At 61.8% G+C, this 57,671-nt stretch carries 50 protein-coding genes and 1 tRNA gene (2 of these 51 running past the window's edge); 33 read left to right on the top strand and 18 right to left on the bottom strand.

Features of this window, described 5'->3' with window-relative positions; all coding sequences use genetic code 11:
- Both JQ621_RS17335 and JQ621_RS17340 read right to left on the bottom strand, forming a co-directional pair.
- Nucleotides 1-636, bottom strand: the 5' portion of a protein-coding gene (locus tag JQ621_RS17335) for a filamentous haemagglutinin family protein (protein ID WP_212235890.1). The gene continues 11,889 nt to the left of window position 1, outside the view; the window shows 636 of its 12,525 coding nt (coding positions 1-636); the start codon lies at nt 634-636; the stop codon falls past the left edge of the window.
- 454 nt (nt 637-1,090) lie between these two features.
- Nucleotides 1,091-2,689 carry a substrate-binding domain-containing protein gene (locus JQ621_RS17340; protein WP_212235891.1) on the bottom strand — a complete coding sequence of 533 codons (1,599 nt, stop codon included), beginning with the start codon at nt 2,687-2,689 and terminating at the stop codon, nt 1,091-1,093.
- Nucleotides 2,690-3,538: 849 nt separating this feature from the next.
- On the opposite strand from JQ621_RS17340, the gene JQ621_RS17345 reads away from it, so the two are divergent.
- The 9 genes from JQ621_RS17345 to JQ621_RS17385 all read left to right on the top strand — a co-directional run bounded on the left by JQ621_RS17345 (nt 3,539) and on the right by JQ621_RS17385 (nt 16,583).
- The gene (locus tag JQ621_RS17345; RefSeq protein ID WP_212235892.1) at nt 3,539-4,636 is read left to right on the top strand and encodes a thioesterase domain-containing protein; all 1,098 of its coding nucleotides are present in this window, start codon (nt 3,539-3,541) and stop codon (nt 4,634-4,636) included.
- Between the two features lie 314 nt (nt 4,637-4,950).
- Nucleotides 4,951-5,781, top strand: coding sequence for a peptidylprolyl isomerase (locus JQ621_RS17350; RefSeq protein ID WP_212235893.1), 831 nt, complete (start codon nt 4,951-4,953; stop codon nt 5,779-5,781).
- Complete coding sequence (locus JQ621_RS17355) at nt 5,781-7,073, top strand: MATE family efflux transporter (RefSeq protein WP_212235894.1); 1,293 nt, start codon at nt 5,781-5,783, stop codon at nt 7,071-7,073. The genes JQ621_RS17350 and JQ621_RS17355 overlap by 1 nt, the downstream gene beginning before the upstream one ends.
- 378 nt (nt 7,074-7,451) lie before the next feature.
- Nucleotides 7,452-8,609 (top strand): glycosyltransferase, encoded by a 1,158-nt coding sequence (locus JQ621_RS17360; RefSeq protein WP_212235895.1) that lies wholly within the window; start codon nt 7,452-7,454, stop codon nt 8,607-8,609.
- An 89-nt stretch (nt 8,610-8,698) separates the two neighbouring features.
- Nucleotides 8,699-9,292, top strand: coding sequence for an LbetaH domain-containing protein (locus tag JQ621_RS17365; protein ID WP_212235896.1), 594 nt, complete (start codon nt 8,699-8,701; stop codon nt 9,290-9,292).
- A 33-nt stretch (nt 9,293-9,325) separates the two neighbouring features.
- A complete protein-coding gene (locus JQ621_RS17370; RefSeq protein WP_212235897.1) occupies nt 9,326-10,243 on the top strand; it encodes a glycosyltransferase family 2 protein in 918 nt (305 codons plus the stop codon).
- 127 nt (nt 10,244-10,370) lie between these two features.
- The gene (locus tag JQ621_RS17375) at nt 10,371-12,512 is read left to right on the top strand and encodes a glycosyl hydrolase family 28-related protein (protein WP_212235898.1); all 2,142 of its coding nucleotides are present in this window, start codon (nt 10,371-10,373) and stop codon (nt 12,510-12,512) included.
- A gap of 53 nt (nt 12,513-12,565) precedes the next feature.
- Nucleotides 12,566-14,953 carry a tetratricopeptide repeat protein gene (locus tag JQ621_RS17380; RefSeq protein WP_212235899.1) on the top strand — a complete coding sequence of 796 codons (2,388 nt, stop codon included), beginning with the start codon at nt 12,566-12,568 and terminating at the stop codon, nt 14,951-14,953.
- Between the two features lie 316 nt (nt 14,954-15,269).
- Nucleotides 15,270-16,583 carry a glycosyltransferase WbuB gene (locus JQ621_RS17385; RefSeq protein WP_212235900.1) on the top strand — a complete coding sequence of 438 codons (1,314 nt, stop codon included), beginning with the start codon at nt 15,270-15,272 and terminating at the stop codon, nt 16,581-16,583.
- Nucleotides 16,584-17,808: 1,225 nt separating this feature from the next.
- Here JQ621_RS17385 and JQ621_RS17390 read toward each other — a convergent pair.
- Genes JQ621_RS17390 through JQ621_RS17435 form a run of 10 tightly spaced genes read right to left on the bottom strand, consistent with a single transcriptional unit; the run spans nt 17,809 to nt 25,992 of the window.
- Nucleotides 17,809-18,462: a hypothetical protein gene (locus JQ621_RS17390; protein ID WP_212235901.1), complete on the bottom strand. Its 654-nt coding sequence runs from the start codon at nt 18,460-18,462 to the stop codon at nt 17,809-17,811.
- Nucleotides 18,459-19,019: a type II secretion system protein GspM gene (gene gspM / locus JQ621_RS17395; protein WP_212235902.1), complete on the bottom strand. Its 561-nt coding sequence runs from the start codon at nt 19,017-19,019 to the stop codon at nt 18,459-18,461. The genes JQ621_RS17390 and gspM overlap by 4 nt, the downstream gene beginning before the upstream one ends.
- Nucleotides 19,016-20,092, bottom strand: a complete 1,077-nt coding sequence (locus tag JQ621_RS17400) for a PilN domain-containing protein (RefSeq protein ID WP_212235903.1) — start codon at nt 20,090-20,092, stop codon at nt 19,016-19,018. Before JQ621_RS17400 ends, gspM begins: the two co-directional genes overlap by 4 nt.
- A 2-nt stretch (nt 20,093-20,094) precedes the next feature.
- Entirely contained in the window at nt 20,095-21,024 is a 930-nt protein-coding gene (locus JQ621_RS17405) for a type II secretion system minor pseudopilin (protein WP_212235904.1), read from the bottom strand.
- Nucleotides 21,021-21,731, bottom strand: coding sequence for a PulJ/GspJ family protein (locus JQ621_RS17410; RefSeq protein WP_212235905.1), 711 nt, complete (start codon nt 21,729-21,731; stop codon nt 21,021-21,023). The genes JQ621_RS17405 and JQ621_RS17410 overlap by 4 nt, the downstream gene beginning before the upstream one ends.
- On the bottom strand, nt 21,728-22,138 hold the full coding sequence (locus JQ621_RS17415; protein WP_212235906.1) for a PulJ/GspJ family protein: 411 nt from the start codon (nt 22,136-22,138) through the stop codon (nt 21,728-21,730). Before JQ621_RS17415 ends, JQ621_RS17410 begins: the two co-directional genes overlap by 4 nt.
- A complete protein-coding gene (locus JQ621_RS17420) occupies nt 22,110-22,574 on the bottom strand; it encodes a prepilin-type N-terminal cleavage/methylation domain-containing protein (protein WP_212235907.1) in 465 nt (154 codons plus the stop codon). Before JQ621_RS17420 ends, JQ621_RS17415 begins: the two co-directional genes overlap by 29 nt.
- On the bottom strand, nt 22,567-23,064 hold the full coding sequence (gene gspG / locus JQ621_RS17425; RefSeq protein WP_212235908.1) for a type II secretion system major pseudopilin GspG: 498 nt from the start codon (nt 23,062-23,064) through the stop codon (nt 22,567-22,569). The genes JQ621_RS17420 and gspG overlap by 8 nt, the downstream gene beginning before the upstream one ends.
- 17 nt (nt 23,065-23,081) lie before the next feature.
- A complete protein-coding gene (locus JQ621_RS17430; protein WP_212235909.1) occupies nt 23,082-24,290 on the bottom strand; it encodes a type II secretion system F family protein in 1,209 nt (402 codons plus the stop codon).
- 4 nt (nt 24,291-24,294) lie between these two features.
- On the bottom strand, nt 24,295-25,992 hold the full coding sequence (locus tag JQ621_RS17435; protein WP_212235910.1) for a GspE/PulE family protein: 1,698 nt from the start codon (nt 25,990-25,992) through the stop codon (nt 24,295-24,297).
- Between the two features lie 363 nt (nt 25,993-26,355).
- Here JQ621_RS17435 and gspD point away from each other — a divergent pair, with 363 nt between their 5' ends.
- The 3 genes from gspD to gmd all read left to right on the top strand — a co-directional run bounded on the left by gspD (nt 26,356) and on the right by gmd (nt 30,699).
- Nucleotides 26,356-28,674, top strand: coding sequence for a type II secretion system secretin GspD (gene gspD, locus JQ621_RS17440; RefSeq protein ID WP_212235911.1), 2,319 nt, complete (start codon nt 26,356-26,358; stop codon nt 28,672-28,674).
- Between the two features lie 100 nt (nt 28,675-28,774).
- Entirely contained in the window at nt 28,775-29,275 is a 501-nt protein-coding gene (locus JQ621_RS17445; protein ID WP_409334231.1) for a tetratricopeptide repeat protein, read from the top strand.
- A 353-nt stretch (nt 29,276-29,628) separates the two neighbouring features.
- A complete protein-coding gene (gene gmd / locus JQ621_RS17450; RefSeq protein ID WP_212235912.1) occupies nt 29,629-30,699 on the top strand; it encodes a GDP-mannose 4,6-dehydratase in 1,071 nt (356 codons plus the stop codon).
- Nucleotides 30,700-30,789: 90 nt separating this feature from the next.
- Here the strand turns inward: gmd and JQ621_RS17455 are convergent, their stop codons facing one another.
- Both JQ621_RS17455 and JQ621_RS17460 read right to left on the bottom strand, forming a co-directional pair.
- A complete protein-coding gene (locus JQ621_RS17455; protein ID WP_212235913.1) occupies nt 30,790-31,725 on the bottom strand; it encodes a diacylglycerol kinase catalytic domain-containing protein in 936 nt (311 codons plus the stop codon).
- Nucleotides 31,709-32,752, bottom strand: a complete 1,044-nt coding sequence (locus JQ621_RS17460; RefSeq protein ID WP_212235914.1) for an SPFH domain-containing protein — start codon at nt 32,750-32,752, stop codon at nt 31,709-31,711. Before JQ621_RS17460 ends, JQ621_RS17455 begins: the two co-directional genes overlap by 17 nt.
- A gap of 99 nt (nt 32,753-32,851) precedes the next feature.
- Here JQ621_RS17460 and JQ621_RS17465 point away from each other — a divergent pair, with 99 nt between their 5' ends.
- From JQ621_RS17465 to JQ621_RS17495, 7 genes are all read left to right on the top strand, one after another.
- The gene (locus JQ621_RS17465; RefSeq protein WP_212235915.1) at nt 32,852-33,580 is read left to right on the top strand and encodes an NUDIX hydrolase; all 729 of its coding nucleotides are present in this window, start codon (nt 32,852-32,854) and stop codon (nt 33,578-33,580) included.
- Nucleotides 33,581-33,807: 227 nt separating this feature from the next.
- Complete coding sequence (locus tag JQ621_RS17470; RefSeq protein WP_212235916.1) at nt 33,808-35,187, top strand: MFS transporter; 1,380 nt, start codon at nt 33,808-33,810, stop codon at nt 35,185-35,187.
- Nucleotides 35,188-35,304: 117 nt separating this feature from the next.
- Nucleotides 35,305-36,132 carry a 3-oxoadipate:acetyl-CoA acetyltransferase gene (locus tag JQ621_RS17475; RefSeq protein ID WP_212235917.1) on the top strand — a complete coding sequence of 276 codons (828 nt, stop codon included), beginning with the start codon at nt 35,305-35,307 and terminating at the stop codon, nt 36,130-36,132.
- A gap of 144 nt (nt 36,133-36,276) precedes the next feature.
- Complete coding sequence (locus JQ621_RS17480) at nt 36,277-37,485, top strand: MFS transporter (RefSeq protein WP_212235918.1); 1,209 nt, start codon at nt 36,277-36,279, stop codon at nt 37,483-37,485.
- A gap of 169 nt (nt 37,486-37,654) precedes the next feature.
- The gene (locus JQ621_RS17485) at nt 37,655-38,884 is read left to right on the top strand and encodes a CaiB/BaiF CoA transferase family protein (RefSeq protein WP_212235919.1); all 1,230 of its coding nucleotides are present in this window, start codon (nt 37,655-37,657) and stop codon (nt 38,882-38,884) included.
- Nucleotides 38,885-39,075: 191 nt separating this feature from the next.
- Nucleotides 39,076-39,291 (top strand): hypothetical protein, encoded by a 216-nt coding sequence (locus tag JQ621_RS17490; RefSeq protein ID WP_092228482.1) that lies wholly within the window; start codon nt 39,076-39,078, stop codon nt 39,289-39,291.
- 102 nt (nt 39,292-39,393) lie between these two features.
- Nucleotides 39,394-39,786 (top strand): RidA family protein, encoded by a 393-nt coding sequence (locus JQ621_RS17495; RefSeq protein WP_212235920.1) that lies wholly within the window; start codon nt 39,394-39,396, stop codon nt 39,784-39,786.
- 4 nt (nt 39,787-39,790) lie between these two features.
- Here the strand turns inward: JQ621_RS17495 and JQ621_RS17500 are convergent, their stop codons facing one another.
- Complete coding sequence (locus JQ621_RS17500; protein ID WP_212235921.1) at nt 39,791-40,453, bottom strand: TetR/AcrR family transcriptional regulator; 663 nt, start codon at nt 40,451-40,453, stop codon at nt 39,791-39,793.
- A gap of 216 nt (nt 40,454-40,669) precedes the next feature.
- Here JQ621_RS17500 and JQ621_RS17505 point away from each other — a divergent pair, with 216 nt between their 5' ends.
- Nucleotides 40,670-41,905 carry an acyl-CoA dehydrogenase family protein gene (locus JQ621_RS17505; protein ID WP_212235922.1) on the top strand — a complete coding sequence of 412 codons (1,236 nt, stop codon included), beginning with the start codon at nt 40,670-40,672 and terminating at the stop codon, nt 41,903-41,905.
- A 158-nt stretch (nt 41,906-42,063) separates the two neighbouring features.
- Nucleotides 42,064-43,122 (top strand): phosphotransferase family protein, encoded by a 1,059-nt coding sequence (locus JQ621_RS17510; RefSeq protein ID WP_212235923.1) that lies wholly within the window; start codon nt 42,064-42,066, stop codon nt 43,120-43,122.
- 166 nt (nt 43,123-43,288) lie between these two features.
- On the opposite strand, the gene argE is transcribed toward JQ621_RS17510, so the two are convergent.
- A complete protein-coding gene (argE, locus tag JQ621_RS17515) occupies nt 43,289-44,476 on the bottom strand; it encodes an acetylornithine deacetylase (RefSeq protein ID WP_212235924.1) in 1,188 nt (395 codons plus the stop codon).
- Nucleotides 44,477-44,665: 189 nt separating this feature from the next.
- Complete coding sequence (locus tag JQ621_RS17520) at nt 44,666-45,451, bottom strand: SDR family NAD(P)-dependent oxidoreductase (RefSeq protein ID WP_212235925.1); 786 nt, start codon at nt 45,449-45,451, stop codon at nt 44,666-44,668.
- A gap of 133 nt (nt 45,452-45,584) precedes the next feature.
- Here JQ621_RS17520 and JQ621_RS17525 point away from each other — a divergent pair, with 133 nt between their 5' ends.
- From JQ621_RS17525 to JQ621_RS17535, 3 genes are all read left to right on the top strand, one after another.
- Nucleotides 45,585-46,283: a histidine phosphatase family protein gene (locus JQ621_RS17525; RefSeq protein ID WP_212235926.1), complete on the top strand. Its 699-nt coding sequence runs from the start codon at nt 45,585-45,587 to the stop codon at nt 46,281-46,283.
- Nucleotides 46,284-46,351: 68 nt separating this feature from the next.
- Complete coding sequence (locus JQ621_RS17530) at nt 46,352-47,119, top strand: SDR family NAD(P)-dependent oxidoreductase (RefSeq protein ID WP_212235927.1); 768 nt, start codon at nt 46,352-46,354, stop codon at nt 47,117-47,119.
- A gap of 108 nt (nt 47,120-47,227) precedes the next feature.
- Nucleotides 47,228-49,186: an AI-2E family transporter gene (locus tag JQ621_RS17535; protein ID WP_212236032.1), complete on the top strand. Its 1,959-nt coding sequence runs from the start codon at nt 47,228-47,230 to the stop codon at nt 49,184-49,186.
- A gap of 5 nt (nt 49,187-49,191) precedes the next feature.
- Here the strand turns inward: JQ621_RS17535 and JQ621_RS17540 are convergent, their stop codons facing one another.
- Nucleotides 49,192-50,424: a serine hydrolase domain-containing protein gene (locus JQ621_RS17540; protein ID WP_212235928.1), complete on the bottom strand. Its 1,233-nt coding sequence runs from the start codon at nt 50,422-50,424 to the stop codon at nt 49,192-49,194.
- Nucleotides 50,425-50,588: 164 nt separating this feature from the next.
- Here JQ621_RS17540 and JQ621_RS17545 point away from each other — a divergent pair.
- The 9 genes from JQ621_RS17545 to rpoB all read left to right on the top strand — a co-directional run.
- Nucleotides 50,589-50,664, top strand: a tRNA-Trp gene (locus JQ621_RS17545).
- A gap of 328 nt (nt 50,665-50,992) precedes the next feature.
- On the top strand, nt 50,993-51,184 hold the full coding sequence (gene secE / locus JQ621_RS17550) for a preprotein translocase subunit SecE (protein ID WP_007611620.1): 192 nt from the start codon (nt 50,993-50,995) through the stop codon (nt 51,182-51,184).
- On the top strand, nt 51,184-51,744 hold the full coding sequence (gene nusG / locus JQ621_RS17555) for a transcription termination/antitermination protein NusG (protein WP_212235929.1): 561 nt from the start codon (nt 51,184-51,186) through the stop codon (nt 51,742-51,744). The genes secE and nusG overlap by 1 nt, the downstream gene beginning before the upstream one ends.
- A 131-nt stretch (nt 51,745-51,875) precedes the next feature.
- Complete coding sequence (gene rplK / locus JQ621_RS17560; RefSeq protein WP_027554142.1) at nt 51,876-52,304, top strand: 50S ribosomal protein L11; 429 nt, start codon at nt 51,876-51,878, stop codon at nt 52,302-52,304.
- Nucleotides 52,305-52,310: 6 nt separating this feature from the next.
- Nucleotides 52,311-53,003: a 50S ribosomal protein L1 gene (gene rplA, locus JQ621_RS17565; RefSeq protein ID WP_212235930.1), complete on the top strand. Its 693-nt coding sequence runs from the start codon at nt 52,311-52,313 to the stop codon at nt 53,001-53,003.
- Nucleotides 53,004-53,094: 91 nt separating this feature from the next.
- Nucleotides 53,095-54,048: a 2-hydroxyacid dehydrogenase gene (locus JQ621_RS17570; RefSeq protein WP_212235931.1), complete on the top strand. Its 954-nt coding sequence runs from the start codon at nt 53,095-53,097 to the stop codon at nt 54,046-54,048.
- 578 nt (nt 54,049-54,626) lie between these two features.
- Nucleotides 54,627-55,145 (top strand): 50S ribosomal protein L10, encoded by a 519-nt coding sequence (gene rplJ, locus JQ621_RS17575; protein ID WP_212235932.1) that lies wholly within the window; start codon nt 54,627-54,629, stop codon nt 55,143-55,145.
- 54 nt (nt 55,146-55,199) lie between these two features.
- On the top strand, nt 55,200-55,577 hold the full coding sequence (gene rplL, locus JQ621_RS17580) for a 50S ribosomal protein L7/L12 (RefSeq protein ID WP_027549190.1): 378 nt from the start codon (nt 55,200-55,202) through the stop codon (nt 55,575-55,577).
- A 474-nt stretch (nt 55,578-56,051) separates the two neighbouring features.
- On the top strand, nt 56,052-57,671 hold the 5' end (the start) of the coding sequence (gene rpoB / locus JQ621_RS17585; protein WP_212235933.1) for a DNA-directed RNA polymerase subunit beta. It continues 2,505 nt past the right edge of the window; the window shows 1,620 of its 4,125 coding nt (coding positions 1-1,620); it begins with the start codon at nt 56,052-56,054; its stop codon lies off the right edge, out of view.

The following is a 57,671-nucleotide window of genomic DNA, read 5'->3' on the forward strand; positions in this document are numbered from 1 at the left end:
GTTCGCCTTGATCTGGCCGAGAACCTGGCTCGGCGCCAGGCTCGGATCCGTGACCCGGTTCAGAACAGTCCAGTTCGACGCTTGCCCGTTGAAATCCAGGGTGGTGTTCCGGCCGACGTTGAACGTCTGCCAGTTCAGGATCGCGTGCTGCTGGTTCTGGGTGATGTCGACATAGGTGCGCCCGTTCTTCGAGGACACGACGGGGGCGGAGGCATTTTGCCATAGGGTCGGGTCGAGAAGGGTTGGATCTTTCTTGGCAGGATCGTTGACAGCATAGCCGGTATAGTTAGCCGGATTGAGACCGCCAACAGCGATCCCGTCCGGAATCGAGCTCGGCGCCTTCTGTGCCGCGGCTGCGGCAGCGGCCTGCGCCGTGAGCTGGGCCCGCAGCGCCAGAGCGCCCTGCGTCAGCGACCGCTGGGCCTGCAGCCCGGCCATCGAGGCCTGGATCGCTGCCGCCTGCTGGGCGGCCTGCGTGGCCGCGACGGCCGACGGGGCGCCAACGCTGTTCAGGTCCCGCGCCTCGGCCACGGCGCCGGACGCCAGGAGCGCGACAACGCTGACGCTGCCGAGCAGCATCTGCTGACGAAAGCGATGCGACCGATCATGCGGGACGAGAGTGCCATTCGCGGCCATAGCAAGTCCTTTTCCAAACAGAACAAAATCCGGAGCAACCGCAGGAGATCACGCGAGGAACGTCGCGCGTCTTCTCCCCGATCGATCCGGACTTGGTCGGCACTGCCCTGGATATCATCGGCAGGCATAATACCGTTAACAAAGCGTTTAACGGCATTACCTGACGACTGTGTGTCAATTTTATAGTGTTATCGGATACCGTTAATCGCGGCTGCAGCGGGACTTCGGGAGCCGGATACGACGATTTGCCGGCGATGGAAGGGCCACGGCTGGTGGTTCCATCACCGAGACTCGACGCATCGACATCTCCCACGCAGATGTGAACGGCATCACTCCGTCGCGGTAGCGTTGTTGCTCTCCCCCAAAACAAAAAAGTGCACCCGGCGTGACCGGGTGCACAAGGCGTGTCAGATATCAACTGCCAGCCAGGGCTGGCAGTTGATGGGGCGCGTCGTTACGCGCCCGGCGAGACGGCGCTGCAAGCACCGGTGCCGGCGACGTTCATCGCCGACGAACCGGCCGACAGCAGGGTCACTGCAGCGTTGTACCAGTTCGAGAGGTTGGTCGAGCTGATCGGGGCAAAGCCCTGGCCCGACATGATCGCGGCCGCCGAAGCGTCCGTATAGTGGTAGGTCAGGTAGCTGAAGATGACGTTCAGGTTGTTCGAGTCAGCCAGACCGGGAGTGTTGGTGTTCTTGAAGCACTGATAGAAGTCGAAATAGGTGAAGCCGACCAGCGGGTAGGCGTTGATCGACACCGGGTTCGGATTGGTGGTCTGGAGGCTCCAGTTGAGCGTATTGGTGATGTCGTTCGCCTCCGCGACGATCGGCGGGAAGAACGGCACGGAGGTGTCCATCGCGGCCGTCACGGTCGCGGAGGTCGGCGGGACGAACGCCAGGACGCCAGGAGCACCCGCATTGGCGATGCTGTAGGAGTTCTGGATGTTCGCGTTCTTCGGACCGGTCGCAACGACCGGCTGGGTGTAGTCGGTCGTCGCGTAGCCGATGGCACCAACCGTCGACTGGATCTTGGCGACAACGCCCGAGCTGCCCGATGCGGACGTGAAGGTGCCGCCACCCGGGTTGGAGATCGCGACGCCGCACTGGTCGTTGGTGAGATCGGGCCAGTTGTTGACGGTGCTGGCACCGACGGCAGCCGCGCTCAGCGGGGCGGTCGCGTTACAGACCGAGGTACCGACGTTGCGGTCGGTCCAGGGGAACTGATACGACGCGACGTGGGAGTCGGTCTCGTTGTTCGGGCCGGTCACGCCAACGCACTGGGCGATCAGAGCATTGGTGGTGATGAAGTTGGTGCCGCTGCCATCGGAGCGATGGACGACGGTGATCGAGCCGGTGCCGAGGGTGGTGCCGCCGTTGAGCGCGGTCAGGATCGGGTTGTTCCACTTGGTGATGTGGCCCGAGAAGATGCCGCAGAGCGCCTGACGCGACAGGTTGAGACCGCTGCTGCCGCCGGTGGGGGTGGCGTTGGCAATGGTCAGCCCGGTGCTGTTGAACGAGATCGTGGCAGCGCCAGCGAACGCCGGGAACTCCAGGATCTTGCCATACTTGCTGGGGCCGCTGATGGCATTGTACTTGGTCACGTCCGAGGCCAGCCACGGGTCGTCGCTGCCGGCAAACTGCAGGGCCGGGTAGCCGTAGGTCTTGGAGAACGACGAGGTGAACGGCACGGTGTTCGCGGCGCCCGGCGTCTTGAGGCCGGTGCTGGTGTTGGTCGAGGGATCGTGGTTGGCGAGAGCCTGCTTGCCACCGCCCGAACCAGTCGGAGCGAACAGGATCTGCGCGGTCAGACCGCTGGCGTCGCCCGAAGCGCTCGGGCAGAGCGGCGAGACCGGCTGCACGACGATGCCGGGATTGAGCGTCTGGTCATCACCGACGCCGTCAGCGGGAATGCCCCAGCAATCCATCAGCAGGCGATAGGTCGGAGCGGCAAAGGTTGAGCCGCCACCGAAAACCTGCTGGGCGTTTGCACCGCCGGTCAGGCCGAAGCAGCCGAGGGCAACGCCCGCGAGCATGCAAGATTTGAGAGTCCGCATATCCAAATTCTCCATGGATTTTGTAACGCCCCCGAAACACGTCGTCCTGATCGACAACTTGTGTGGGTGCGCGAACCCTAGGCGTCACTTATGATGCTTTATCCTTTGTTTTGTGAATTTATGATAAAACTCACATAACATCGACCACGATGCGCTTTTGCGCGCGCGAAGCCCCCCCGCCGCGCGATGCTTCGGCAGATGTGATACGCAAAAACCTGTTGATAACGGCAGGGTTGATAAAGGGCGCGCACCGCCCGCATTTTCCGAGTGTCATTGCAATCTTTGCCGCACGAGTCATCGACCAAATAAGGTGATTCTGGTGGATTGTCCGGCAAGATCGACGCTAAGCCCGATCGCAACAGCATCGTCTCCATCTTGGGTTCGCATCCGCGCAAGAGCGATTGACGCATCAAGCTCGCGGCGCAAGGAACCCTTGGCTTTGATTCGCAAGATCATCCCTGGCACGCGCCGCATCAACATAACGTCGACGCACGCATATCATATCTCCAGTACCAGATTTCCATGTGAGCGCTTGACGCGCTCGGTTGGGCGCTAACCGATACAGCGCGCTATCCGCAAAGCCAGGCCCAACGCGATACCGCCCACCGGTGAGGATCGCGCAGCGAGGGATGCAGCTGTTCTGGGACGCAGTCGTGCTGCAAAATCAGCCACGACGCCACGTCACAGCGCTGAAACATTGATTTGCTTCGATATCATCCAGTGGATCACACTGAGCGCCCTCAAATGACCGTCGTTGAGCAGCTGTCGTTTGTCGCGCGCCGTGTCCCGCATCAATCGTTTCCAATATCATAGGCCGGGTGCCGCGCGGTGTCCTGAAGAGGTGGGTCGATGGGAGACCAGGCTGTTGGCGTCCGGACGGTATCGGCGGAGACTCTGCAAACCATATCGGATATCTGGACTCGCGCGCTTGGCCCGAAGGGCCGAGGCGCAAATGCGAGCCTCCTTCATATCGGCGTCGGTACGAAACGGATTCTGCGTCTTCTGGACGAGATCGAGTCTGCCTTTGGCGTGAAATTACCGATTGGCGTTGCCCTGAAACTGGGAACCGTCGAGGCGCTCGCCGGTGCCGTCAAAGCCCGCCGCTGGCCGGGGCCGTCTCCGCTCGTGCTCTTGAAGGATGGCAGCGACGATCATCCGCCGCTCTATCTCATCGCGGGAGCGTGGGGGATCATTCTCGAAACCTGCAACCTGGCCTTGGCGATCAATCATCCCGGCAAAACCTGGGGCCTCCAGCCGCCTGGCTTCGATGGCGACGAGGCCTCGCTCGATTCCATTCAAGCCATGGCGTCCCACTACGTTGAGCACACCTCACGGGCGAATGATCATCCGGTCAACGTCATCGGGTTTTCGTTCGGAGGACTGATCGCGCTGGAGATGGGACGCTTGCTTCACCATCACAATCGCAAGATTGGATTGATCGGCCTGATCGATACCCCGCTCGCCGAAAGGCGCTGGCCGCTCGCGACGCGGACCCGCTATTTGTGGGCACGCAGCAAAGCGAGGTTGCACGGGCTTCTCAAGGTTCATGGCGAAAGACGGGCGGATGCGATCCGAAACATGCTGCGGCCGCTCCGAAATCGAATCCTCGGAGCAGTTTTCAATCGTCCCGTGTTCGCAAGCGCCTATCAACCAACCCTCGATATCAGGCTCAAAGCCGTGCTGGATCGCATTATCATGGCGAACGAGAAATACATCCCGACCGCGATCGATATTCCGATTGTCCTGTTCAAGGCCACACCGGACTCCAGCGACCTCGTCGATGCGGAAGAGATCTGGCGACCCTACATTCGGGCTCTCGACGTGGTCGTGGTTGAAGGCCGCCACGGAAACATGATCCGGCCGCCACTGGTGAAGGGCCTCGCCGCGGCAATTGCCGATCGCCTGAACGGACCGGCCGACAAGGGAGACCGATCTGCGCCATTGTAACAAGTGGCGTGTTCATGAATCCGTCGTTCTTGCATCACAGTCACGTTGCACTCGTTTCGTTTAAGTTAGCGTGAGACCGACTTGGAACCCAAGCGATCGCGTAGCGGATTGCCCACCGCTTTCAATGGGTTGTGGTTGCAAGTGTCGGCAGAACCAATGGTCTGTGTGGGGTAAAGATGAACGTTGCGATATCGCGAGCTAATGTTGCAGGCCGTTACATGATCGCAGTGGCCCTCTCAACCGCGGCAATCGTGTCGGCACCAGCATCGAGCCTCGGGCAAACTCTCGCGGCCGATCCCCTTCAAGCCCAAATCGTGGCGCTCGACCCGGTGCTGACACAGCCCAAGAGCGATCCCGTCATCGCGAAGGTCGACAACGTCGAAATCCGTCAGAGCGACCTCGCATTGGCCGAGGAATTCCTCAGCAGGGGCCAGCCGCGAGAGGAGGAGGCCAAACGCGAGAATCTGCTGCATTTCTTGACAGACATGGTCATCATGTCCAATGCGGCCCAGAAGCGCGACATCGCTGACGAGGCGGATATGCAGCGCATTCAGCACCGTGTGGAATTTGCACGCAAGAAGGCGCTGATGGACACGCTGCTGCAGAAGACCGCACGTGCGGCAGTCACGGATGAGGCGGTGCGTGCTGCATATCGCGAAGCCGTGTCCAAGACCCCAGCCGAGACCGAACTCCGCCTGCGCAGCATCGTATTTCTTTTCAAGGACGAGGCGGGAGCTAAGGCTGCCGAGGACAAGGCCAAAGCTGCCTACGAGCGTATTGTCCATGGCGAAGACTTCATTGCCGTAGCCGGCGAGATGTCCGAGAGCCCAGCCGGCAAGCAGAATGGAGGAGATCTCGGCTATTTGTCGCGCGCCACGATGGGTCAGGAATTCGCCGACGCGACCTTCGCCCTCGATAGCGGCGGCGTCTCCCATCCGGTGAAGACGAACTTCGGCTGGTTTGTTCTCAAAGTCGAAGACAAGCGGACGCGCGAACCGATCTCGTTTGAAGCCGTGCGCGACAAGCTTGAGACGATGATCGCTCGCAAAGCGGAGCTGCAACTCATCGCCGATCTGCGCTCGGAGGCAAAGATCGAGATGCTGGACACGCCTGGCGCACAAGCGCCGACCGAAGCAGCGAAGTAGTGGCACAAATCCGTCGTGACGGCCGATGGGCCCGCATTCTGAACATTGGATTGCTGATTGGCGGTTTCGGTCTCGGCCAGGGATCAATCTTCGCCGCTCAAACCTGGCTGGTCGCGCGAAGTGAACTCGACCTACTTGCGGCATTCGGAACGCACTTCTCGTTCGCCGTTCTTGGAGCGATGTTCGTGGACGCGGGCGCGATCACGGTTCTCGCGCGCCATGTTGCCCACCTTGCCGGCGGTCACGAGTCGAGGAAAGACATCTCGCTGATCTTCTGGGAAACTAGCCTGGTCAGGCTCGTCCTGGCCTTGCTCACCATCCTCGGTGGCACGATCTACGCCGTAACGATCTCGATGGAGCCGTTTACGTCGCTCTATGTTCTGCTGGCCTCTCCCGGCTTCGTGTTATGCGCGGTCAACGCGGCGGGCATGCTTGACGGACTGAAGCTCAGCGGGGTGAGCGGGCTGACTGGATCCATCATTTATGTTGCATCAGCACTCGCGCTGATTTTCGCGCCACATGTCTCACGAGCGATGGCCGGGGCGGTGCTTGGTGGCGCGTTCTCCATCGGCAACCTGCTCACAGTCCTCGTGCAGTGGGGTGTATTGGACCGGCATGGACTGCGCCCCGCCTCCCCCGAATTCACACGCAATGGGCTGACGAGATCAACCAAAAACGGCCTCGCCATGCTCTGCGGTACTCTGCCGGGTCAACTCTACTTCCGTTTCCAGCTGCTGTTGAGCACGACCTTCCTCGGCAGCGAAACCACGGCATTTCTCCTGTACGCGAAGCAGATTATTTCCGGCGTGACACAGCTCATCGGCTTTGTCTTGCGCGTCGAGTTTCCCGCCCTGGTGCAGGTGTTCTCCCAACCCGACAAACACAATTTCGCAACGATTTTCGGCGCGCAGAAGATCGCAACTTTTCTCGCAGTTGGTTCGACGATTGCGACATTGTTCGCCGGCGTTGGCCTGACGTTCGCGAATCAGCGCAACTTCTCCGAGGTCGGATGGCTGCTCATCGCGTTCTCTCCGACCATCCTGACAATATCGACGATGTGGATCGTGGCGCAGGCGCTCGCCGCCCTTAGCCGTTATACCGTCCTTGCCTTCATCATTGCCGTATTCGCCGCGGTCGGAATGGCGGTCAGCTATCTGACGCTGTCGAAGTATGGCGTCTACGCATTCATCGCCGGGGACATGGCCTCCCACGCGACGGGAATCATACTTCTCTATTTATTCCTGCGCGAACAGAAGAGCGACGGTTCGCTCGTAGCAGCCCAGGGCCCATGAGCGTCGCGATGTCCTCCTCACCGCACTTATCTCCGGAACTGACCAATCCACTCTCCGCGGGTTCCAAGAGCTATGAGACGGCGACACGACCCATGTTCTATGTCGGTTACTACCTGCTGTGCTGCATATTCGCGGCAGAACCTTTTGCCATCATCCTCACGCTTCCGGCATTTGCACTCTGTTGTTTCAACATTTCTAGGATCAGAAGCAACTGCGCGAAGCTTGAGGACATGATCCGGTTCGTCACGTACGTGCGCTTTGCGATCGCGCCATGGCAACCGCTTCGGTTGGGTTGTTTCCAGGCTATCCTAACCCGCCTGCTCTGCAATCGAACTGCTCCCCTGTTCAACCCTGGTGCCGCGGTTCTGGTGAGATAAGATGGGTCGTGAAACGCGCATACGCGTATTGGTCGTCGTCGGATCGACATCTCGTGTAGGCGCGGGTGTCGCGCAATCTGCCCGTTTGCTCGCGCAAGCCGCCTCTACACGCGGGGCGGAGATCGAGGTCTTGACGCTTGACGACCCCCACTATCAGGACGATTTGCCGAACTGGGCGCCGCTGGCTGTGCGCGCATTTCCGGCGATCGGGCCCAAAAGATATGGGTTTTCACTTGGCCTGCTGGTTGCGGCTCTGCGATCGAATGCCGAGCTTGTGCATGTCCACGGCGTGTGGATGTTCCAATGCCTCGCCATTCTCGTGTGGGCACTGCTGCGACGGAAGCCGTACATTGTTACGCCACACGGCATGCTTGAGGACTGGATACGCAAACGGTCTCCAATCTTGAAGCGATTGATTTCATCCACCTATCAAGATCGATTTCTCAGGGGTGCCGCGACGCTCCATCTGCTCACCGAGAAAGAGCGGACCGACGTTGCCGAGTTTTCGGAGGACGGGCGCGCGACAGTCGTACCCAACTGCGTCGAACCATTCGAAACGCTGCCGGGGCCGCCCGGTTGGTGGAATCAGGAATTTGACGGACGCGACGTCTATCTATTTTTCGGTCGAATCCATGAAAAAAAGGGCTGCATGGAGCTGTGCTCGGCCTGGGACGCCTTATGCTCGATCGATTCTTCCTTCCGCGAACGTTCCTTGCTGGTATTTTGTGGGTGGAATGATGGATTGCGCGGGTTTGAGGACCGCGTCGCTGAAATGATGGCGCGACATGGCAACGCCGCTTTCCCGGGTCCGCAATATGGCCAAGACAAACAGCGGTCGTTCGCCGCGGCAAGTTTCTTTGTGTTGCCGTCGAAGAGCGAAGGCCTTCCGATGAGTGTCTTGGAGGCCTGGGCCGCTGGAAAGCCAACACTGATGACCGCGGCGTGCAACCTCGCGATTGGTTTCGAGGCTGGCGCGGCTCTCGAAATTGGCGAGGACGAGGACGGAATACGGGACGGGCTGACGAGCGCATCTTCGTTGACGCCGGAGCGGCGGCTCGCGATGGCAGCAGCGGCCCGATCTTTGGTCATCGAGCGATACAGCATGCCGGCTGTCGCAGCCAGAATTACGGAAATGTATCGTGAAGCCTTGTCACGATAGAGCATCATCAAGATCGAGCCGATCTGTCCGATGCGGTCTGTCGCAGTTCGGCCAGCTATCCAACTGTCCAACCAATTCGCGCGGTCAAAATGAACATCGTGGACGCCAGTAAGAGTGAGCCTTGGCGCGGCGGCGCAAGTTTCACGCTGGGCAACCGCATCTATCGTCTTGTCTGGACGATGACCTGGCGGCTGCTGGCGTCTTGGACACCGCCATTTCTATACGGCTGGCGCCGACTGCTGCTGCGCCTGTTCGGCGCGAAGGTGGCGTCCACGGCGCACATTTATTCGAGTGCTCAAATCTGGTCCCCTCTCAATCTCGAGGTCGGCGAGTTTGCCTGCATCGGACCCAAAGTGATCGTGTATTCGATGGCGCGAGTCACCTTCGCACCCCATTCACTTGCATCGCAAGGCGCCCATATTTGCGCAGGCACTCACGATATCGAGGATGTGCATTTTCAGCTTGGTGCGTCGCCCATCGTCGTGGGTTACCGCGCCTGGATCGCCGCTGAAGCGTTTGTCGGACCAGGGGTTACGGTCGGCGATGGAGCGGTGCTGGGTGCGCGAGGCTGTGCATTTCGGGATCTCGAACCGTGGACGGTCTATGTCGGCAACCCGGCGCGTGCGATTAAACCTCGAAATGTGCGGTTCGCCGATGATGTGAGCAAGGCATCGCAATGTTGAAGATCACATCCATTTCAGCAGACCGGATGGGCCATGGCTGATCTTGCCGTCGTCATTCTAACTTACAATGAAGAGCAACACATCCTTCGCGCGCTCGAATCCGTCGCGAGCATCGCCAGCGAAGTCTTCGTGGTCGACAGCTTCTCGACCGATCGAACGGTGGAACTCGCACGAGGTGCTGGAGCAACGGTTCTCACGAACACGTTCATCAATCAGGCCAAGCAGTTCCAATGGGCGCTCGAAAACGCGCCGATCAACGCTTCCTGGATCATGCGCCTCGATGCCGACGAAGTGATCGAACCGGATCTGGCCGCACGCATCAACGAGCAATTGCCTAAGCTTGGCAAGGACGTGGTCGGAGTCAACCTGAAGCGCAAACACATCTTTCTTGGCCGCTGGATACGTCACGGTGGTCGCTATCCTCTCATCCTGTTACGTATCTGGCGCCGTGGTTACGGTCGCGTCGAGGATCGCTGGATGGACGAACACATCTTCGTCTGGGGCGGCCGCACCGTGACATTCGACGGCGGATTTGCCGATCACAACCTGAATGATCTGACCTTCTTCACCGACAAGCATAACCGCTACGCAACGCGCGAGGCGATCGAAGTCATCAACTATCGTCGCGGGACCTCAACGCCTGGCGTGAGTCCTGGCCTGCAGGATGGTTCGTCGCAGGCGGCCATCAAACGGCGACTCAAGGAGAAATTCTACAACCGGATCCCCTATCAGATCAGCACGCCAGCCTATTTTCTGTACCGCTATTTCGTCCAGCTCGGATTTCTCGACGGCAAGGAGGGTCTCGTCTACCACAGTCTACAAGGTCTTTGGTACCGCTTCCTCGTCGGCGCGAAGGTCGACGAGCTCGAGAATGCCATTTCGGGGATTAAAGATCCCGTCGCTGTCAATGCGGCGCTTCGCCGGTTGACCGGTTTAGCAATCGATCCTTGAAAGTTGGTCCGCCGTGCCCATCAGATTCAGCTTGCAGCCATATCCGACGATGCGGCGCGGTCGCAGATTCGGGCTCCCGCCATTTTTTGCAATTCTCGCATCCGTGCAGCTTATGTGGTGCGCCAGCGTGCTCGCGCAGCCGGCGGTGTTCTGGTTCAATGATCCTGTCGGCCCCGACGATACTGTCGTCGTGACCGGCGATGCTCTCGACCAGGTCACCGGTGCGACGGTGAGCCGCCTGCAAGATGCGGAATCCGGCGCCGGGTCGACAGCCGCGAAGGCGGTCGACATTCTTCAATCAAATTCGCAATCCCTGAAATTCGTGATTCCGAAGGATTTCGCTGCCGGACTCTATCATTTTACGCTTCGCTCTCCGGACGGCACATTTTCCGCCAACCTCAACTTGCCGACCATCTACTGGACGCAGGGCAATCTCGGCGAGGCCGCCTCCCCCGGCGAATGGCTGCGGATATTCGGCCGCAACATCGTCCGACGCCCCGACCGTGCAAGGCTCGTGCTCACGCCCGATGGCGGAGGCACCCCTATCAAACCTGCCCTGAGTGGCGGCGGCATGTGGCAGGCCACGTTTCAATTGCCCGATGACGCGAAGGCGGGACGGTATCGCGCGCGGCTGTCCAACGGCGACGGGGGTGACGGCGAATGGGTCGATGCTGGTTATTTCGAGGTTCGGGCGTCCGCTCCGGACCCAGGCCACTCATTCGATGTTCGCGCTTATGGCGCGGTGGGCGACGGCAAGGCCAACAGCACGCGTCAGGTCAGGCTAGCGCTGGAGGCAGCCAGTGAAAAGGGCGGCGGAACTGTCTACTTCCCACGCGGCCGATATCTGATCTCTGAGACGCTCGTCATTCCGCCCGGCGTCAGTCTTCGCGGTGAACGCACCGATCTCGTCAATCTGGTCTTTCCCGACTTCACTGACGCCCCGGACGTCTTGATCAAGGGAACTTCGCGGTTTTCGATCGAAGACCTGACGATTTACGCCTCGAACCACGGCCATATCATTTCCGGAGGATTGATCGGCAATGAGCCGGCGCCGGACGCCTCCGACATCGCAATCAGGCGCGTGCGCATTCGCGCCTCTGCTTTTCGTGGACACATGACGCCGCAACAGACCTTTCAGCGCATGGGCGTGCTCCAAATGCGCTACCCTGCTTCCCCGGACAGCATTCGACTGAGCGGCGACCGGATCGTCGTGTCCGATTGCGATGTCGTCGGCTCAGGCCGATCACTTTACTTGTTGCGGGTCAGCAACGGCGTTGTTTCCGGCAACATTCTGAACAACGGGCGCTTCGGCTGGTATTCGATAACGGGATCGAACCGCGTCATCTTCGAGAATAATACGGTCGCTGCGGCCGATCTGCAGGGCTCCGGCGGCGGGATAAACACACTCTCGAACGCTGTCAGTGCTTCGGAGAACATTTTCGTCAGCCGCAATTCGTTCAAGGGCCTGATCGGGGGTGATCGAGAGGCCATGACCACCGACGGACCAGGCGGCTACTATTTCGGTGGTGCTCAGAGCACCGCGCCAAACCAGATATCCCTGCTCGGGGCCCTGAACGACCGCGTCGTCAGTTCGAAATGGGCGGGTGCCGTCGTCATGGTCGTCGACGGCACTGGCGCCGGACAGGCGGTGCGCGTCGCAGAGTTCACGCAAACCCAAGCACCATCGCAAATGTCCATAACACTCGACCGGCCCCTTCAGGTCAGCCTGGATGCGACGTCGGTCATCTGCGTCAACCAGATGCAGCAGAACTACCTGATCATCGACAATCAATTCGAAGACACCGGGGTGGCGGCACAGACGTACGGCACGGCCCTCAATCACGTCATCGCCGGCAACCGGTCGGTCAGGACGGGCGGGTTCTATGCGCGCGCCGGCATCTATTTCCATTTTCAGCCGGGTTGGCAGCTTCAACTGCTCGATAACCGCATTGTAGAGGGCAACTCATACCAGGCTGGTCCGGATCGCGAGATATCCTCAGGCGAAGCTGTCGTCGCTGTCCAAGGCATCCAGCCCGACAACAGACCAAATCGTCCGCCGCTGCTCCGGGCGATCGTGGTGCGTGGCAATCAGCTCGACCAGGATTCTCATATCGAAGTCAGAGGCGTTTCGCCGGCTTCGCCTGGCATTCGCGATATCATCGTCGAGGGAAATACGATTGGTGCGTCACGAGGGGGGGCCGTCTCGATGGATCGTGGCGTCGTTTGGCAGGTCGAACGGCGAAACGGCACGAACAGTCTCTCCAAGTAAGGATGCCGCGGCCATGGTGCGGAAACTCCGGCGCGTAAGGAATGGTCAGGTCGATGGTTGAAAGCAGCCACGTGCTCCAGAGAGCGATGTCATTGCACCAATCTGGCAATCTGGAGGACGCTGGGAAGCTCTATCGCCAGATCATCAGGAAGAGCCCAGGCAACATCCATGCCCTCCACTATCTCGGAGCGATCGAGGCCGCGACGGGAAATATCGAGCGAGCAAAATCTCTGATGGCGCGCTCGCTTTCGACCAGCCCTCCCAACCTTTTGTTCGTCGAAAACTACGCGACCTTGTTGTGTCAGGCGGGCGATTTCGAGAACGCTATCCTGATCTGCCGGCAGGGCCTTCAGCTCTACAAGGCGAGCGCAATCCTGCTGTTCAACAGCGGCATGGCATTGTTCAAGACCGGTCAGCTCCCGGCTGCGCTCCGACAATTCGACGAGTTGCTGCTTCTCTACAAGGACCACCTGGGCGCGCTCAATGAACGTGGCTCGGTGCTAGCCTCGATGAAGCAACACGAGGCCGCCCTGGAAAGCTTCGGCCGGGCGCTCATTGTCGATCCAGGGTTCGTCGACGCTCACATTAACATGGGAACAGTATACTGGAACTTGAAGCGATATGAGGAAGCGCTCGCTTGCTATTCCAAGGCGGCTTCGCTCAATCCGGAAGCTGCGGTCGCCTGGCTTGGTTGCGGCAGCGTCGCCAGCGCCTTCAAACGCTACGACGAGGCTCTTGCGGCCTACGACAAGGCCATCGCAATCGACCCAAGCCTCCCCGAGGCATGGCTCGCACGCGCAAATTTGTTCTTCTCGTTGACCCGATATGACGAAGCCACTGCGGCTTATGAGCAGGCGCTATCCCTGGATGCCCGCCTCGCGACTGCCTGGCTTGGCAAGGGCAATATTCTCTATACGCTCAGATTTTATGACGACGCCTTGGCTGCTTACGACAAGGCGCGGCTATTGCAGCCTGACCTCGCCGAAGCATGGTTCGGCTGTGGCAATGTCTTGGAGGGGCTGAAGCGCTACAGCGAGGCGTTGTCGGCCTACGAGCGCGCGATTTCCATGGAGCCTGACCGCCCGGGCTTGGAGAGCTCTCGTATCCGGATGAAAATGCAGCTCTGCTTGTGGCGCAATCTTGACGACGATTTTGACCGGCTGCTTTCCCTGAGCCGGGCCGGGAAACTGCTTTCGCATCCCCTCGAGTTTCTCAGCGTTCCCTCATCTTCGGAAGATCAGCTTCACTGCGCCAGCCAGTGGATCGAAGAGCGGTATCCCGCCTCAAATACGCCGCTTTGGCGGGGCGAGCGGTATTCCCACGAGCGCATTCGGCTCGCTTATGTTTCCGCGGACTTCAAGCCGCATCCGGTCGCCTTTGTGATGGCGGGAATGTTCGAGCAGCACGATAGGTCCCGCTTCGAGATAACGGGAATATCGCTAGGACCCGGCGGCGATTGGGATATTCGGCGACGGCTGGAGCGTTCCTTCGATCATTTCATCGACGCAGGCGAGCAGAGCGATCAGCAAATCGCTGAACTCATCAAGGAACGGGAAATCGATATCCTCGTGGATCTGAACGGTTTGACCGGAGGTGCACGGCCAGGCATTTTTGCGAAGCGATGCGCGCCGATCCAGATCAACTACATCGGCTATCCGGGGACATCGGCCGCAGAGTATATGGATTACATCATTGCCGACCGGATCGTGATCCCCGAGGATCGACGGCAGTGCTACGCGGAAAAGGTCGCTTACCTTCCAAACAACTACCTGGTCAATGACGCGACGCTGGCAATTTCGGACCTTGCGGTCACGCGCGCGGAATTTGGACTTCCGTCACATGGTGTGGTGTTTTGTTGTTTCAACAATGCCTACAAAATAACGCCCGGCGTTTTCGATTCCTGGATGCGGATCCTCGACCGGGTCGATGGAAGCGTGTTGTGGCTGTCAAATGACAATCCAGAGGCGACGCGCAATCTGCAAGGTGAAGCCGTTGCACGAGGGATCAACCCCGAGCGATTGGTTTTTGCCGAAAGGATGCCGCTCCTGGCCGATCACCTGGCGAGACATCGCCTGGCCGACTTGTTTCTCGATACCCTGCCCTACAACGCCCATGCGACGGCCTGCCACGCCCTTTGGGCCGGTGTGCCCGTGCTCACCCGTCTCGGCGAAACCTTTGCCGGACGAGTGGCGGCGAGCCTGTTGCAAGCGATTGATCTTCCCGAACTCGTGACGACGACGCCCCAGGCCTATGAAGCCCTCGCGATCGAGCTTGCTCTGCAACCCGCCAGGTTGGACGAAATCAAGCGCAAGCTGGCCGGCAATCGCCTGACGACGCCCTTGTTCGACACAAGGCTGACCACCGCCCACGTCGAGGCACTTTTCTTGAAGATGCATCAGCGCCACAGCGCCGGCCTGCCGCCAGATCACATGTCCGTCTGAGCAAGAGCGTCGGTTTGCTCTGGCCGGCGCTCTTCCGGTAGCGACAGATCGCGCCTGAAATCAGGCTTTCACTCCTGCCGAAAATTCAGGCGCACAACGCGATATCATTTATATGTGGAATTTATGGCCGCCCAGGTCACTGAACTGTTAATATGTTTAACGATAACAAATAACGTCATTAATATGTTATTAGGCATCATTACCGTTCCCCCAACAGCAGATTCACCACGCGAATGAGGCCGGGCATTCGCGGGCTGATTCCGAATGAAGTCAGCGTTTCCAACAGACGAAGCGCGATGCAGAGAGAATTTTGCTCATGCGCATCCTGTTTTGCGGGATCAACTACGCGCCCGATCTAGTAGGTGTTGCGAAGTACAATTCCGAACTCTGCGAGGGCCTGGTGGCGCGCGGTCATGAGGTTCGGGTTCTGACCGCCCCCCCGTATTATCCCGACTGGATCATTCCATCGGAGTATCGTTCGCTCTGGTATAATGTTGAGACGCTGAACGGCGTCGAGGTAACTCGCTCACCAATCTATGTGCCAAGCCAACCGTCGGGGTCCAAACGGCTCTTGCACCACGCGTCCTTTTCGATTTCGAGCCTTGCGCCGATGCTTTTGAAGGCGGTTCGGTGGCGTCCCGATGTCGTCTTCACTGTCGCGCCGTCCTTGCTCTCGGCACCAGTCGCGGCGCTAGCCGCATGGATCGTCGGCGCTCCCGCTTGGCTGCATGTTCAAGATCTTGAGATCGACGCAGCATTCGAACTCGGTCTGCTGGGAAACGATATTCTCCGCCGGCTGGGGCTTGGCTTCGAGCGCGAAATATTTCGCTCGTTTGATCGGGTTTCGACGATTTCCCCCCAGATGGTCAGCCGACTCGAGCGCAAGGGCGTCGATGCGGAAAGGCTCCTGCAAATTCGAAACTGGAGCGATTTGAGCATGATCGTTCCGGGCGACAGGGACACCCGCCTTCGCGCCAGTCTCGGGCTGAAGACGACCGATACAGTGGTGCTCTATTCCGGCGCGATATCGGAAAAGCAAGGCTTGGAGCTGATCGTGACGGCGGCCGCCGCAACGCGCGACAGTCACCCCTCGATCCACTACATCCTGTGCGGAAATGGTCCGAAGAAACAGGATTTGGTCGAATTGGCACGCGGGCTGCCCAACGTGCATTTCATCGACCTTCAACCCGTTGAGCGCTTTTCGGAGCTTCTCAATACTGCCGACATTCACTGCATGCCACAGAAAGCGCAGGCTGCAGATCTTGTACTGCCCTCCAAGCTCTCCGGCATGTTGGCTTCGGGGCGGCCCATTATCGTGATGGCTGATCCCGGCACCGGGATCGCGCTCGAGACGGAGGACGCGGGGCTGGTGATACCGCCAGGGGACGCAGGCAAATTGGCCGGGGCCGTCATGACGCTTGCGGAGAACGCATCGCTGCGCCAGCGTCTGGGTGCAGTTGGCCGCACGCGGGCGGAGCAGAATTGGGATCGTGCTACGATCATTGGATTGATCGAGCAGGAGTTCTCGACGCTTGAGCAGCGCTTCAGGCCGAGGTCCGTTGCCAGGAAACGTGGCCTGCTGGACGAGGCGCTGCGCGGCAGCACCATGGTGGCGCGCCCGCCACTTTAATCTCGGATTTGCACCATCGGCGCCATTCAGTCGTCTGGTGCGTGGCGCAGCGTTGCGCGTTAACGCCGCGACGCAAGCAGCCTGGCGAAAAGAAACTCAAGGTACCCTCTCCCGCCGCGGACATTCAGCCCACCGCGACAGGCGCTTTCCTCTCAACTACTGCTTCGCTTGACGCGGGATGAGACGAGCGAACGGATTCTCTCCGGGCGGCGGCGGCTGGGGCCGATCGCCGCCGGTCATTCCGGGCGGCTTCCCGGCGCCTGACGGCGGGGGCTCCGCTTTGCTGGGGAAAGGCAACGCCGCAACCGGCGTACCTCCCAACCCAATGGCCGTTTTTCTCGCATCAGGTGGCGGCAAAGTCAGCACAGCCACCCGCGTTCCATTTCCAAACATGACCTGATGCCGCTGAACCGCACGCAGGATCCAACCCTGATGGTAGTCACCTGTCTTCAACTGCACGTTCTTTCCCGCCGCATCCCGAAATAGACCGATGCCAGTATCGGTCCCGGTGACTGTCCCCACCAGCGAGAGCTCCGGCTTTTCGGGCTCTGGGGGTGGCGGGGGCGGCGGCGGAGCCTTTGGCTCGACGGCCGCAGCTACGGGTGGCGGGGGACGTCGCGACAATGAAAACAGAGGGCGCGCCCGGGTCTCGTTCAGCGACCCAAGCGAGATGCCCGCGAGCGGGTTACCTCGCAGGACCTGTGATGGCCGGGATGCCGCCGCGACACCTCCCGGCTCGGCCCGGGCCTGCTTCGACACCACGACTTCACTCGGATCAGCGACTGGCAGAGACTCTACAGCCGCGCCAGCGCTTCCTGTGAGCATCAGGCCGGTCAACAGAACGATGCCAGTCCCTATCATCTCTCAACTTTCCATTCGGAGTTTCCAGCAGCATCGGAAACTCCGGGTCGGTAAGCGGTCCGTGAAGCGGTCCACAATCTGTCGTTACACATCATACTTATACCGACGTATCGCGCCGCAATGATATCAAGCCACAGTGTGCCAGGCAGCCCTTCGCGGCGCCCCCATCGGCAACTCAGCGGTCAGTGTCCTGCCCGCGAGGCTGCGTTCAGCGCGCGCAGATCCGATGGGATCGCGAACTCCAATCCTTGACAAATCCGATCGGAAACTCGCACGCTAGCCATCGGAGTTACCAAAGTCCCCAGTGATATGGCGGCGCCTTTTACGCTGACTTTGTTATTGAAAATATGACGTTAAGTCGCAGTCATTTGTTGCTGAGCAAACCAGGCCGCGATGACTTTTCCGACACCAGTTTGTTCGCGTTCACTGGAGGAAAACGAACCTCGCCGGCGGATTGCTGCGGCAAAGCGAGGGTGACGGCTTCCTGATCTTTCTCCAAAGTCGCTTCCCGACCTTGAATCAAACGCAGGTTCCAGCCCCGATAACTCTCGCCCATCCTCAGCCGGAGTGATGCCTGGGTCATTTGATCAAGGAACAGGCCGAAACGCTCGTCGTTGCTAACGACCGTGCCGATCAGCGACAGCTGCGGACGTTCGGGATCTCGCGGCTTCGATACCGCGGCCGGCTCCGCAATCGGGGTTGGCGCGACAGCAGAGGTCGGCGGCCGCCGTTCCGGCGAGAACATCGGCCGATCGCGCGTGGCGGAAAGGGCCGAGAGTGGAAGAGCCCACAGCGGATTGGCGCTGGGCGTTCGTTCCGGTGGGGGTGCGGGCGTGACTTGCGGCGGCACGACAACACGGACCGGGGGCGCAGGCTTGTCCCAGATGGTTGACACCGGGGCAGATCGGTTAGCGCGTTCATCGTCGTCCAATTCATCCGCCGCGCCCGACGTCAGCGCACAGGCGCCATACGCAGACATCAGCAGGATGACGATGCCCACTGCCCCGCGAAACATCATTTGGTCTCCTGCCATTGCCCGGACACCGCCAGCAAGGTCCGCAGCTTTCCGCTTCCCGAACCGGAAGCAGACGTTGGAGCCTGAACCGAGAGCTGATCAACAAACAAGAATGGCATCCCGGCCTCGAGGTCGTAAAGCAGCTTCTGCAATCCCGTCTGATCGATTTCACAACTCACCAGGATGCTGAGAAATCCTGCCTTGGCATGCGAGCCTTTCAACTCGAGTTGGGATGACAGTACATTGCCCCCGAATTTCGTGACTGAGCCCGCGACGCGCTGGATGAGAGCGGCACCTGCAACTGTGACTGTCGCTCCTTCGAGAAACGGCGAGCCCGCACGCACGTCCGCATCCGTTGACTTCCTCCCATTGGCCGTCGCGTGGCCTTCGAGCTGCTCGAGCATCGCGGCCGACGACGCAACTTCAGCACGCTGACTGGCGAGACCCGCGATCGAGATGATCACCGTGAACAGCAGTGAAATCACGAGAGCCACGTACACGGTCGTCGCCAACAACGGCGACGCCACGAATGTCTTTCTCAAGACCGCAACGACATTCATGTCCCGGATCCAAAATACGGTGTGATGCGCGCCTCGATGTGAAATCGCTCGCCTGGATCGTTCTGTCCGCGCGTGGTCGGCGCGAAGAACGTTGCCCGGGAGAATTGTGGCGACTGCTCAATGAGCCGGATGAGCGACGGTGCGTCCTGCGAAATGCCAACGACCTGGACCTTGTCGCCTTCGATCCGCAGCTCCGTGACATAGGTGTTGTCCGGCAAGGCCTTGGACATCGATTCGAGCACCATGACGCTGGAAGGCGTGGTCTGCTTACGCTTTGCAAGCAGTTCCTGTGCCGATCCGCCCGCGGCATTTTGGCTGAGACGCAACGACGAACGGCGTTCCGAGATCCGTCGCAAAAGCTGCTGATTCTCGTCCTCGAGCGCTCCGCCCTCGTAGACCGAAGCCGCCTGCGCAACCACAGCCGCGAGCCCGCAACATAGGATCGTGATGCGTAAGACGCGCGGCAAATCGATCTTCTGACCGAAGGCGCTCTGCAACGGTACCTCGAAGATCCTGAACCTGTCCGGCGTCCCCAGGTCGGGCGGCGGCTCGGCAAACGCGGCGACAGATGCTGCACCCATATCGCTCGCGAGCCGGACCAGCGGCTGAATTCTGGTTCGCGAAGTCGCAGCAAGCGTGAGCTGGATTCGATCATTCGTGAGGTCGGACGGCGGGCTCCAGCTGAAGGCGGCATCGTTCGCGGTCCAGGGCGTCAACCGATCGATCTGCGCGCGGATCATGCCATCGAGGAAATCCGCCGCCTGCTTCGGAAAGTCCAGAGATCGAAACAGGACTTTGCCCGGTTGCACCACGATTTCGACCCGGCTTCCGCGGAGCGCCTTCTTCCAATCGGCCGGAAGCGCTGGGACTGGTTGGCCGTTCGAAAGCCGAAAGGACAAATCCGGCAACGGAGGGCCCTTCCGCACAGGCGCCATTCTGGCCGTCAACATATCGTCGTCGCCTTCGATCAGCGACACCCGCGGTTGGGACAACAGCCGCCCGCCGAGGGAATTGATGGTCCGGGCAACGACCGCAATCCACTCTTCAAACAGCTCTTTGAATTCAGCGATCATGGTCAACCACCCGTCACCCTTCGAGGACCCCTGTCGACGGCCGTCACGTCATCCTGCCAAGACAGAACTTGGTAAGGATTTTCCTTGCCGCCCAGTCTGATCACAACTTCCGACACCATTCGACGGCCAGAAGCGAACGTGATGGTCGTCAGGACACGAAAAATATTGCTCTTTTCGGTCCCTGCTTCTTTCTGCGCGGGACCCAGTGCTGCTGCAATCGCCGCTTGATCCTTTGCCAGGGTTGACCGCTCTTTCAGGAACTCATCCACCCCCGACGGCGTCATGCCAGGCAGCGCGGCAATGACTTCGGGCGCGGCCACCAGGACATCGACCTTCGACGCCCCTGTAAACACCGTGACGAACGGCAGAGCGCGCTCAACCAGCGCCGGGGGCATCCCAAGGACCAGCGCCAGTTCCTTTGCATGGGCGAACGGCGCCTGACGGGGAGAATAGGCCAGACCTGCGGCGCGGTAGAGCGACGGCTCGTTATCAGCGGAATCCGCTTTCGGCGCAGACCGCCACGCCACGATGCGTTCGGCATACTGATCGGCCTGCTCCTGATCCGCTCCAAGGACCGAAAGCAGGTTGGCCAGGAACTGCTTCGAAGCCCCATTGAGATCGATACGCCCCCCCTCCGACACGAACGAGACGACGGCATCGCCGTGACCCAATCGAAACCGGAACGAACCCTCCGAGGCCCGCTCGTTGGGCTTCGACAACAACAGCTGATAGGCCGTCAGCTCGACACTTGCCGAAACCAGCCCCTCCGCCTCGACCGCAGTATCACTCACTGCGAGCGCCTGCGCTGTATTGGAAAGGTAAATCGAGAAGATGGTGGCCAGCGCCGCCAGCGCCGCCAGAATCCAGAGCACGGCGACAATGATGAAGCCTTGCTCTGCCGCTATATCGGTGCGGTTGAATTTCGGGATCATTGCGTTCTGTCCTGCACAGCCGCTGCCTCTGCGGCAGGCTTCGGAGCATCCTTGGCTTCCTCCGTCGCCTTGTTTGGATCCAGGGCCGGTGCTTCGGCGTGGATCGACACCACCGTCGAGACTGACAGCACACGGTCGGTTGTGGCATCGCGAACCATCAGCGCGATTGCAGTCGGCAATTCCTTTTCATGCCAGCTGTTCTTCCAGGCCCGGTCCCGACCCGCATAGGAAAAAGACAGCCGAAGCGGCGCGCGCATCAGCACGACCGGATCGCCGAACTGGATCTGCTCGGACAGCGACGAGGCTGGCTGGAGCACCCTGAATGGCGACTTCGAACGGACCGTCACAAGGCCGCTGCGATCGGTGGTCTCACCGATCCGGACGACGTCCAGTCCTGGCCCAACATTGGGTCCGAGCGCCGTTCGCACAAAGATCACGGACTTTTCCGAACCCTCGAACAGCAACTGTTCGCGATTGGCCGGCATATACTCTGAGGCTGCGAGGTCGTCGCAAATTCGCTGCAGCGCGAGGCTGACGCTTTCGGTGCGCTGCATGCGGTCAAAGCCGCGGTTCCAGCTCGGCAACCATTGCGAGGTAATGTTCGCAAGAGCCGAGAGCACCAGACCCATCAACGCCAGCGCGACCAGCGTCTCGATGAGCGTGAAGCCATCCTCGCCCTGCCCGCTGTTTGTGACCGATGCTCTCATTGACGCGGCACACCCACCAGGCGAACCGTCTGAAGATCGTATTCGGCGCCAGAAGCCGATCGCACGCGAATCTTGACGAGATGCGGAACAAAGGGCGCGTCGGTATCAGGCACAATCCAGTCGCTCATGGGGCTGATCTCAATCTGCCATTGATAGCCGTCGATCGCGCCCGACAAGGCCCCGGGCCCGAGTTCCTTGCGCGGCGGCATTTGAGCATTCATGATCCGCCGTGCTGACTGCACCAGAGCAACATGCTCTCCCATCGACTGCACGCCGCGCGCGTTCGCTGACATGACGGACGCGATCGCAATGATGGAGACGGCCACGATCGCAAGCGCGATCAAGACCTCGATCACCGTGAAGCCGGCTTCAGCCCCGTCAATCCGTGGTGACGCTGCGCGAGACAATCTCGATCCTCCCGGTCAGCCAGTTAACCCGAACCTCGTAGCCCGCATCGAGCCGCGTCAGCGCGATTGTCCCGCCACACGACATACCGTTTGCAAAAAAGCTGATTGTCGAAAGCGAGGCGCGCTGCCGGCAGCTCTGAGGCAACAGCGCGTCAAAACGAACGTCGTCCGGAATACGGATGCTTTCCGAGGTCGTACCGGAGCGGATCACACGTGAACCTGCATCCACAAGCGTGGTAACGTCCACTCCGTGCCGCATCGCCGCGATGCGATCGGCCTTCAGGAGCGTCGCGGCCTCTACGGCATATGCCTGCAGGCGCGCGCGGGACGTCTGACGTGGAACGAGAGGCAACAGCACCGCGGCGAGCATCGCTATTATCGCGATCACGCAGACCATCTCGATCAGGGTAAAGCCGCCCTCGGCCTCCCTATTCATTTTTTGCGCTCTTCAGGTTCTCCAGCGAAATATCGCTCGCAGTGCCGGTGCCGCCCTCCTGGCCGTCGGATCCATAAGACATGATATCATAGGGTCCGCGTTCTCCCGGCGACCGATAAACATACGGCTTGTTCCAGGGATCGTTGGGGACAACACCACCTTTGAGATACGGCCCATTCCAGCCGTCAACGCCCGGTGTCGGTTGCACCAGTGCGACCAGTCCTTCCGCCGTTGACGGGAAGCGGCCGGCATCAAGGTAGAACAGATCGAGTGCGCTGCTGAAGCTCTGCAGCTGGATCTTCGCGGCTTTGACCCTCGACTCGCTGAGATAGTTCAGGACACGCGGGCCGATCAGGCCCATGATCAGGCCGATGATCGTGATCACGACGAGCATTTCGACCAATGTAAAGCCATGCTGACCCGAATTGTCCCGATACCTGCGGCGCGGACGCAGCGCAAAAATCAGGTTCGCTTGCTGGTTCGATTTCATGGCGCAATTCCTCAGAGCTAGCCGACAAGTTGAGTGACCGACAGCAGCGCGGTCATGACTGATACGATGAGGCCGCCAACAACGGTACTGATGGTAACGATGGCGAGCGGCCCAATGATACCGACGATGCGGTCGAGGCTACGCTGCAGCTTCGCCTCGTAGAATTCGGCGACCCGACCCGCAAGCGACGGCAACTGGCCGGTCTCCTCGCCCAGTCGCAACATGCGGACCGCCATCGGCGGAAGATTGTTCGACGCGGAAAGCGCATCCGACAACTTGCCGCCGTGACGCACACGGTCCGCGGCCGCCGACCACGTCACCACGCTTCCAGTGACTGCCATGATATCGACGAGGATACGCAGCGTTGCCGAGAGATCGACGCCGCTGCCGAGCAGAACGCCGAGATTACGGCAGAACAGCGTAGTCCGGTAAAATTGAAAGATGCTGGCAATCCCCGGAATCCGGGAGACCGCGCCCACGACCGCTGCGCCGGCGCCCGGGCGGCGCAGCAGCCACCAGACTGCAGCGACAAAGAGCGCCGAGACGGTCAGAACCTCGGTCGCGTTGCCACGCAGGAATTCCGACAAATGGATGAAAACGCTCAGCGCCGAGTCGGACTTTCCACCGAAATCCTGCAGCACAGAAGAGAACTGCGGGAGAACGAACAGAATGAAGAACAGCATCACGACAAACGCTGCGACCAGAACGAAGGCCGGGTACTGCATGGCGTCGGTCAGTTTGCGACGCATCGCTTCGGAGCGGGCTCGCTCTGCGCCGAGCAGTTCAAGCACTCTGTCGAGCGTTCCCGACACCTCTCCGACGCGAACGAGTGCGACATACATTGGCGGAAACAAAGCCGGATGATTGCCGACCGCCGCGGCGAGACTTTCTCCACTCAGAAGCGCGGCCCGCAACTTTCCCACCACGGGACGAAGCCTGCCGACGTCCGCATCGCCGGCGAGCAGCTCAAGAGCGTCGTCAAGACGGGCGCCGGCCTTGAGCAACAGAGCCAGATCCCGCGTGAACGTCGTCACCTCCGCGGGGCTTGGTCGATTGAAAATCCCAAAGCCCGATACACCTGCGTCCGGCTTTTCCTGGACTGTTTCGATCGGCAGCAGCTGCAGGTATTCGATCCGTCGCGCGACCTCGGCTGCCGTGGGAGCCGCGAGCGTGCCGTGCACGATCTCTCCCTTCTGCGTCAACGCCCGATAGCGAAAGTTCGGCACGACGTCACCGTATCGTTGTGACTCGGAGGATCTCCTCCGGAGAAGTCAGGCCTTGGCGGCATTTGGCAATACCGTCGTCAAGCATCGTCGTCATTCCGCCGGCAATCGCCATCTCGTCGATCAGTCGGCCATCGGCTTTCTCGCCGATGAGTTCGCGGAGCTCCTTCGTCAAGACCAGGACCTCAAACACGCCCAATCGGCCACGGTACCCCGTACCGCCGCATCTTTCGCAGCCCCGCGGCCCCCTGAACTCTTCGCCGGCCTTGAATCCGAGTGCTTCCAGCCGGGGATCGGCGTCGAGATCTGCCTCGGTCAACGTCTTCGGCACCTTGCAGCGGTCGCAGAGCTGGCGAACCAGCCTCTGCGCGATGACAGCCTGCAGAGTCGATCGCAGCAGATATCCTTCGACACCGAGATCGAGCAGACGGGGCACGGCGGCGGCCGCCGTTTCCGTGTGCAGCGTCGTCAATACAAGGTGTCCGGTCAGAGCGGCGTGGATGGCAACATGCGCGGTCTCGGAATCACGCACTTCGCCGAGCATGATGACGTCCGGGTCCTGACGCACGAACGAACGCAGCGCGGCAGCAAACGTCAACCCGATCGCCGGCTTGATTTGCGACTGGTTCACACCGGGAATTTCGTACTCGACCGGATCCTCGATCGTCAGGATTTTCCGGGTTGGCGTGTTCAAAATCGACAATACTGTCGCGAGCGTCGTGGTCTTGCCGCTTCCGGTCGGACCGGTAATGACGATCATGCCGTGAGGCAGGGTCAACATTCGCCGGAGCTTCGTCTCGTCTGCCGGCGAGAACCCCAGTTTTTCGACAACCAGCAGACCGCGGTCCTTCGGCAGGATGCGTATGACGGCGGATTCGCCATGCTGCGTCGGCATGATCGCAACACGAATATCGACCTCCGAGCGTCCGGCCCGCAGCCGAGCAGAGCCGTCCTGCGGCAAGCGCCGCTCGGCGATATTAAGACTAGCGATGATCTTGATGCGCGAGATCACGGCCTGCGGTAACACGCCTGACGGCGCCGCGACGGGTCGCAGCAGGCCGTCGATGCGCATGCGAACCACAAGCCCGGCATGAATAGGCTCGATATGGATGTCGCTTGCGCGCAGCTCGACCGCTTTCTCCAGCAGGTCGTTGACCGCGCGCACCACGGGCGCACCGCTCGCCAGATCGCGCAGACTTTCGATATCGTCTTCGCGCGGCCGGAAAGCTTCCTCGCCTTCGCCCTGGATCTGGCTGTCGTTACTGCCGAGACGCTGATCGAGGGCGACTGCGATGTCTTCGAATGACGCAACCCTGACCGCGATGTCGGCTCCGAGAACGATCTGGGCAGCACGCATGGCGGCCGTTTCAGCGGGGTCCGCTACCGCTAGCAATGCTTTGCCCTCCGCGGACCGATAGGGAAACACCGTCATCTCGCGCAGGAAGCGCGGCGCGAATGGCTGAATCTCGGCAACAGCGGCTAGCATGTCCTGGAGTGCGACGCGCTCCAGGACATAAAAACGTGCGACTTCATCGGCGAACTCGCTCGACGAAAGATTCGTATGCTCCCAGAGCTTACCGGGGAGCTCGCCCCGCGAATGGTCGGAGGCCGACTGTTCCGCGAGTTCGGCGTTGCTCGCTGTCTTCGTCAGATAATTCTTCTGACGAAGATGCTCAACGAACCGCATAGAATCGTCGCTGGCCATCCATCTTTTCCAGTTTCGCCGATGCAGCGAGGCATCATCTCGGAATGTTTTTCGGACACGTCTCCTGCCCGTTCATTTCCGATCACCAGGCCGGCTTCAATCATGCCGATAGGCGCGCCCGCTGGTCACGGCATAGGCGCGCGTGTCGTGCAGTTGATCGCCCGACATCAATATCGATCCGAACTGTGACATCTGCGCGAAATCGCGGGAGGTTTGCCCATTCAAACGTGCTTGAGAGCCCAACTCGTCTTTGCCCCGGCAACTCGGCCAGCCAACAATTACTGTCACATTTAGCGGCTAATAGAAACGCTCCTAACATCGACACTCGTCCAATGTCGATCTCATAACCGGAATGGCGAAAATATGGTACGAGTCGGCCGAGTAAGCCGGTACCCGCGAATTGATCGCGCCTTGTCCGTCATTCTGCTGTGTTCCACAGGCCTTTTGACGTCCTGCAATTCAGCGACGATTGCGACGACCGACGCCAACGACATTGACGTGCTCAACAAGGTTCGCTCGCTGGATATTCTCCCGCGCGCCCCACAAGAGGTGGAGCCGGCACAGCGCAATGCCGGCCAGCGGGCCCGCGGAGCCGTTTATAACGGTACAGAGGTCGTCGAAGTCGCCGAAAACCGCGCGCAACCGGCCGCTACTGGCAGCGGCGGGGGCTTCGACCTCAACTTCGAAAACACGCCGGTCGCCGCGGTGGCGAAAGTCATTCTCGGGGACATCCTCAATACAGGTTACACGATTGATCCGAGGGTCCAAGGCACAGTCAGCCTCGTTTCCGTCAAACCGGTTCCGAAGTCTGACATCATCTATGTCCTTGAAAACGCCCTTCGGATCAGCGGAGTCGTGCTGGTCCGCGATACCGCAGGCTATCGGCTGACGCCGCTCGGTGACGTCGTCGGTTCGGGCCGCGTCGATGCCGTCGCGAGCAGCCCGGAACCTGGCTACGGCGTTTCCGTGGTGCCGTTGCAGTATGTTTCAGCGCAAACGTTGCTGAAGCTGATGGATAGTTTTGCGACAAAGGCGGGAGCGGTTCGCGCTGATGCGACACGAAATATCCTGCTGATCCAGGGCAGCGGTGCCGAGCGTCGCGCAGCGGTCGAGACCGCGCTGAGCTTCGATGTCGACTGGATGCGGGGTCAATCTGTCGGAATTTATCCGATCACCAACAGCGGCCCGGAGCCTATCATTGCCGAACTCGAAAAGATCATGGATTCCGGCGACAGCGGCCTGAGTCATGACGTGGTCAAGTTTCAGACCATCGCGCGCCTCAACGCCGTCATGGTCATCAGCAGGAAGCCTGCTTTGCTCAGCACGGCCGCAACCTGGATCAGGCGTCTCGACAATGCGGATACGGCGAGAACGAGTGTTCACGTCTATCACGTGAAATACGGCGAGGCCCGCCAGATCGCTCGCGTGCTGACCGAAATGTTTACGGGAAGCTCGTCTGCGTCGCTCGATACTGCGAGCAGCCAGCTCGCGCCTGGCTCGGGCGGAAGCACCTCCAGCGCAGCGGATCGACTGTCGCTGAACACCAACTCATCGTCGTCTTCAGCCGGCGGCTTGGGGGGCGCCCGGTCCGGAGGGCTCGGCAGTGGCGGTGCAACGAGCGGAACGACCGGCTTCGGCGGTGCGCAGTCGGGCTCCAACTCCCCCTTTGGCGGCGCGGACAGCACCGGCGGGAGCACGGGCGGCGGCGGCAGTGGGAAGGGAGTATTGCAGGGCGTCCGTATTACGGCCGACGTCGTCAACAACACCCTGCTCATCTATGCCGATCAGGCCAATTACCGGATCGTGGAGGCGACGCTGGAGCAGGTCGATCGGCCCCAGCTTCAGGTCGCTGTCGATGCAACGATCGCCGAGGTCACTCTCACCAATGAGCTCGCCTACGGCGTGCAGTTCTATCTGACCAGTCACAACATAGGCTTGAAGCCGGACCAGGGCTCTGCTCTTAACACCCAATCGACGGGCACGAGCGCGGCCAGCGCTGCCGGTGCGGTCGCAAACGCCTTCATCAATCGCGCTCTGCCGGGCTTCAACTTCCTGATCGGCGCGGAGGCGCAGCCAAATGCAATTCTGGACGCGCTGCATACCGTCACCAGCGTACGGGTTTTGTCGAACCCGTCGCTGGTCGTGGTCAACAATCAGGTTGCGACGCTTCAGGTCGGCGATTCCGTACCGGTATCGACCGGAAGCGCCACGGTGTTGACGACGGCGAATACGGTCGTGAATACGATCGACTACAGAAACACCGGCATCATCCTGAAGATTTCTCCCCGCATCAACGCCAACGGCAACGTCAGGCTCGATGTCGAACAGGAAATCAGCAATGTCTCGGCAGCAACCGCCGCCAGCCTGACGCCGACCGTTTCCGAGCGGAAGGTGAAGAGCGCGATTACCGTGGCTTCCGGCCAGACTGTATTGCTGGCGGGCCTGATCAGCGAGCAGCAAACCGGAACCCGCAACGGCATTCCCGTGCTTGATGATATTCCAGGATTCGGCGACGCGTTTTCCCATCAGGACAAGAAGAACACGCGGACCGAGTTGATCATCTTCATACGTCCCCAGATCATCCGCGACGGTACCGATGCACATTACGTTGCTGAGGAACTGCGGTCGAAATTGCGCGGAGACATAGGTGTGAGCGCGGTGACTGGCGCGCCCGTGCGCTAACGGAATGGGCTCGAAATTCACGGTGCGCGTCTTATCAAGACTCCCGATGCGAAGGTTCGGAATCAAGAGACCATTGGAGCGAAGAGCCGAGGTCAGGTCAGTGCGGCGGATTAAACCGATTTTGCTTCTCGTCATTTGCCTGTGGAGCGCGGGCACGGTACGGCCGGCGTCGGCTGACGGAGTGAGCCGCGCATCCGCCGCCTATGCCAGACGCGACTACCTTCGCGCCGTCAACGAATTAATCCCTTTGGCGCAACGGGGAGATGCCAGGGCACAGGCCCTGCTCGGCTTTATGTATGAAAACGGGTTCGGCGTCCCCCAGGCATACGATGCTGCCGCCGATTACTATCACCGAGCCGCCGTGCAGGGCGATCCGTTTGGACAGAGCCGGCTCGGGCTGAGCTATGACAAGGGGCACGGCGTGCCTCAAGACTTCGTCCTGTCCTACAAATGGCTCGACCTCGCTGCCGCCCATGCGGTCTCCCGGCGAGAACGGGACTTCTACCTCAGGCTTCGCGATGCCGTGGCCTCGAAAATGTCGTCCTCACAGATCGAGGCGGGACAGCGGCTCGCTCTGATCTGGATACCCGGTCGCTGGTGACCAAGAAATGGGCTGCTCCGCTCCGTAAAAGCGATTCCCGACAAATCTTGATGGTTGCTGAGGGATTCACAGGGTTGATCGTGAAGATGATTGCGCGCGCAGTGACCTCTGTGCCCACTCGATCAGGTATCAGAAGCAAAAATCTTGCGCATGGGGAGCTCTGAGCATTCCGGCCTTTGGGATGCATTGTGACCCCACGCAATTGTTGCGAAACGACGCTGGCGCACCGCAGCAAAACTGTTGCAATTGTGCTCTATCTAACATTGTAACGTTATCTCTCGATCAATAACGTTATTACACGCGACGCCCGCATGTGGCGCCGCGCTGCACTTTAGCCAGGAGCAATCCGTCGGATGAGTAAAGCTGTCGCACTAATTACCGGGATAACCGGACAGGATGGTGCGTATCTCGCGGACTACCTGCTTCGGCGCGGCTATACTGTTCACGGCGTCAAGCGGCGCTCGTCCTCGTTCAATACCGCGCGCGTCGATCATCTCTACCAGGATCCGCATCTCGGTAACGTGCCGTTCCTGATGCATTACGGCGACATGACGGATTCGACCAATCTGATCCGCCTGGTGCAGCAGATCAGGCCGACCGAGATCTATAATCTCGCCGCCCAAAGCCACGTCGCCGTCAGCTTCGAGAGCCCGGAATACACCGCCAATGCCGACGCCATCGGCGTGCTGCGCCTGCTGGAGGCGATCCGCATCCTCGGCATGGAGAAGGAGACGCGGTTCTACCAGGCCTCGACGTCGGAGCTCTATGGCCTGGTGCAGGAGATCCCGCAGAAGGAGACGACGCCGTTCTATCCGCGCTCGCCTTACGGCGTGGCAAAGCTCTACGGCTACTGGATCACGGTGAACTACCGCGAAGCCTACGGCATGTTCGCCAGCAACGGCATCCTGTTCAACCATGAGAGCCCGATCCGCGGCGAGACTTTCGTCACCCGCAAGATCACGCGCGGCGTGGCGCGGATCGAGGTCGGCCTGGAGCAGACGCTCTATCTCGGCAACCTCGAGGCCAAGCGCGACTGGGGCCATGCCAAGGACTACGTCGAGGGCATGCACATGATCCTGCAGGCCGACAAGCCCGACGATTTCGTGCTCGCCACCGGCGAGACGCGCTCGGTGCGCGAGATGGTCGAGCTGTCGTTCGCGCAAGTCGGCCGCCGCATCGAATGGCGCGGGCAAGGCGTGGACGAGACCGGCATCGATGCCGTCAGCGGCAAGGTTGTGGTGAAGATCGATCCGACCTATTTCCGCCCGACCGAGGTCGATCTGCTGATCGGCGATGCCAGCAAGGCGCAAAAGGTGCTGGGCTGGAAGCCGAAGCGGACCTTTGCCCAGCTCGTGGAAGAGATGATGGCGAGCGATCTGACGGAGGCCAAGCGGGATGTCGCAAATGGCAAGCGTTCCGTTTGAGCTGAAGGGCAAGAGCGTCTACGTCGCCTACCATCGCGGCATGGTCGGCAGCGCGCTTCTGCGGCGGCCGGTTCCAGCGCTATAGCTGAATTACACGATCAGCCGCCCACGCCGCTTGGCAATCCCGATCGTGACCTCCGCGCCGGCGTTGAAATCGAGGCGGTCGGCCTCGACGCCGTCGCTGAAGATCACGCCGTTCTCCGCCATCAGCGAGCGGATACGCAGCTGCTCCTCAGGTGAGAGCCGGCCGCAGACAAGATTGGTCTGCGAATGGCGGCTGGGAAAGGGCTCGCGCACGGCGAACCGCAGCTCGGCTGCATCCCAGGGCAGGGCGTCATACCCGGCCCGTGGGGATGGTTGGCCAAAGCTGCCGGCGATGGCGAGCGAGCCGGTGACGATGCTCCTGAACCACGCGGTCGAGCCGAGCCCGGTCGAGACCACGAGCCCGCTCGAGGATTGCCGCTCCGTCGTCCCGCCGGCCGCGATCTCGTAGATGGCGGAAACATGCGTCCGGGCGCCGATGAAGAGGTCGTTGACGGCGTAAAGCACCTGGCCGTCGCGGAGCCGCGCTTCTGCCATGGTCACGGCCTGGCTGTTGCGCTTCTCGGCGGCGACCTCCGGCAGCAGCTTTGCGAGGTCGTGCGGTGCGAAGGGCAGCAGGATGCCGTCATAGCGCGAGGGATCAGGGTTGAGCCCGATCAGCGGATGGTCGTCGAGATATTTCATCGTGTTGGCGACGACGCCGTCCTGACCGAGCGCGACCACGATGTCATCGGGCGCGAAGATGAAGTTGGGCAGGAAGCCGCGCTCGATCACCTGATAGCGCCCCCATTGCTCCAGCACCTGCAGCGTCGCGTGGCGCTGCTCGTGATAGACCTCGTGCTCGCGTTCATAGTCGGAGAAATCGGCGCCAAGATGCTCGACGTAGAAGCGGGCTTGCGCCGCGGTGAGGTAACGCGCGACCAGATCCTCCAACCTGGTCTTGCGCGTCACCAGCACAATCTTGCGGTCATTGGCGGCGGGCATTGGCTGCCTCCGGCTTCGGTTTCTCCAGCAGTTGGCTGAGCAGATCAGGCGAGACGTTGAGCTGGCCGATCTTCTCGGCCTTCTCGGCGATCCCGGAGAAGGCTTGCGCGATCAGCTGGCCCGGCTGCATGCCGGCGGCTGCGAGCGCCTGGATCACACGGGTGTCGACGCCCTCGAAGATCTTCATCAGCGCGCCGACGCGATAGGCCTCAGCATCGGCCAGCGTTCGGGTGTTCTCGGCGTTGAGGCCGACGAAATCCTTGCGCTTGCCTTCCAGCACGATGTCCGCGGCCATGCCGGCCTCGCGCAACTCGTTGCGCTTGGCGGCGACACTCGCCTCGGCGTCCATCTGGGTCTCGCGGATCGAGCGCTTCTTCTGCTCGACTGCGATCTCGGTGTCGAGCTCGCTCTCGCGAATGGCGCGCTCCTGCTCGACGGCGAAATTGCGCCGGGCGAAGATCGCTTCGTCCGCGTTCTTCAGGATCGCTTCGCGCGCCTGCGCCTCCAGCGCCTTCGCCGTATCAGGCGTCGGCTTGACGCCGCGGATCGACACCCCGAGGATTTCGAGGCCGAGCGCGTCAATGTCGGCGCGGCCCCGCAGGCCAGTCTCGATGATGTCCGCGATGCGGTCGGACGCCTGCAGCGCGTCCTTCAGCGTCATTTCCTTGATGGCCTGCTGCGCGAGAACCTCGACGGTGCCGAGGATGCGCTCCGGCAGCTTCTCCGGATCGTCGGTCTCATAGGTCTTGCCGTCGGGCTTCAGGGTGAAGTTGAGCATCGAGGCCGCCTTCTTCGGCTCGCTGACGCGATAGGTGACGTGACCCTGCACGGTCAGCGTCTGAAAGTCGCGTGCGATCTGCTGAAAGATGAAGGAGGCGTCACGGCTGCCGACGGGGACGGCGACGAGCGTGGTGACCGGCGCGTAATACAGCGCGGAGAGGCCGGTGCCCTCGGCGACGACTGCGCCGGCGCGGTACTTCATCAAATAGGTGGTGGGCTGGGCCTTGATAAATCGGATGCCGAACATGGCTTGCCTCCTGGGGCTATAAGTTGGGCTGAACAACTAAGTAAGTTGGACTGTACAACTAACTATGCTACTGTCAAGGCCGAACAAGGGAGGCTGTCGATGGCGGGCGGTGCGCGGGTCGAAGCGATTGAAAACTCAGGACATCTGGACTTTCCGCGGCCCCTGACCACGGTCGACGTCGTGATCTTTGCGATTCTCGACGACAGGCTTCAGGTGCTGCTGGTGCGGCGTCCGGCCGGCGAGGGCGAACCGTTTCCGCTCAGCCTGGCGCTGCCCGGCGGCTTCGTCGATGTCGCGAAGGACCGCGATCTCGCGGCCTGCGCCGCGCGCAAGCTTAAGGAGAAGACGGGTGTCGCGAGCCCTTATCTCGAGCAGCTCGGAAGCTGGGGAAGCGCTGTGCGCGATCCGCGCGGCTGGTCGGCGACCCACGCCTATTTCGCGCTGATCCCGGCGGACGCGGGCGTACTCACCGGCGATGCGCAATGGCATCCGATCGTCGGTGGCAGGCTCAAGGCCAAGCTCGCCTTCGATCACGGCGAGATCCTGGCAAGCGCAATCCAGCGCCTGCGCAACAAGGTGGAATACACCTCGCTGCCGGCCTTTCTGATGCCGGCCGAATTCACGCTGCCGGATCTGCAGCGCGTCTACGAGATCGTGCTCGATCGTCCGCTGGAAAAGAGCGCCTTCCGCACGAGGATCCTGTCGGCCGACATGATCGAGCCGGTGGCAAGGATGCGGCGCGGCCCGAACCGCCCGGCGCAGCTCTATCGCCTGAAGAAGAATAGCGAGCCTGTGTATTTCGTGAGGACGTTCAATCCGCCGGAGTGATGCAGCGTAGGAGCAGCGCTCCGGATGCGGATAACATCATGTTAGGTTTATCGCATAACTGGGTAATTGTGTTAGCCCGGCGAAAGCCTATTATCGCGTCAATCAAACACTTATCGGCAGTCACGAACGCTTGCGGAAAGCCCGCACGGCGCGCGGAGAGGGCTGCCCAATTTCTTCCACGAAGCCCGCCAAGGGACGCCAAAAAACCAGTTTGGAGGACGCCCAGGATGACCGGAATCCATCAGGTGAGCCAGTCGAGGAAGGCCGCAGCAAGCGGCTGGATCGGTTCGGCTCTCGAATATTATGACTTCTTCATCTACGCGACCGCGGCGTCGCTGATCTTCCCGCAGATCTTCTTCCCGTCGGACAACCCCACGGTTGCCATCGTCGCATCGCTGGCGACCTATGGCGTGGGCTATGTGGCCCGGCCGATCGGTGCCTTCGTGCTCGGACATTGGGGCGACACTCACGGCCGCAAGACCGTTCTCATCGTCTGCATGTTTTTGATGGGCATCTCGACCATGGCCGTGGGACTCCTGCCAACCTATCAGCAGGTCGGCATCCTCGCGCCGATCCTGCTGGTCGTCCTGCGCCTCATCCAGGGCTTTGCAGTTGCCGGTGAAATCTCCGGCGCAAGCTCGATGATCCTCGAGCACGCGCCGTTCGGACGCCGCGGCTTCTATGCAAGTTTCGCCCTGCAAGGCGTTCAGGCCGGACAAATTCTGGCGGCCGCCGTTTTCCTGCCGCTCGCGGCCTATATGCCGACCGAGGCCTTCAACAGCTGGGGCTGGCGCATTCCCTTCCTGCTCAGCTTCTTCGTCATCGTCGCCGGCTATATCATCCGCCGCGAAGTCGACGAAACGCCTGCTTTTGCCCGCGAGGGTGAGCGGGGCGAGACGCCGCGGGCGCCCATCGTCCAGGCAATCAAGCTGAGCTGGCGCGACATGCTCAGGGTCATCTGCATGGCGCTGATGAATGTCATTCCGGTCGTTGCGACCATCTTCGGTGCGGCCTATGCGGTGCAGCCGGCCTATGGAATCGGTTTTGCCAAGGACGTCTATCTCTGGATCCCGGTCCTTGGAAACATGCTGGCCGTCTTCGTCATTCCCTTCGTCGGCAATCTCTCCGACAAGGTTGGCCGCAAGCCGCCGATCATCGTCGGCGCGCTGCTCTCCGGCTTGCTCGCGTTTGGCTACCTCTATGCCATCAGCATCAAGAACGTGCCGCTCGCGATCCTGGTCTCGCTGTTGATGTGGGGAGTCGTCTATCAAGGCTACAACGCGATCTTCCCGAGCTTCTATCCGGAGCTGTTTCCGACCCGCACCCGCGTCTCGGCGATGGCGATCTCGCAGAACATCGGAACCACCATCACGGCGTTGCTTCCGGCACTGTTTGCGACCGTGGCGCCTCCCGGCTCACCCAACATTCCAGTAACGGTGGGGGCGATCGCCTTCGGCATCACAGTCATCGCGGCACTGGCGGCCGTCACTGCCAGGGAAACCTACCGGATCAGCATCGACGATCTCGGCAATCCCAAGGCCGTTCCGATGGCGCGGGCCGACTATGATCGACAGCGTGCAGGAGCCGCCGCCGCAGTTCGTACCTGATCGCAGGAGGCAATGCCGCTGCGATGAATGACGCTCGCAGCGGCAAGGTCTCGCGGTATAGATTGACTGTCGATTGACGTTTTGTGCGCGTGAGCGCGATCATCGTAAGGCCGCCAGATGAACCCCGTTGTAGTTGCCGTCGCCATCACCGGCTCCGTTCCGCGCAAGAAGGACAACCCGGCGGTGCCGATTCTGCCGTCCGAGCAGATCGAGTCGACGCACCAGGCCTTCGAGGCCGGTGCTACGCTTGCCCATATCCATGTCCGAAACGACGACGAGACGCCATCCTCCGACCCCGAGCGTTTTGCTCTGGTGCAGCAGGGGATCAAGACGCATTGCCCCGGGATGATCGTCCAGTTCTCGACCGGCGGCCGCGGCCGCGACCCTTCCGCGCGCGGATCGTCGCTCTATCTGAAGCCCGACATGGCCTCGCTCTCGACGGGGTCGGTGAACTTTCCGACCATCGTCTACGAGAACAGCGCCGCGCTGGTCGACATGCTCGCGACTGGCATGAAGACGAACGGCATCCGCCCGGAAATCGAGATCTTCGATCTGTCGCATCTGCACGGCGCCCGTCGCCTGATCGAGGCGGGCCTGATGGATGCGCGTCCGCATGTGCAATTCGTCATGGGCGTCAAGAACGCAATGCCCGCCGACGAGCATGTGCTCGACATCCTGCTGGCAGAACTCAAGCGGCTGATCCCCAAAGCCACATGGACCGCTGCCGGGATCGGACGCCATCAAGCCGAGGTCATGGGCTGGGCCCTGGCGCGCGGCGCCGATGCGGTTCGCACCGGGCTCGAGGACAATATCAGGGTCGACAAGACCCGCCTCGCCGCCAGCAATGCGGAGCTCGTAAGCATCGCCTGTGAAGCCGTTACACGTCATGGCCGACGCGTGGCAAACGCGGCCGAAGCGCGATCCCTGCTCGGGATCGCGGGATAGGGAGACGGTCCTGCGTCTGACATCCGCCCGACATGCTTCTGGCTGCCTTCTGCCATTCGGCAGTCGCCGTTCCCGCCTGCCGAGTCTGCGGGTAAACAGGGCTCACAGGCGTAATCGGCGCCTGCCGGGCAGGCGACGACTGGAATGCGGTTCTTGAAATCTGACAGCAGGCTCGTCGGAGTCCTGCTGGTGCTTGCGATCACCCAGCTCATTGGATGGGGCACGATCGGCCTTCCGGCCGTGGTCGGTCGCGACCTCGGGGCCGATCTCGGCATGAGCCTGCCGGCGGTGTTCGCGGGCAGCTCCGTTCTCTATGTCACCATGGGTCTGTGTGCGCCCTGGCTTGCCAAGGCCTTTGCGCGGCACGGCGCGCGCAAAGTCATGATGGTGGGCACCGTTGTCTCCGTGCCGGGCTACCTCGTCCTGTTTTTTGCGCGTGAGCCGGTGCTCTATTTCGTCGGCTGGGTCTTTCTCGGCATGGGCGGGAGCGCGACCTTGTCGACCGGCGCCTACATCATGCTGAACGAGGTGGCCGGGCGGGGCGCCAAGAATGCCATCGGTGGCCTGATGCTGGTGACAGGCCTCTCCAGCAGCATCTTCTGGCCGACCACGTCATGTCTCAGCGGCTGGCTAGGCTGGCGCGGGACCTGTCTCGTGTACGCGGCCATGCTGCTCGCCATCAACCTTCCGCTCTACGCATTCGTTGCGCCGCGCCGACAAGAAATTGCGGCTGACGATCGTGGCGAGGCGGTGAAGGCTGCGCCGTCCCCCGCAATTCCAAGAAGCACCTTCGGTCTCGTCGTCTGCGTCATCACGATGAATGCCTTCGTCAATTTCGGCATTGGCGCCATCCTGATCGAATTGTTGCGGGCGGAGGGGTTGGCGCCGTCGCAGGCGCTCGCATTCGGATCGATGCTGGGCATCATCCAGGTCAGCGCGCGCGGCCTTGACTTCCTCGGCGGCGGCCGATGGGACGGCATCACCACCGGGCTCGTGGCCGGCACGGCGCTTCCCATCGCCATGGTGCTGCTGATGCTGAGCGAAGGGGCGACCTGGGCGGTCGCGATCTTCATCCTGCTCTATGGTGCCGGCAGCGGCGCGATGGCGGTGGCGCGGGCGACGATCCCGCTGGTCTTCTACGACCAGGCCGAGTTCGCCAAGGCGATGTCGATGCTCGCACTGCCGCTCAACCTGGCGTCCGCGATCTCGCCGCCGCTGCTTGCCGGCCTGCTCACCCAGTTCGGCAGCCGCGGCGCGCTCGGGCTGACGCTGGTGTTTTCCTGCGCGACGGTGCTGATCCTGCTTCTGCTCGGCCGACGGCGTCCGGGCGCAGTGGCGGTTGGCGCGGCGTAACGGGTTATTCGCGAGGCGGAAATAGACTTTGGCTGTCGATCCTGCGGCCGCCGCGATATGGCCGTATGCCGCCACTGCAGTGCTCGAGGAGCGAAAATGGTGTATCCGCAGGGAGCGTGGTCCGCGATCTCGCAGCCCCGCCAAGATTCAGTTCCCGGAGGAAATCGACATGTCGGCCCTGCCGCTCTCAGGCATCAAGATCCTTGACCTCACGCGTGTGCTCGCAGGGCCATTGTCGGCCCAGATGCTGGGCGATCTCGGCGCGGAGGTGATCAAGATCGAGCGGCCAGGCACCGGCGACGACGCGCGCGCCTTCGGTCCACCTTACCTCACCGACCCCGAAGGCAAGGCGAACAACAACAATTCGTTCTATCTCTGCGCCAACCGCAACAAGAAGTCGGTCACCGTCAACATCGCAAAACCCGAGGGGCAGGGGATCATCCGCGAGCTTGCCAAGGACGCCGATGTCTTCATGGAGAACTACAAGGTCGGCGATCTCAAGCGCTACGGCCTCGACTACGACACGATCAAGGCGATCAACCCTGGCATCATCTATTGCTCGGTAACCGGCTTCGGCCAGACCGGCCCCTATGCGCCGCGTGCCGGCTATGACGCCATCCTGCAGGCGATGGGCGGCCTGATGAGCGTTACCGGCCATATGGACGGCGAGCCGGGCGAGGGCCCGATGAAGGTCGGTCCGTCGATCGTCGACTACATGACCGGCATGAACACCTCGATCGGAATCCTCTCGGCGCTTTACCATCGCGACGCCAATGGCGGGCAGGGCCAGCACATCGACGTCTGCCTGTTCGACACCGTCATCGCATCGCTGTCGCACTGGCTGCAGATCTATCTCGTCAACGGCAAGATGCCGCCGCGCCGCGGCACCTGGGGCAATGGCGGCATGCCGGCCGGCGTGTTCCGCTGCACCGACGGCGAGCTGATGCTGGTGGTCGGCAATGACGGCCAGTTCCGGAAGACCTGCGCGGTGCTCGGCGAGCCGGAGCTTGCAGCCGATCCGCGCTTCGTCAAGAACAATGACCGCGTGGTGCACGGCAAGGAGATCATGGCGATCTTCGCCGGCCTGTTCCTGAAGAAGCCGGTGGCCTATTGGCTGGAGAAGCTGGAGGAGGCCGGCGTGCCCTCGGGCCCGATCAACAATTTCGAGCAGGTGTTTGCCGATCCGCACGTGCAGTCGCGCGGCATGCGGGTGAAGGTCGACCATCCCTTCCAGCCTGATCTGTCGCTGATCCGCAATGCGCTCACCCTCTCGGAGACCCCGATCAAGGACTATCGTGCCCCGCCGCTGCTCGGCGAGCACACCCAGGAGATCCTCGGCGGCAAGCTTGGCTATGACGCCGACAAGATCGACGAGCTGAAGCAGCAGGGGATCATCTAGGGCTTTCTTTGCCTTTGCGGGCGGGTGAACGCGTCCGCCTACAAATTGGTGACGGAAGCGTGACGCCCGCGCGGCCTTACGCGAGGCTTGCGCGCAATCCCCAGATAAACCCGGTCCGTACTCGCACAGGCTTCCGCTGCGCCCGCGACTCAGATTCGATCTCTCTCACTGAGTTCGGGGGAGACAGGTGCATGTCCTACACGATCGGGTTCCAGGCGAAAAACCAGAAGTCGATTCTGGCGACCGAGGCGGCAACGGCCAACCAGGCTGTCGCGATCATTGCCGCACTGCGGCAAAGTGCCGAAGAGATCAAGTTCATCCGCTCGCCGCAGGAAGGCGACATGGGCATCGAAATGCTGCTCTTGCTCGCCAAGGAAGAGGCCGAGGAGATGCCGCAGCGGGCGTAAGCTCCCGCGCATGGCGACCGCACTTCGATTAGAAGCGAAACATGCCGGCTGCAGAATGATGTAGTCAGGCACCCGTCTCGCTTGAACCGAAGGTGGCCGCCCATGAAACGCGAAGCGCTCCGCGTCGAACCGATCTCGTCGTTTCTCGATCGCGTGAAGGCGCCGACCTCGCCCGTCACGCGCGCCGGCAACATGATCTTCGTCGCAGGCCTGCCGCCATTCGACCCCGATACGGGCGCGATCGGCGGAATGGGAATCGAGCGGCAGAGCGAGATCATCATGGAGCAGATGAAGCTGTGCCTGGAGACGTCGGGCGCGTCGCTCGACAACGTCATGAAGTGCAACGTCTACTGCACCTCGACGAAGCATTTCGCTGTCTTCAACGCGATCTATGCGCGCTACTTCCCGGTCGACCCGCCGGCGCGGATCTTCGTCGTGACGCCGGAATGGTTCGGCCCGTTCGACGTCGAGATCGACTGCATCGCGATGATGTGACGCGCTACCGCGCGGCGATGCGCGACGGTGCCTTCGCCTCCGTTCGCCCCGCCGTCAGCGCCATCGTCGCAACGCTGACGACGCGCTCGACGACGTCCTCGACGTCGTCGAGATCGCATTGGCCTTCCGACAGCTTTGTCAGGCGCTCGCTCTCGCGGATGGTGTGGTGCGCCATCGCAAGCGCGAAGTTGAGGCCCCAATAAATGTCGACGTCGTTGCGGTCGGGCAGGGACCTGCGCATCGCGCCTGCGAATTTCCGCAGATGGTCGATCTCGCGGTTCTTGATGCGGCGGATCGGCGGCACTGATTCGATCGAGGCGCGGATCATGAAGCGCGCCGCGGTGGAGCGCTGGTTCTCTGGACCCAAGCAGCCGCGCAGCGTCGGGCCGACCAGCGCGCGCAAGATCACCTCGATCGGCGCGCGGCCGCCGCCCTCTTCCTCCGCCGCCTTCAGCTCGCGCAGGCGCTCGCGATTGGTCGCGATCGAGCGGGTGACAAATAGTTCCGCGATCAGCTCGTCCTTCGAGCCGAAATGATAGTTCACCGCCGCGAGATTGACGTTTGCCTCCGCGACGATGTCGCGCAGCGTGACGTCGCCGAAGCCGCGATCGGCATAGAGCCGTTCGGCAGCGGCGAGAATGGCAGACCTCGTATGATCGCTGGGCATCGGTGCTCTCCCCGAGGGAGTTGCAATTCAAACAGTTGTATGAAACTATCGTTTGAAGGTCGGGAAAAGTCAATCCGCATGATGGAATTGCGTCGCTCGCCGAAGTGGCGCCGGTTCCACGCCCCGCGATCCGCCTGATGGCGCTTGCGGGCCGCGCCTTGCGGGAGGACAGTCCGGCGCAAAACAGGCTTTCAAAGCAAGACCGAGGAGCGTCCCATGGACTTCGATATGTCGCCCAAGCAGAAGGAATGGCTCGACCGCGTGCAGTCCTTCATGAACAAGCACGTGCGTCCGGCGGTGCCTGTTTATAACGAGCAGGACAAGAGCGGCGAACGCTGGAAGGTCATCCCGGTCCTGGAAGACCTCAAGAAGAAGGCGAAGGCCGAAGGCCTCTGGAACATGTTCATGCCGCCGAACGAGCATGAGGACGATGAATTCCGCGGCGCGGGACTGACCAATCTCGAATATGCGCTGCTGTCGGAAGAGATGGGCCGCATCTCCTGGGCCTCGGAAGTGTTCAACTGCTCCGCACCCGACACCGGCAACATGGAAGTGTTCATGCGCTACGGCTCGAAGGAGCAGAAGCGCAAATGGCTGCGTCCGCTGATGGACGGCGAGATCCGCTCGGCCTTCCTGATGACGGAACCGGCCGTTGCCTCGTCCGACGCCACCAACATCGAGACCAGCATCAAGAAGGATGGCGATCACTACGTCATCAATGGCCGCAAATGGTGGTCGTCCGGTGTCGGCGATCCCCGCTGCAAGATCGCGATCCTGATGGGCAAGACCGATTTCAACGCGGCCAAGCATCAGCAGCAATCGCAGATCCTGGTTCCGCTCGACACCCCAGGCATCAAGGTCGAGAAGATGCTGCCGGTGTTCGGCTTCGATGACGCGCCGCACGGCCACGCCCAGGTGCTGCTCGAGAACGTGCGCGTGCCGAAGGAGAATATCCTGCTCGGCGAAGGTCGCGGCTTCGAGATCGCGCAGGGCCGTCTGGGACCGGGCCGTATTCACCACTGCATGCGCACCATCGGCAAAGCCGAGGAGGCGCTTGAGAAGATGGTGAAGCGGCTGATGTCGCGCACCGCCTTCGGCAAGAAGATCGTCGAACATTCGGTTTGGGAGCAGCGCATCGGCGAGGCCCGCACCAACATCGAGATGACGCGTCTTTTGTGCCTCAAGGCCGCCGACATGATGGACAAGGTCGGCAACAAGACCGCGCAGGCCGAGATCGCCATGATCAAGGTCGCGGCGCCCAACATGGCGCTGAAGATCATCGACGAGGCGATCCAGGCGTTCGGCGGCGCGGGCGTGTCCGACGAAGCGGGTCTTGCCAAGGACTACGCCGGCATCCGCACCCTGCGGCTCGCCGACGGTCCGGACGAGGTGCACAATCGCGCCATTGCCAGACTTGAAGTTCGGAAGTATGCCAACTCTCCCAAGCACTAAGAGGGAGGGCTCGCGGGCGCTCCCTTCACCGTCATTCCGGGGCGATGCGCAGCATCGAACCCGGAATATCGAGATTCCGGGTCTGGTCCTCCGGGCCGCGCTTCGCGGTCCCGCGGACCATCCCGGAATGACGGACAACAAAAAGAGGGAGCGTCATCGTGGCTGACGGCGTCAGGAAAGACGAAGAGTTCTCGGGCACCAAGCCGGTCGAGGAGCGTCATCGCTTCGACGAGCTCAGGCTCGAGGCCTGGATGCGCGAGCACGTCGAAGGCTTTGAAGGCCCGCTGGTCGTCCTGCAGTTCAAGGGCGGCCAGTCCAATCCGACCTACCGGCTCAACACGCCAAAGCGCTCTTACGTGATGCGCCGAAAGCCGTTCGGCAAACTGCTGCCGTCGGCGCATGCGGTCGATCGCGAATACCGCGTCATCGCAGCTCTTGGAAAGCAGGGCTTTCCGGTCGCGCACGCCTATGCACTGTGCCAGGACGACGGCGTCATCGGCGCTGCCTTCTACATCATGTCGATGGAAGAGGGCCGGGTGTTCTGGGATCCGACGCTGCCGAGCCAGGCGCCGGAGGATCGCCGCAAGATCTTCACCAGCAAGATCGAGACGCTGGCCAAGCTCCACATGTACGATCCGGTTGCGATCGGGCTTGGCGATTTCGGCAAATCAGGCAATTATTTCGCGCGCCAGATCGACCGCTGGACCAAGCAGTATCGCGCCTCCGAAACCCAGCACATTCCGGAGTTCGAGAAGGTCGCCGAATGGCTGCCGAAGACCGTGCCCGAGCAGGCGCGCGTCTCGATCGTCCACGGCGACTATCGCCTCGACAACATGATTTTCCACCCGACGGAACCGCGCGTGCTGGCCGTGCTGGACTGGGAGCTCTCCACGCTTGGCGATCCCATGGCCGACTTCACCTATCTGTTGATGCAGTGGGTCATGCCGGGCCTTGAAGGCGCCGACCTCAAGGCACTCAACATCCCGAGCGTGGAGGAAGCCGCGCAGATCTATTGCAACGTCACCAGGATGACGGTGCCTGATCTCAACTGGTACTTCGCCTACAATCTGTTCCGCCTCGCCGGCATCACGCAAGGCATCGCCGGCCGCGTCCGCGACGGCACCGCCGCCAACGCCAAGGCGCTGGAATCCGCCAAACGCACCGTGCCGCTGTCGAAGGCGTCGTGGGACTACGCGCAGAAGGCGGGCGCAGTGTGAGCCAGACGAAGGCGCGGTCGATGGCCGCGCCTTTTTTGTTTCGTGATTCCCGGATGTTTCTGCAGTCTCCGTCATTGCGAGCGTAGCGAAGCAATCCAGTATCTTTCCGCGGTGGCGGTCTGGATTGCTTCGTCGCTTCGCTCCTCGCAATGACGAACAGAGGCGCTTAATCCTTCGCGCAATGCGCGATCAGCCTCTCCACAAACGCCGCGCACTTCTCCAGCTCGGCCATCTCCACGAACTCATCCGGCGTGTGCGCCTGCGCGATCGAGCCGGGGCCGATCACGACCGAGGGGATATCGGCAAGGCTGGTGAACAGGCTCGCCTCGGTGCCGAAAGCGACCTTGGCGTGGTCGTTGCGCCCCGCAAGGCTCTTGGCCAGCGTGACGATGGAGGCATCGGCCTTGGTGTCGAGGGCGGGGTAGTCGAGGATCTCCTCGAAGTCGATGCCGCATTCGGGTTGTCGCGCCTTCATCGCGGGCTCGAGCTCGGCCTTGGCCCAGGCGACGATCGCGTCCGTCACCTCGCGCGACTCGGTAATGCCGATGCCGCGGCATTCGAAATCCACCGTGCAGGTATCAGGCACGATGTTCAGCGCTGCGCCGCCATGCACGATGCTGGTCAGCAGCGTCGAGTGCGGAACGTCATAGAGACTGTTGCGCTCGGCCTCGGCCGCGAGCTTCACCGCGCGGCGGCGGATCTCGGTGATCATCTCGGCGGCATATTCGATGGCGTTGACGCCGTCAGGCGCGATCGAGGAGTGCCGTGCGAGCCCGTGGAAGGTTGCGCGCACGCCGTGCTTGCCCTTGTGGCCGATGATGACCTTCATCTCGGTCGGCTCGCCGATGAAGGCGCCGAGCGGCCGCATTTTCTTCTTCGCGATCTCGGCCAGCATCGGCCTCACGCCGATGCAGCCGATCTCCTCGTCATAGGAGATGGCGAGATGGATCGGCGTGTTGAGTTTTGCTTCCAGCATCTCCGGCACCATGGCGAGGCACACCGCGACAAATCCCTTCATGTCGGTGGTGCCGCGGCCGAACAGCTTGCCGTCGCGCTCGACCAGCTTGAATGGATCGTGGCTCCAGTCCTGACCGACGACCGGCACGACGTCGGTATGGCCTGACAGCACGAGGCCGGGCTTGTCCTCAGGCCCGATCGTCACCCAAAGCGAAGCCTTCGTGCCGGTCTTGTCGGTGATGCGCTCGCCCTTGACGCCGAGGAAGGCGAGATAGCTCTCGATATGCGCGATCAGCGGCAAATTGGTGCGGTCGCTGATCGTATCGAAGGCAACAAGCTCGGCGAGCATGTTGCGGATGCGATCGGGACGTGAGCTCGGGAAGATCGGATTGGGCATGTCACGTTCTTGTCGGAGGAAGATGCAGGCTCAGGCGCCTGCATGAACCATACCAACGGCCTGGCCGATCGGGCAAATCAACAACGCGCAGGGAAGGCCGGATGTTTCGGCTTCACCTGTATGCCGCTGCGATGCATCGCATCGCACACCTCGCACCTCGGGATGACGGAACGAACAAGAGCGATCATGCTAAACCGGCTTGCCCGTATACGGCATCGAGGCCGTGAGACCACCATCCACCGGGAACGCCTGGCCGTTCACATACGACGCCTCATCGCTGGCCAAAAAGAGTCCCATCGCCGCGAGTTCGTGCGGCTGGCCGGGGCGCTTGAGGGGATTGAGCTGGCCGATCTTGTCCTGGGTGCCGCGCTCCTTGGCGCGGTCGAAGATCGGCTTGGTCATGCCTGTTTCAATCAGGCCAGGGCAGACCGCATTGATGCGCACGCCGGTGCCGGTGAGCGAATAGGCCGTGGTTTGCACGAGGCTGATCACGCCGGCCTTGCTTGCCGCATAAGGATGCCCGCTCGCGCCGGCCTTGAGGCCAGCAACGGACGCGGTGAGCACGATCGCGCCCGATTGCTGCTTGACCATGTGCGGCATCGCGTGCTTGACCGCGAGGAACGGTCCGATCAGGTTGACGCGCAGCACTTCCTGCCAGTGCTCCACGGTCTGCTCGCCGAGCGGAACGAGCCCGCCGGAAACGCCGGCATTGGCCCAGATGACGTCGAGCCTGCCATGCGTCTTCACCGCCTTGTCGATCACGGCCATGACGTCCTTCTCGGAGCCGGCGTCAGCGAGCATTGCTTCGGCGACACCGCCCGCCTTCTTGATCTCCTCGACGGTTTCCTTCACCGCCTCGGTGCGATCGACCGCGATCAGCTTGGCGCCTTCCTTGGTGAAGAGGTGTGCGGCCGCGCGACCGATTCCGCTGCCGGCGCCGGTGATGATGACGGATTTGCCTTCGAGGCGGCCCATGTGTTTCTCCCTTTGGTACGCGCGCGACGCTTGCCGCACGACGGAATTTCAAACAGAATTTCAAACGGTAAAGTGTCTTGAGACACGTTCGCTACTCACGTACAGCGACATCACACGGGATGGAAGGGTTTCGATGGCAGCCGCAGACAAGCCTGATGTGGTCACGACGCGGTGGTGGTGGGTTCGTCACGCGCCGGTGCGCAATGACGGCGGCAACATCTACGGACAGAGCGATCTTCCCTGCGACACCAGCGACACGTATGTGTTCAACGCCGTTGCCAAGGTGCTGCCGCGCAACGCGGTCTGGTATTCGAGCAATCTGATGCGCACACACCAGACGGCGGATGCGATCTGGGCGGCCGGCTACCCGAAGCCCGCGTCGATGAAGTGGGAGGCCGATCTTGCCGAACAGAATCTCGGACAATGGCAAGGCATGAACCGCGCCCGGTTCATCGCGAGCCGCCCGGTGGGATCGAACTGGTTCGCTGATATCAACGAGCCCGCGCCCGGCGGCGAAAGCTTCATGGATCTCTATAACCGCGCGCGCCGCACCATCGAGCGGATCAATGCCGAGGCCGCCGGCCGGGACGTGATCGCGGTCGCGCATGGCGGCACCATCAAGGCGGCGATCGGTCTCGCGCTCGACGGCCAGGTGGAGCGGGCGCTGTCGTTCGACATCGACAACGTCTCGATCACGCGGCTCGATCATTTCGCCAGCCCCGAGCGCTCGGTCTGGCGGGTGCCGATGGTGAACCAGCAGCCGTGGATTGCCGATGCTGCGCATGCAGAGCTGCATCAGTTGGCGGGACCGGAAGTCAAGAAGCTCGCCTGAGCAATTGTCCGCGCAGGCGGACGCGACGTAGGCTTCAAGAAATTCAAATCACACTCTGGGAGAGAAACATGACCTTGTTCGACATGAAGGGGAAAGTCGCCGTCATCACCGGCTCGACGCGCGGCATCGGGCTTGCGATCGCCGAGCGCATGGCGGAGCACGGCGCCAAGGTCGTGATCTCCTCGCGCAAGGCCGATGTCTGCGATCAGGTCGCGACTAGCATCAACGACAAGTTCGGCAAGGGCACCGCGGTCGCGATCGCCGCCAACATCTCGTCGAAGGAAAATCTGCAGAACCTCGTCGACGAGAGCAATCGGGCCTTCGGCAAGATCGACGTGCTGGTCTGCAACGCGGCGTCGAACCCGTATTACGGTCCGCTCGCCGGCATCTCCGACGATCAGTTCCGAAAAATTCTCGACAACAACATCGTCGCCAACAACTGGCTGATCTCGATGGTGGTGCCGCAGATGATCGAGCGCAAGGACGGCTCGGTGATCATCGTCTCCTCGATCGGCGGCCTGAAGGGCTCGACCATTCTCGGCGCCTACGCGATCTCGAAGGCCGCCGACATGCAGCTCGCGCGCAACCTCGCCTGCGAATACGGCAAGCACAACATCCGCGTGAACTGCATCGCGCCCGGCCTGATCAAGACCGACTTCGCGAAGGCGCTGTGGGACAATCCGGAGAACCTGAAGGCTTCGACCGCGCGCTCGCCGCTGCTGCGCATCGGCATCCCCGACGAGATCGCGGGCGCGGCGGTGTTTCTGGGCTCTGCGGCCGGCGACTTCATGACCGGCCAGACCATGGTGATCGACGGCGGCGCGACGATCAGCTGATCTCGCCCACCTGCAGGGAAGGTGGTTGGAAGGAACCAACCACTTTCGGGCTCGTTAGTCTGGCATCCAGCCTTGACCGGCATGGCAGGCGAGGCTGAAGCCAGACAGATGATCCCGACGGTGATCAAGCCGCAATCTCCCGACGACGTCTCCGCCATGGTTGTTGCGGTGGGCGCGGCGATCCTGACCATGATCATCGTCGCGGCTCTTTATCTCGGGCGGGAAATCTTCGTTCCCGTCGCGCTCGCCATCCTGCTCAGCTTCGTCCTCGCCGCTCCCGTCAGGTTGCTACAGCGTCTTCACGCCCCGCGCGCACTGGCTGTTGTCGGGGTCGTGCTCTTCGCCTTTGCGATCATTTTTGCCTTGGGAAGCGTGATCGCGACGCAGCTCAACGGTTTGGCCGGCGATTTGCCGAAATACCAGGCCACGATCCTGTCCAAGATTCAGTCGGTGCGCGGCGTTGCCGGAGGCAGTTCCACGCTGGAACGGGCGGCCGGCATGCTGCAGGATCTCGGCAAGGAGTTGGACAAGCCGAAGGCGGTGGCTCCCGCCAATCCTCTGACAGGCGGGACGCCAATCTCCGGCGTCAAACCGGTCCCGGTCGAGGTGTTGCAGCCCGATCCCGGCGCGCTCGAGAGCCTGCGCTCGCTGATCGCCCCTCTGGTGTCGCCGCTGGCGACGACGGGCATCATCGTCATCTTCGTGATCTTCATCCTGATTCAGCGTGAGGATCTCCGCAACCGCCTGATCAGGCTGGCTGGCTCCCACGATCTGCAGCGCACGACGGCGGCCCTCGACGACGCCGCAGCGCGCTTGAGCCGGCTCTTCCTCAATCAACTTATGCTCAATACGGGCTTCGGCGTGCTGATCGGCACCGGCCTGTGGCTGATCGGAATTCCCAGTGCGGCGTTGTGGGGCATTCTCGCCGCCGTGCTGCGCTTCGTGCCTTATATCGGCTCGATCATAGCTGCGGCGTTTCCGCTCGCGCTCGCGGTAGCGGTCGATCCGGGCTGGTGGATGCTGGTATGGACCGCAGCGCTGTTCTTCATCATCGAGCCGCTGGTCGGGCAGGTGGTTGAACCACTGTTGTACGGCCGCACCACCGGTCTTTCCCCCGTCGCCGTCGTCGTTTCCGCGACCTTCTGGACGGCGCTGTGGGGACCGATTGGGCTGGTGCTCGCCACGCCACTGACCGTCTGCCTGGTCGTGCTGGGCCGACACGTCGAAAGACTGTCCTTTCTCGACATCATGTTTGGCGATCGACCGGCGCTGTCGCCTCCGGAGATTTTCTATCAGCGCATGCTGGCCGGCGACCCAACCGAAGCAGCCGAGAAGGCGGAGCAATTTCTCAAGGAGAGATCGCTCGCGGCCTATTACGATGACGTCGCGCTCAAGGGCCTGCAACTGGCGCAGTCAGACCTCGATCGCGCCGCGCTGGACCGGACGCGGCTCGCGCGCATTCGCGATACCGTTGTTGAATTCGTCGACGACCTCTCGGACCAGGAGGATGGTCATCCCGTTGGAAATGAGCGCACCGTGGATGCCGAAGCGGTCGATGCAGTCGAAGCCGTCGCCAACGACCAGCCGGATATCCCCGTGCTCGATGCAGCGGCCCTCGCGGAGCAATTTCGCGGCGAAAATGCCGTACTCTGCATTGGAGGCCGAACCATGCTCGACGAGGCCGGTGCCATCATGCTCTCGCAGTTGTGCCGCGCGCACGGCGTGGGCAGCCGAGTGGAAGGCCCGCAAGCGTTGTCGACGGCAAATATTTTCGGCCTCGATACGTCAGGCGTGGCGTTGATCTGCCTGAGCTACATTGGTCTCACGAGCCCGGCCCATCTGCGCTATGCGGTGCGCCGGCTTCGCCGCAAGCTGCCGAAGGCATCCATCATGGTCGGATGCTGGGCGGAGGGTGTCACGAATATCGACGAACTGCGCGAGACGGCGAAGGCGGATTTGTTTGCCACCTCTCTGCGAGAGGCGGCGCAAATCGTCGTCTCCATGGCGCAAGGCCAAGCTGGCTCCGCGTCCTCTGTCGCGGAGCCTGTCTTGCTGGCGAGTGCCTGACGGCGCTAGTCCACCGCCGCATAAACCAGATTCCGCACCAGTGTCCGCGTAAAATCGCGCTGGCCCGGGCCCTGGGTCATGAACACCGTGAACAGATCCTCCTTCGGATCAACCCAGAAGAACGTGCCGGCAATGCCGCTCCAGAAATACTGGCCGACGCTGCCGGGGAAGGGCGCGATGCCGGCCTCGCGACGGACGGCGAAGCCGAGACCAAAGCCGTGGCCGGGCGACAGCAGGGTGCCGTTGGTCACGACATCAGGGCCGAGGTGATCGGACGCCATCAGCTCCAGCGTCTTGCGGCCGATGATCCTGGCACCTTCCAGCGTGCCGCCATTGCGCAGCATCAGCGCGAAGCGGGCGTAGTCCATCGTGGTCGAGACCAGGCCGCCGCCGCCTGACTCCATCACCGGCTGCTCGAGCATGTTGAACAGTGCGACCTTGTCGCCGGTCCAGGGATCGGCTTCGAACGGCTGGGCGAGCCTGCCGGCATTGGCCTCGGAGGTCGAGAAGCCGGTCTCGCCCATCTGCAAGGGTGCGAGGATACGTTCGGCGAGGAACGTGCCGAGCGACTTGCCGCTGACGACTTCGATGATGCGGCCGAGGATGTCGGTGGAGCGGCTGTAGTTGAACTCGTCGCCCGGGTGGCAGACCAGCGGGAAGCTCGCGACCAGTGCCGCATGTTCGGCATTGGTGATCTTGCGGCTGCGGACGCGGGACTCCTGGTAGATCTTGTGCACGGGGCCGTCGCCCTGGTGCTCATAGGTGAGACCCGAGGTGTGGCGGAGCAGGTCCTGCACCGTCATCGGCCGCTTCGGCGAAACCAGTTCAAGCTTGCCGCCGCTGACGACACCGACCTTCTGGTCGGCAAATTCCGGAATGAACTTGGCCACGGGATCGCCGAGGAGGAGATGGCCGTCCTCGACCAGCGCCATGATGCCGACGGAGACGATCGGCTTGGTCATCGAGAAGATCCGGAAGATCGAGTCAAGCGCCATCGCCGGGCCTGCCGGACCCTGCTTGCCGAGGGCCTCGAACCAGCCGACCTGGCCGCCCCGAGCCACCAGCACGGTCACCCCGGGAACGGTTCCCTTGTCGATCTCGCGCTTGAACGCATCCGACATCGCCTGGAGGCGGCGGCGCGACAGGCCCAGCGTTTCGGGCCTGGCCTCGGGCAAAGGCGGGGTTTTCGGCGCGGTCGAGGGGCGGGTGGCGGCTGCGGTCGACGCTAGGGTCGTCATGGGGGCTCCCGATTGTTCTTGGTTATCGGGGAGGGAGAGTGGCCCAGAAGCCGCTGCATAAACAAGCGAAGCCAGCGCGCCTCACCCTTGCAATCCGTCCTTGCAATCCAGCCGTCCCTTGTGCTTGAAAGCGCCCCTGATCCGGCGGCGACGCGAGGGTCCGTAGGAGTGTAGCTCAATTGGTAGAGCACCGGTCTCCAAAACCGGGGGTCGCAGGTTCGAGCCCTGCCACTCCTGCCAGCTCATCCGGAAAATTCAGGATCGACAGGCAGGACAGCGGCGGGCCGAAGGTTCGGACCGTGGGTCATACGCGCCCGGTAAGCCCTTGATCCGCATTGCCTCCGTCAGCCGGCCTCGCGCGTGTTCCGCGCCGGCCACGCCTTGACCTTTCGCCCCACCCGCAGTACATACGCGGCACTCGCAGCCGGCCCGTGAGATACGGATATCCGGCGCGGCTTTGAAATCCCCCGAACATCAGAGCCCGGTTTTCCGGCTCATCCTTCGAGACAGAGGGCTGGGCCACATCAGGCTGTTCGGATCCCCGAAATCCTTAATGGCGTCTCAAACGATGGCAGTCAGCCCGTTCAAGTTCTTGCAGGAAGTGCGCTCGGAGACCGCCAAGGTCACCTGGCCGACCCGTCGTGAGACCACGATCACCACCATCATGGTGTTCGTGATGGTCGCCGTGGCCTCGATCTTCTTCTTCGCCGCCGACCAGATCATCCGCTACCTCATCACCTTCCTTTTGGGCATTCACTGATGGCAACAGCAGCCGCCGCAACCCAATCGTCCGACAAGCGCTGGTACATCGTCCACGCCTATTCGAACTTCGAGAAGAAGGTCGCCGAATCGATCCGCGAGCAGGCCAAGCAGCGCGGGCTCGAGGAATTGTTCGAACTGGTGCTGGTTCCGACCGAAAAGGTCACGGAAGTGCGCCGCGGCCGCAAGATCGACGCCGAGCGCAAGTTCTTCCCGGGCTACGTGCTGGTGAAGATGAAGCTGACCGACGAGGCGTTTCATCTGATCAAGAACACCCCGAAGGTCACGGGCTTCCTCGGCGCCGAGAACAAGCCGATGCCGATCTCGGAGAACGAGGCCATGCGCATCCTGCACCAGGTGCAGGAGGGCGTGGAACGGCCGAAGGCGTCGGTGTCGTTCGAGATCGGCGAGAACGTGCGCGTGGCCGACGGCCCGTTCGCTTCGTTCTCCGGTGTCGTCGAGGAAATCGACGAGGCCCGCTCGCGCGTGAAGGTCGCGGTGTCGATCTTCGGCCGCGCAACGCCGGTCGAACTGGAATTCGGTCAGGTCGAGAAGGTCTGACCGGACGAGGCGCGAGGCTTCAGCCCCGCGCGACAAGAGGCCGTGGGAGGACGAGGGCGGTTGCCAGCCGTTCAAGGTCCCGACCACGAACCTGAAACCGCCGGCGCCAGCCGGCTCAACAGGAGTGATACATGGCAAAGAAAGTGACCGGATACCTGAAGCTTCAGGTCCCGGCCGGTGCGGCGAATCCTTCGCCCCCGATCGGTCCCGCGCTTGGTCAGCGCGGTCTCAACATCATGGAGTTCTGCAAGGCGTTCAACGCCCAGACCCAGAAGGAAGAGAAGAACACCCCGATCCCCGTGATCATCACCATCTATGCGGACCGTTCCTTCACCTTCGAGATGAAGACGCCGCCGATGTCCTTCTTCCTCAAGCAGGCTGCCAAGATCCAGTCCGGCTCGAAGGCGCCGGGCCGTGACAAGGCCGGCAAGGTGACCAAGGCGCAAGTGCGTGAGATCGCCGAGAAGAAGATGAAGGATCTCAATTGCGACACCATCGAATCGGCCATGAAGATGGTCGAGGGCTCTGCCCGTTCGATGGGTCTGGAAGTTGCGGGGTAAGCGGCTATGGCAATCGGAAAGCGTTTGAACAAAGCCCGCGAAGGTGTTGATCGCGAAAAGCTTTACCCGCTCGCGGACGCCATCAAGATGGTCAAGGAACGCGCGAAAGCGAAGTTCGACGAGACCATCGAGGTCGCGATCAATCTCGGTGTCGATCCGCGTCACGCCGACCAGATGGTCCGCGGCGTCGTGACGCTGCCGAACGGCACCGGACGTACGCTCCGCGTCGGCGTGTTTGCCCGTGGCGCCAAGGCAGATGAAGCCAGGGCCGCCGGTGCTGACGTCGTCGGCGCCGAAGACCTGGTCGAGAAGGTGCAGAACGGCGCGATCGATTTCGACCGCTGCATCGCCACCCCCGACATGATGCCGCTGGTCGGCCGTCTCGGTAAGGTGCTCGGCCCGCGCGGCCTGATGCCGAACCCGAAGATCGGCACCGTGACCATGGACGTCACCGGTGCGGTGAAGGGTGCCAAGGGCGGCTCGGTCGAGTTCCGTGTCGAGAAGGCTGGCATCCTGCAGGCCGGCGTCGGCAAGGCCTCGTTCTCCGAGGAGAAGCTGGTCGAGAACATCAAGGCTCTGGCTGACGCGGTCGCGAAGGCCAAGCCGGCTGGCTCCAAGGGCACCTACATCCAGCGCGTTGCGGTGTCCTCGACGATGGGCCCGGGCGTGAAGGTCGAGCCGGGCACGATTCTCGGCTGAGGTTTGGAATTTGCATGAGGCGAGGGGCGGGATCGGGCGACCGATTCCGCCCCTCGTCGTTTGTGGGTGTGATTCATCGGAAACAAGAACAATGGCTGACAAGGTCCTGATCTATTCGCGCTTTCCCAAGACGATGCTGGCGCGCTTTGCCGAGCGGTTCGAACTGCTCGACACCGGTGGCAAGGCTGCGAGCGAGGTGTTTCCGACCGAAGAGCTGAGCGGCATCCGCGCGCTGCTGACCGCGGGCGGCTCACCGCTCGGCGCGGAGGCGATGGACCTGTTTCCAAAGCTCGGCGCCATTGTCTGCTACGGCACTGGCTATGACGGTGTCGACCTGGAGGCGGCCGCGGCGCGCAAGATTGCGGTCGGCCACAGCCCCGGCGCCAATGCCGCCTCGGTCGCCGACATCGCGATGACGCTGATGCTGGCGACGACCCGCCGGCTCCTTGTCGCGGACCAATATGTCCGCAGCGGCGATTGGGCGGCCTCGAAGCAATCGCCGCTGATGCGCCCGCAGGCCGGCATGCCCGGCCGCCGCATCGGCGTCTACGGCATGGGCGAGATCGGGCGCAAGATCGCGGCGCGCTGCGCCGCCTTTGAGAGCGAAGTCGGTTATTTCAGCCGCACCAAATACGATCTGCCCTATCAACATTTTCCATCACTGGAGGCGCTGGCCGACTGGTGCAGCGTGCTGATGGTTGCGGTCCGGGCGGGGGCCGAGACCCAGCACGTCGTCAACGCCGATATCCTCAAGCGCCTCGGCGCGGACGGCTATGTCGTCAATATCTCGCGCGGTTCGGTCATTGACGAGAAGGCCCTGGTCGCCGCGCTGACTGACAAGACCATCGCCGGTGCCGGCCTCGACGTCTTCGAGAAGGAACCGCATGCCCCCGACGCGCTGACGGCGCTGCCCAATGTAGTGCTCGCTCCGCATATCGGCGGACACACCCTCGAATCGCATCTGGCCATGCAGGGATGCGTCCTTGCCAACCTCAGCGCATTTTTCGAGGGCAAGCCGCTGCCTTACGAGGTCAAATCGGCCTGAATCGGCCGTTATCGGGCCGCCTCAAGCCCGGAGGGCAACGGATTGGAACTGGTGTGAATTTTGCTCTTGGCAATCCGGCGGAGAGCGGTTAAAGAACCGCTTCCGGACGTGCCGGCCTTGGCTGGCGCGTTCGTGCACGCATTCCGAAAACCCGACACGCAGGAGATCATTCCTTTTCAGGACGTCCGTAAGGATTTGCCCGGAAAAGGAAGGAAAATCCATCGGCCGGTGGGATGCGGGCAGAGGTCAGGCGGTTCGCCGGCTGGCCTTGTCCTGTCCAAGACTGCAGGCGCCCGCGGGAAGTTTCGATTTCTCAACGGCTTAATCGCATGGCCTGCATAGACGGGTGAAGACCGGATTTCACTTCGCTTCTCACTTGAGGGTGGTCGCGAAAGGAGTTTGGTTCGGACCTCGACACGCCGTGGGCTCTTAAGAGCTCCCGGAGGGCAGGCTTTGAATTGTCGTCTTGCCCGGCGCGTCCGATGGGTTTTTGCCCTGAGGTTCAGGTTTGGGCGGGACGATGGGTGCAACCCGGCGGTCCCGCTTTTGCGATGACCGCCAACCGGAAAGAGCTTGCTGTGGAACGAGCGGCAAAAAAGGAAGCGGTCGAACAGCTCAATGGGGTCTTCAAGACCACGAGCGTCGCGGTCGTTGCCCAATATTCCGGCCTGACCGTTGCCCAGATGCAGAAGCTGCGCACGCAGATGAAGCAGGCTGGCGCCTCGGTGAAGGTCTCGAAGAACCGTCTCGCCAAAATTGCTCTTGAAGGCACTGACGTCGTTGCCATCGGCCCCATGCTGAAGGGGCCGACCGTGATCGCCACTTCGAACGATCCGGTAGCGGCGCCAAAGGTCGCCATCGAATTCGCCAAGACGAATGAAAAGTTCATCATCGTCGGCGGCTCGATGGGAAAGACCGTCCTGAATGTCGACGGCGTGAAGGCGCTTGCCTCGCTGCCGTCGCTTGACGAACTGCGCGGCAAGATCGTCGGCCTGCTCGTGGCCCCGGCGACCAAGCTCGCTCAGCTCGCCAACGCGCCCGCGGGCAAGCTCGCGCGCGTCATCCAGGCTCATGCCTCAAAGGGCGAAGCGGCCTGACGCCCTTCGCAAAACTCAAACCCGAACCAGACTTACATTCAAGGAAACTGAACAATGGCTGACTTGCAGAAGATCGTTGACGACCTCTCGAGCCTCACCGTGCTCGAGGCTGCCGAACTGGCGAAGCTCCTCGAAGAGAAGTGGGGCGTTTCTGCTGCCGCGGCTGTCGCCGTGGCTGGCCCGGCTGGCGGTGGCGCGGCCGCTGCTCCGGCGGAAGAGAAGACCGAGTTCACGGTCGTTCTCGCCAGCGCCGGCGACAAGAAGATCGAGGTCATCAAGGAAGTCCGCGCCATCACCGGCCTGGGCCTGAAGGAAGCAAAGGACCTCGTCGAGGGCGCGCCGAAGCCTGTCAAGGAAGGCGTGAACAAGGAAGAGGCTGACAAGATCAAGGCCCAGCTCGAGAAGGCTGGCGCCAAGGTCGAGCTCAAGTAAGCAACGCTTACGGACGGGGTCCCGCGCGATGGTTCGGGACCCTGGTCCACCCCCCAAAGGGGTGGGCCTGATGCAAAAGGCGTGCGACGGATCGTCCCGACGTGAGCCAAACACGAAAAAGTGTGGGGATTTGAGGGTTTAACCCTCGAATCTGCACTATTGTCGCCCCATATCGGGTCGACAGCACGAAAGCGCGGTGGGCAGGGATGCCGGATTTCCCTGTAAGCCGTTGGGAGAGCAAGCTATTTCGGGCTTTTTCAGTCCGTGAAGACGATCGTTGTGACGGGCGGGCGCGCGCTAGCGCCCCGCACGTCGTTTTGCGTTTTGAAGGTCTGAAGAACAGATTCAGGACATTCCCGCCTGAAGCTGAGTCTCCGGCCCCCAAAGCGGGTTCGAAAAATTCAACCCGGGAGGCGGTGGCAACCGCGTTCCGGACGGTTCGCCCAGTGCGGGCGACGAAAATGAGAGGCCACGATGGCGCAGCAGACATTCACCGGTCGCAAACGCGTTCGCAAGTTCTTCGGACACATCAAGGAAGTCGCCGAGATGCCGAACCTCATCGAGGTTCAGAAGGCGTCCTATGACCAGTTCCTGATGGTCGACGAACCGGCGGGCGGCCGCCTCGACGAGGGCCTCCAGGCCGTGTTCCGCTCCGTGTTCCCGATCTCGGACTTCTCGGGTACCTCGATGCTGGAATTCGTCCGCTACGAGTTCGAGCAGCCCAAATACGACGTCGACGAGTGCCGTCAGCGCGGCATGACCTTCGCGGCTCCCCTCAAGGTGACGTTGCGCCTCATCGTGTTCGATATCGACGAGGAAACCGGTGCGAAGTCGGTCAAGGACATCAAGGAGCAGGACGTCTACATGGGCGACATCCCGCTCATGACGATGAATGGCACCTTCATCGTGAACGGCACCGAGCGCGTCATCGTCTCGCAGATGCACCGTTCGCCCGGCGTGTTCTTCGACCACGACAAGGGCAAGACCCATTCGTCGGGCAAGCTGCTGTTCGCTGCGCGCGTGATCCCGTATCGCGGTTCCTGGCTCGACATCGAGTTCGACGCCAAGGACATCGTCTATGCGCGTATCGACCGTCGCCGCAAGATTCCGGTGACGTCGCTGATGTTCGCCCTCGGCCTCGACGGCGAAGCGATCCTGTCGACGTTCTACAAGAAGATCCTCTACAAGCGAACCAAGGAAGGCTGGCGCGTTCCGTTCGACGCCAACCGTTTCCGCGGCTACTCGACCGTCAACGACCTGATCGACGCCGATACCGGCAAGGTCGTGCTCGAGGCCGGCAAGAAGCTCACCGTTCGTGCCGCTCGCCAGCTGCAGGAGAAGGGGCTCAAGGCGCTGCGTCTGTCGGATGAGGAACTCGTCGGCAACTACCTCGCCGAGGACCTCGTCAATCCGAAGACCGGTGAGATCCATGCCGAAGCCGGTGAGGAAATCACCGACAAGTCGATGAAGATCCTCAACGAGCACGGCTACAAGGAACTGCCGCTGCTCGACATCGACCACGTCAATGTCGGTCCCTATATCCGCAACACGCTCGCGGCCGACAAGAACATGACGCGTGAAGACGCGCTGTTCGACATCTACCGCGTGATGCGTCCGGGCGAGCCGCCGACTCTGGATTCGGCGCAGGCGATGTTCCAGTCGCTGTTCTTCGACGCCGAGCGCTACGACCTCTCCGCGGTCGGCCGCGTCAAGATGAACATGCGCCTCGACCTCGATGCGCCCGACACCCAGCGCACGCTGCGCAAGGAAGACATCCTCTGCGTCATCAAGACGCTGGTGGACCTGCGCGACGGCAAGGGCGAGATCGACGACATCGACCATCTCGGCAATCGCCGTGTGCGCTCGGTCGGCGAGCTCATGGAGAACCAGTACCGCATCGGCCTGCTGCGCATGGAGCGCGCGATCAAGGAGCGCATGTCCTCGGTCGACATCGACACGGTCATGCCGCAGGATCTGATCAACGCGAAGCCGGCGGCTGCCGCCGTGCGCGAGTTCTTCGGCTCCTCGCAGCTCTCGCAGTTCATGGACCAGACCAACCCGCTGTCGGAAATCACCCACAAGCGCCGTCTGTCG

It is taken from the genome of Bradyrhizobium manausense, from assembly GCF_018129685.1.
GTDB lineage: Bacteria > Pseudomonadota > Alphaproteobacteria > Rhizobiales > Xanthobacteraceae > Bradyrhizobium > Bradyrhizobium manausense_D.

Bases quoted from the DNA above. Each gene is read 5' to 3' on its own strand.
- JQ621_RS17340 (WP_212235891.1), bottom strand. From the start codon at position 2,689: ATGCGGACTCTCAAATCTTGCATGCTCGCGGGCGTTGCCCTCGGCTGC.
- JQ621_RS17420 (WP_212235907.1), bottom strand. From the start codon at position 22,574: ATGAATAGGGAGGCCGAGGGCGGCTTTACCCTGATCGAGATGGTCTGC.
- gmd (WP_212235912.1), top strand. From the start codon at position 29,629: ATGAGTAAAGCTGTCGCACTAATTACCGGGATAACCGGACAGGATGGT.
- rplA (WP_212235930.1), top strand. From the start codon at position 52,311: ATGGCAATCGGAAAGCGTTTGAACAAAGCCCGCGAAGGTGTTGATCGC.
- nusG (WP_212235929.1), top strand. From the start codon at position 51,184: ATGGCAACAGCAGCCGCCGCAACCCAATCGTCCGACAAGCGCTGGTAC.
- JQ621_RS17360 (WP_212235895.1), top strand. From the start codon at position 7,452: ATGGGTCGTGAAACGCGCATACGCGTATTGGTCGTCGTCGGATCGACA.
- JQ621_RS17500 (WP_212235921.1), bottom strand. From the start codon at position 40,453: ATGCCCAGCGATCATACGAGGTCTGCCATTCTCGCCGCTGCCGAACGG.
- secE (WP_007611620.1), top strand. From the start codon at position 50,993: ATGGCAGTCAGCCCGTTCAAGTTCTTGCAGGAAGTGCGCTCGGAGACC.
- JQ621_RS17505 (WP_212235922.1), top strand. From the start codon at position 40,670: ATGGACTTCGATATGTCGCCCAAGCAGAAGGAATGGCTCGACCGCGTG.
- JQ621_RS17365 (WP_212235896.1), top strand. From the start codon at position 8,699: ATGAACATCGTGGACGCCAGTAAGAGTGAGCCTTGGCGCGGCGGCGCA.
- argE (WP_212235924.1), bottom strand. From the start codon at position 44,476: ATGCCCAATCCGATCTTCCCGAGCTCACGTCCCGATCGCATCCGCAAC.
- JQ621_RS17455 (WP_212235913.1), bottom strand. From the start codon at position 31,725: ATGCCCGCCGCCAATGACCGCAAGATTGTGCTGGTGACGCGCAAGACC.
- JQ621_RS17480 (WP_212235918.1), top strand. From the start codon at position 36,277: ATGCGGTTCTTGAAATCTGACAGCAGGCTCGTCGGAGTCCTGCTGGTG.
- gspM (WP_212235902.1), bottom strand. From the start codon at position 19,019: ATGAATGTCGTTGCGGTCTTGAGAAAGACATTCGTGGCGTCGCCGTTG.
- JQ621_RS17475 (WP_212235917.1), top strand. From the start codon at position 35,305: ATGAACCCCGTTGTAGTTGCCGTCGCCATCACCGGCTCCGTTCCGCGC.
- JQ621_RS17390 (WP_212235901.1), bottom strand. From the start codon at position 18,462: ATGATGTTTCGCGGGGCAGTGGGCATCGTCATCCTGCTGATGTCTGCG.
- JQ621_RS17435 (WP_212235910.1), bottom strand. From the start codon at position 25,992: ATGGCCAGCGACGATTCTATGCGGTTCGTTGAGCATCTTCGTCAGAAG.
- JQ621_RS17370 (WP_212235897.1), top strand. From the start codon at position 9,326: ATGGCTGATCTTGCCGTCGTCATTCTAACTTACAATGAAGAGCAACAC.
- rplK (WP_027554142.1), top strand. From the start codon at position 51,876: ATGGCAAAGAAAGTGACCGGATACCTGAAGCTTCAGGTCCCGGCCGGT.
- JQ621_RS17400 (WP_212235903.1), bottom strand. From the start codon at position 20,092: ATGATCGCTGAATTCAAAGAGCTGTTTGAAGAGTGGATTGCGGTCGTT.
- JQ621_RS17520 (WP_212235925.1), bottom strand. From the start codon at position 45,451: ATGGGCCGCCTCGAAGGCAAATCCGTCATCATCACCGGCGCCGGCAGC.
- JQ621_RS17405 (WP_212235904.1), bottom strand. From the start codon at position 21,024: ATGATCCCGAAATTCAACCGCACCGATATAGCGGCAGAGCAAGGCTTC.
- JQ621_RS17345 (WP_212235892.1), top strand. From the start codon at position 3,539: ATGGGAGACCAGGCTGTTGGCGTCCGGACGGTATCGGCGGAGACTCTG.
- JQ621_RS17570 (WP_212235931.1), top strand. From the start codon at position 53,095: ATGGCTGACAAGGTCCTGATCTATTCGCGCTTTCCCAAGACGATGCTG.
- JQ621_RS17535 (WP_212236032.1), top strand. From the start codon at position 47,228: ATGATCCCGACGGTGATCAAGCCGCAATCTCCCGACGACGTCTCCGCC.
- JQ621_RS17380 (WP_212235899.1), top strand. From the start codon at position 12,566: ATGGTTGAAAGCAGCCACGTGCTCCAGAGAGCGATGTCATTGCACCAA.
- JQ621_RS17490 (WP_092228482.1), top strand. From the start codon at position 39,076: ATGTCCTACACGATCGGGTTCCAGGCGAAAAACCAGAAGTCGATTCTG.
- JQ621_RS17410 (WP_212235905.1), bottom strand. From the start codon at position 21,731: ATGAGAGCATCGGTCACAAACAGCGGGCAGGGCGAGGATGGCTTCACG.
- JQ621_RS17540 (WP_212235928.1), bottom strand. From the start codon at position 50,424: ATGACGACCCTAGCGTCGACCGCAGCCGCCACCCGCCCCTCGACCGCG.
- JQ621_RS17465 (WP_212235915.1), top strand. From the start codon at position 32,852: ATGGCGGGCGGTGCGCGGGTCGAAGCGATTGAAAACTCAGGACATCTG.
- rplL (WP_027549190.1), top strand. From the start codon at position 55,200: ATGGCTGACTTGCAGAAGATCGTTGACGACCTCTCGAGCCTCACCGTG.
- gspG (WP_212235908.1), bottom strand. From the start codon at position 23,064: ATGAAATCGAACCAGCAAGCGAACCTGATTTTTGCGCTGCGTCCGCGC.
- JQ621_RS17470 (WP_212235916.1), top strand. From the start codon at position 33,808: ATGACCGGAATCCATCAGGTGAGCCAGTCGAGGAAGGCCGCAGCAAGC.
- JQ621_RS17385 (WP_212235900.1), top strand. From the start codon at position 15,270: ATGCGCATCCTGTTTTGCGGGATCAACTACGCGCCCGATCTAGTAGGT.
- JQ621_RS17460 (WP_212235914.1), bottom strand. From the start codon at position 32,752: ATGTTCGGCATCCGATTTATCAAGGCCCAGCCCACCACCTATTTGATG.
- JQ621_RS17495 (WP_212235920.1), top strand. From the start codon at position 39,394: ATGAAACGCGAAGCGCTCCGCGTCGAACCGATCTCGTCGTTTCTCGAT.
- JQ621_RS17485 (WP_212235919.1), top strand. From the start codon at position 37,655: ATGTCGGCCCTGCCGCTCTCAGGCATCAAGATCCTTGACCTCACGCGT.
- JQ621_RS17525 (WP_212235926.1), top strand. From the start codon at position 45,585: ATGGCAGCCGCAGACAAGCCTGATGTGGTCACGACGCGGTGGTGGTGG.
- gspD (WP_212235911.1), top strand. From the start codon at position 26,356: ATGGTACGAGTCGGCCGAGTAAGCCGGTACCCGCGAATTGATCGCGCC.
- JQ621_RS17530 (WP_212235927.1), top strand. From the start codon at position 46,352: ATGACCTTGTTCGACATGAAGGGGAAAGTCGCCGTCATCACCGGCTCG.